The sequence below is a fragment of the Thermogemmatispora sp. genome (assembly GCF_042408735.1).
Classification (GTDB): domain Bacteria; phylum Chloroflexota; class Ktedonobacteria; order Ktedonobacterales; family Ktedonobacteraceae; genus Thermogemmatispora.
Window position 1 is genome coordinate 1 of record NZ_JBHOQV010000131.1, and the last position, 57,671, is coordinate 57,671.

General features: G+C 62.4%; 41 protein-coding genes. 26 read left to right on the top strand and 15 right to left on the bottom strand.

Annotation, left to right across the window (positions count from 1 at the left end; genetic code table 11):
- A partial coding sequence (locus tag ACFMO7_RS13315) for an RNB domain-containing ribonuclease (RefSeq protein ID WP_376795973.1) occupies positions 1–1,770 on the top strand: 1,770 nt, incomplete at its 5' end.
- Positions 1,771–1,798: 28 nt separating this feature from the next.
- Here the strand turns inward: ACFMO7_RS13315 and ACFMO7_RS13320 are convergent.
- Positions 1,799–2,320, bottom strand: coding sequence for an OsmC family protein (locus ACFMO7_RS13320; protein WP_376795974.1), 522 nt, complete (start codon positions 2,318–2,320; stop codon positions 1,799–1,801).
- Between the two features lie 206 nt (positions 2,321–2,526).
- A complete protein-coding gene (locus ACFMO7_RS13325; RefSeq protein ID WP_376795975.1) occupies positions 2,527–3,945 on the bottom strand; it encodes a cellulose binding domain-containing protein in 1,419 nt (472 codons plus the stop codon).
- Between the two features lie 371 nt (positions 3,946–4,316).
- On the opposite strand from ACFMO7_RS13325, the gene ACFMO7_RS13330 reads away from it, so the two are divergent.
- Positions 4,317–4,754 (top strand): OsmC family protein, encoded by a 438-nt coding sequence (locus tag ACFMO7_RS13330; RefSeq protein WP_376795976.1) that lies wholly within the window; start codon positions 4,317–4,319, stop codon positions 4,752–4,754.
- Positions 4,755–5,109: 355 nt separating this feature from the next.
- Entirely contained in the window at positions 5,110–5,310 is a 201-nt protein-coding gene (locus ACFMO7_RS13335) for a helix-turn-helix domain-containing protein (RefSeq protein ID WP_297160929.1), read from the top strand.
- A gap of 457 nt (positions 5,311–5,767) precedes the next feature.
- Here the strand turns inward: ACFMO7_RS13335 and ACFMO7_RS13340 are convergent, their stop codons facing one another.
- Positions 5,768–6,181, bottom strand: coding sequence for a YkvA family protein (locus ACFMO7_RS13340; RefSeq protein WP_376795977.1), 414 nt, complete (start codon positions 6,179–6,181; stop codon positions 5,768–5,770).
- 302 nt (positions 6,182–6,483) lie between these two features.
- Between ACFMO7_RS13340 and ACFMO7_RS13345 the strand changes: the two genes are divergently transcribed.
- The 9 genes from ACFMO7_RS13345 (at position 6,484) to ACFMO7_RS13385 (ending at position 19,845) form a co-directional block, all read left to right on the top strand.
- Complete coding sequence (locus ACFMO7_RS13345; protein WP_376795978.1) at positions 6,484–7,257, top strand: ferritin-like domain-containing protein; 774 nt, start codon at positions 6,484–6,486, stop codon at positions 7,255–7,257.
- Positions 7,258–8,051: 794 nt separating this feature from the next.
- The gene (locus ACFMO7_RS13350; RefSeq protein WP_376795979.1) at positions 8,052–10,160 is read left to right on the top strand and encodes a molybdopterin oxidoreductase family protein; all 2,109 of its coding nucleotides are present in this window, start codon (positions 8,052–8,054) and stop codon (positions 10,158–10,160) included.
- Positions 10,161–10,197: 37 nt separating this feature from the next.
- Complete coding sequence (gene nirB / locus ACFMO7_RS13355; RefSeq protein WP_376795980.1) at positions 10,198–12,675, top strand: nitrite reductase large subunit NirB; 2,478 nt, start codon at positions 10,198–10,200, stop codon at positions 12,673–12,675.
- Positions 12,676–12,759: 84 nt separating this feature from the next.
- On the top strand, positions 12,760–13,098 hold the full coding sequence (locus tag ACFMO7_RS13360) for a Rieske (2Fe-2S) protein (RefSeq protein ID WP_376795981.1): 339 nt from the start codon (positions 12,760–12,762) through the stop codon (positions 13,096–13,098).
- A gap of 114 nt (positions 13,099–13,212) precedes the next feature.
- Positions 13,213–14,055 carry a uroporphyrinogen-III synthase gene (locus tag ACFMO7_RS13365; RefSeq protein ID WP_376795982.1) on the top strand — a complete coding sequence of 281 codons (843 nt, stop codon included), beginning with the start codon at positions 13,213–13,215 and terminating at the stop codon, positions 14,053–14,055.
- Between the two features lie 165 nt (positions 14,056–14,220).
- Positions 14,221–15,366, top strand: a complete 1,146-nt coding sequence (locus ACFMO7_RS13370) for a nitrate/nitrite transporter (RefSeq protein WP_376795983.1) — start codon at positions 14,221–14,223, stop codon at positions 15,364–15,366.
- Positions 15,367–15,779: 413 nt separating this feature from the next.
- Entirely contained in the window at positions 15,780–17,159 is a 1,380-nt protein-coding gene (locus tag ACFMO7_RS13375) for a cystathionine beta-synthase (protein ID WP_376795984.1), read from the top strand.
- Positions 17,160–17,496: 337 nt separating this feature from the next.
- Positions 17,497–17,925, top strand: a complete 429-nt coding sequence (locus ACFMO7_RS13380) for an archease (protein WP_376795985.1) — start codon at positions 17,497–17,499, stop codon at positions 17,923–17,925.
- A gap of 459 nt (positions 17,926–18,384) precedes the next feature.
- Positions 18,385–19,845, top strand: coding sequence for an RtcB family protein (locus tag ACFMO7_RS13385; RefSeq protein ID WP_376795986.1), 1,461 nt, complete (start codon positions 18,385–18,387; stop codon positions 19,843–19,845).
- Between the two features lie 153 nt (positions 19,846–19,998).
- Here the strand turns inward: ACFMO7_RS13385 and ACFMO7_RS13390 are convergent, their stop codons facing one another.
- Complete coding sequence (locus ACFMO7_RS13390; RefSeq protein WP_376795987.1) at positions 19,999–21,951, bottom strand: DUF505 domain-containing protein; 1,953 nt, start codon at positions 21,949–21,951, stop codon at positions 19,999–20,001.
- A 666-nt stretch (positions 21,952–22,617) separates the two neighbouring features.
- On the opposite strand from ACFMO7_RS13390, the gene ftsH reads away from it, so the two are divergent.
- From ftsH to ACFMO7_RS13405, 3 genes are all read left to right on the top strand, one after another.
- A complete protein-coding gene (gene ftsH / locus ACFMO7_RS13395; RefSeq protein WP_376795988.1) occupies positions 22,618–24,708 on the top strand; it encodes an ATP-dependent zinc metalloprotease FtsH in 2,091 nt (696 codons plus the stop codon).
- A 103-nt stretch (positions 24,709–24,811) separates the two neighbouring features.
- Positions 24,812–25,504 (top strand): metallophosphoesterase, encoded by a 693-nt coding sequence (locus ACFMO7_RS13400; RefSeq protein WP_376795989.1) that lies wholly within the window; start codon positions 24,812–24,814, stop codon positions 25,502–25,504.
- Positions 25,505–25,719: 215 nt separating this feature from the next.
- The gene (locus ACFMO7_RS13405) at positions 25,720–26,229 is read left to right on the top strand and encodes an Hsp20/alpha crystallin family protein (RefSeq protein ID WP_376795990.1); all 510 of its coding nucleotides are present in this window, start codon (positions 25,720–25,722) and stop codon (positions 26,227–26,229) included.
- 142 nt (positions 26,230–26,371) lie between these two features.
- Here the strand turns inward: ACFMO7_RS13405 and ACFMO7_RS13410 are convergent, their stop codons facing one another.
- A complete protein-coding gene (locus ACFMO7_RS13410) occupies positions 26,372–27,850 on the bottom strand; it encodes a glycosyltransferase 87 family protein (protein WP_376795991.1) in 1,479 nt (492 codons plus the stop codon).
- A 462-nt stretch (positions 27,851–28,312) separates the two neighbouring features.
- Here ACFMO7_RS13410 and ACFMO7_RS13415 point away from each other — a divergent pair, with 462 nt between their 5' ends.
- The 3 genes from ACFMO7_RS13415 to ACFMO7_RS13425 all read left to right on the top strand — a co-directional run bounded on the left by ACFMO7_RS13415 (position 28,313) and on the right by ACFMO7_RS13425 (position 32,314).
- Positions 28,313–28,831 carry a redoxin domain-containing protein gene (locus tag ACFMO7_RS13415; protein WP_376795992.1) on the top strand — a complete coding sequence of 173 codons (519 nt, stop codon included), beginning with the start codon at positions 28,313–28,315 and terminating at the stop codon, positions 28,829–28,831.
- Between the two features lie 1,219 nt (positions 28,832–30,050).
- On the top strand, positions 30,051–31,496 hold the full coding sequence (locus tag ACFMO7_RS13420; RefSeq protein WP_376795993.1) for a nodulation protein NfeD: 1,446 nt from the start codon (positions 30,051–30,053) through the stop codon (positions 31,494–31,496).
- On the top strand, positions 31,475–32,314 hold the full coding sequence (locus tag ACFMO7_RS13425) for a slipin family protein (RefSeq protein WP_376795994.1): 840 nt from the start codon (positions 31,475–31,477) through the stop codon (positions 32,312–32,314). The genes ACFMO7_RS13420 and ACFMO7_RS13425 overlap by 22 nt, the downstream gene beginning before the upstream one ends.
- 254 nt (positions 32,315–32,568) lie before the next feature.
- On the opposite strand, the gene ACFMO7_RS13430 is transcribed toward ACFMO7_RS13425, so the two are convergent.
- Complete coding sequence (locus ACFMO7_RS13430) at positions 32,569–33,228, bottom strand: orotate phosphoribosyltransferase (RefSeq protein WP_376795995.1); 660 nt, start codon at positions 33,226–33,228, stop codon at positions 32,569–32,571.
- A gap of 1,187 nt (positions 33,229–34,415) precedes the next feature.
- On the opposite strand from ACFMO7_RS13430, the gene ACFMO7_RS13435 reads away from it, so the two are divergent.
- On the top strand, positions 34,416–36,419 hold the full coding sequence (locus ACFMO7_RS13435; RefSeq protein WP_376795996.1) for an ABC-F family ATP-binding cassette domain-containing protein: 2,004 nt from the start codon (positions 34,416–34,418) through the stop codon (positions 36,417–36,419).
- 54 nt (positions 36,420–36,473) lie between these two features.
- Here the strand turns inward: ACFMO7_RS13435 and ACFMO7_RS13440 are convergent, their stop codons facing one another.
- Entirely contained in the window at positions 36,474–38,351 is a 1,878-nt protein-coding gene (locus ACFMO7_RS13440; RefSeq protein WP_376795997.1) for a tetratricopeptide repeat protein, read from the bottom strand.
- A 263-nt stretch (positions 38,352–38,614) separates the two neighbouring features.
- On the opposite strand from ACFMO7_RS13440, the gene coaE reads away from it, so the two are divergent.
- On the top strand, positions 38,615–39,223 hold the full coding sequence (gene coaE, locus ACFMO7_RS13445) for a dephospho-CoA kinase (protein WP_376795998.1): 609 nt from the start codon (positions 38,615–38,617) through the stop codon (positions 39,221–39,223).
- Positions 39,224–39,454: 231 nt separating this feature from the next.
- Here coaE and ACFMO7_RS13450 read toward each other — a convergent pair whose 3' ends face one another.
- Together ACFMO7_RS13450 and ACFMO7_RS13455 are read right to left on the bottom strand one after the other, a co-directional pair.
- Positions 39,455–39,637, bottom strand: a complete 183-nt coding sequence (locus tag ACFMO7_RS13450) for a hypothetical protein (protein WP_376795999.1) — start codon at positions 39,635–39,637, stop codon at positions 39,455–39,457.
- Positions 39,638–39,715: 78 nt separating this feature from the next.
- Positions 39,716–41,032 (bottom strand): TolB family protein, encoded by a 1,317-nt coding sequence (locus ACFMO7_RS13455; protein WP_376796000.1) that lies wholly within the window; start codon positions 41,030–41,032, stop codon positions 39,716–39,718.
- Positions 41,033–41,349: 317 nt separating this feature from the next.
- Between ACFMO7_RS13455 and ACFMO7_RS13460 the strand changes: the two genes are divergently transcribed.
- Positions 41,350–41,652, top strand: a complete 303-nt coding sequence (locus ACFMO7_RS13460; RefSeq protein ID WP_376796001.1) for a GlsB/YeaQ/YmgE family stress response membrane protein — start codon at positions 41,350–41,352, stop codon at positions 41,650–41,652.
- A gap of 227 nt (positions 41,653–41,879) precedes the next feature.
- On the opposite strand, the gene ACFMO7_RS13465 is transcribed toward ACFMO7_RS13460, so the two are convergent.
- Positions 41,880–43,049, bottom strand: a complete 1,170-nt coding sequence (locus ACFMO7_RS13465) for an alpha/beta hydrolase family esterase (RefSeq protein WP_376796002.1) — start codon at positions 43,047–43,049, stop codon at positions 41,880–41,882.
- Between the two features lie 1,150 nt (positions 43,050–44,199).
- Between ACFMO7_RS13465 and ACFMO7_RS13470 the strand changes: the two genes are divergently transcribed.
- Positions 44,200–46,065, top strand: a complete 1,866-nt coding sequence (locus ACFMO7_RS13470) for an ATP-binding protein (protein WP_376796003.1) — start codon at positions 44,200–44,202, stop codon at positions 46,063–46,065.
- Entirely contained in the window at positions 46,062–46,835 is a 774-nt protein-coding gene (locus tag ACFMO7_RS13475) for a response regulator transcription factor (RefSeq protein WP_376796004.1), read from the top strand. Before ACFMO7_RS13470 ends, ACFMO7_RS13475 begins: the two co-directional genes overlap by 4 nt.
- A 1,013-nt stretch (positions 46,836–47,848) precedes the next feature.
- Here ACFMO7_RS13475 and ACFMO7_RS13480 read toward each other — a convergent pair.
- From ACFMO7_RS13480 to ACFMO7_RS13495, 4 genes are all read right to left on the bottom strand, one after another.
- Complete coding sequence (locus ACFMO7_RS13480) at positions 47,849–48,319, bottom strand: hypothetical protein (RefSeq protein ID WP_376796005.1); 471 nt, start codon at positions 48,317–48,319, stop codon at positions 47,849–47,851.
- Between the two features lie 190 nt (positions 48,320–48,509).
- Complete coding sequence (locus ACFMO7_RS13485; protein WP_376796006.1) at positions 48,510–49,226, bottom strand: universal stress protein; 717 nt, start codon at positions 49,224–49,226, stop codon at positions 48,510–48,512.
- Positions 49,223–49,522, bottom strand: coding sequence for a hypothetical protein (locus tag ACFMO7_RS13490; RefSeq protein ID WP_376796007.1), 300 nt, complete (start codon positions 49,520–49,522; stop codon positions 49,223–49,225). The genes ACFMO7_RS13485 and ACFMO7_RS13490 overlap by 4 nt, the downstream gene beginning before the upstream one ends.
- The gene (locus ACFMO7_RS13495) at positions 49,519–51,285 is read right to left on the bottom strand and encodes an APC family permease (RefSeq protein ID WP_376796008.1); all 1,767 of its coding nucleotides are present in this window, start codon (positions 51,283–51,285) and stop codon (positions 49,519–49,521) included. Before ACFMO7_RS13495 ends, ACFMO7_RS13490 begins: the two co-directional genes overlap by 4 nt.
- Before the next feature lie 696 nt (positions 51,286–51,981).
- Here ACFMO7_RS13495 and ACFMO7_RS13500 point away from each other — a divergent pair.
- From ACFMO7_RS13500 to rsmG, 3 genes are all read left to right on the top strand, one after another.
- Entirely contained in the window at positions 51,982–53,385 is a 1,404-nt protein-coding gene (locus ACFMO7_RS13500; protein WP_376796009.1) for a sigma 54-interacting transcriptional regulator, read from the top strand.
- 152 nt (positions 53,386–53,537) lie between these two features.
- Positions 53,538–55,649: a VWA domain-containing protein gene (locus tag ACFMO7_RS13505; protein WP_376796010.1), complete on the top strand. Its 2,112-nt coding sequence runs from the start codon at positions 53,538–53,540 to the stop codon at positions 55,647–55,649.
- A complete protein-coding gene (gene rsmG, locus ACFMO7_RS13510; protein WP_376796011.1) occupies positions 55,649–56,407 on the top strand; it encodes a 16S rRNA (guanine(527)-N(7))-methyltransferase RsmG in 759 nt (252 codons plus the stop codon). The genes ACFMO7_RS13505 and rsmG overlap by 1 nt, the downstream gene beginning before the upstream one ends.
- Positions 56,408–56,500: 93 nt before the next feature.
- Here rsmG and ACFMO7_RS13515 read toward each other — a convergent pair whose 3' ends face one another.
- Positions 56,501–57,553 (bottom strand): hypothetical protein, encoded by a 1,053-nt coding sequence (locus tag ACFMO7_RS13515; RefSeq protein WP_376796012.1) that lies wholly within the window; start codon positions 57,551–57,553, stop codon positions 56,501–56,503.
- Between the last annotated feature and the right edge of the window lie 118 nt (positions 57,554–57,671).

Consider the following 57,671-nt stretch of genomic DNA (forward strand, 5'->3'; position numbering starts at 1 on the left):
ACTCCCCTGGGCGAAATGCTGCGTGCTCTCTACCAACTTGCCGAGCAACTCTATCAGCTCCGGCGCGCGCGAGGCTCGCTGGCTCTCTACGACCTGGGTCGTGGCTGGGCCACCAGCGAAGAAGGTTTCCTGCTGCGTCTGAGCGACGAGCAGCGGCACCGCTCCTATCTCCTGGTTCAGGAGTGTATGATCCTGGCTAACCAGCTCTTCGCGCAATTCCTGGCCCAGCGCGGCCTGCCGGCCCTCTACCGCAACCACTGCTCCAAGCCGATTGCTCCGACGAGCGAAGCCCTGCGAGAAATGCTGGAGACTGCCCTGCTGCGGCCGGATCAGGTCAGGCCCGAGCAAGTCAGCGCTACCATCCAGCTCGTTGTTGAGCGCGCCACCTACGCACCGATCTTACGCGGGCACTTCGGCCTGCAGCTGCCGGCCTATCTGCATCTGACCTCACCCCTGCGGCGCTACGCTGATCTGGTCAACCAGCGCATTCTGCTCTCTGCTATCCAGGGAGCCGGTGCCTCCTCCCTACCTCTTGCGCGCGAGGAGCTAGACGAGATCGCCAGCCATCTGAACAAGGTTGAGCGGGACCTGAAAGCGGCGAAGCCGGCCTACTTCCTCTCCCTCTACGAGCAGCAGTTACAGCAGGAGGTTGAGGAGGTACTTGCACAGGGGGGAGGGCGCGCCCGCCCTCTTGCCGGGCTGGACGCGCGCCGCTTTCATAGCCTTGTACGAATCGCGGCCCAATCGCAGCTCCTTCCGCCAGCGGTCGAAGAAGAGATCCTGGCCCGTCTGAATAGCGACGCCCTTGGACCCCACGATCTCTTCACCCTGCTCTTCCGTTTCCCAACCACCGGCCAGACCTGGGAGCGCGTCAAACAGGCCGCCCTCTCCTCGCTTTGCCGCCGGCCGCAGCATGCGATCAGCCTGCTTGTGATGGGACAACAGATTCTGGGCTGGCAAGCTCCTATCTACGAGGAACAGACCTTTTTTGGGAGGGAGGGACGGCCCTGGTTTACTGCCAGAGCCAGCCTGCATCTGGGCAACCAGTGTTACTGCTCGGCAACCTATCAAGGCCCACGCAAAGACCGGGCCCGGCAGCTTGCCAGCCTTGATCTGCTGATCAGGGTAAGCGGTCTCAGACAGGAGCAGGACATCGCTCGTTGGTTGGAGATCGCTTGTGGCCCCTCCTGTCCTGCTTCCTCAGAGCAAGAGCGGCAGCCCGAAGAGTCCCGTGCGCAAACACTCGCCGAGACGATCAACTACAAGGGGGCCTTGCAAGAATTGGCACATCTCCAGCGTTGGGGCCTCCCACGCTATCGCCTGCTCGCCCGCAGCGGAGCAGCCCATGCCCCCAGCTTTACGGCGGAGTGCGAGCTGATCATTGGCGGGAAGCGCTATAGCGCCTGTGGCCACGGCCCGAGCCGGAATCGCGCCGAACAGGCAGCGGCCAGGAGCCTGCTCGAGCATCTGCCTCTGCCGCCCGAGCAGCGCCAGGCCATCTTGGGACCTTCTGAGCGCTCGGCGATCCGCCTGCTCAATGAATTGCTCCAGCGTCGGCAGATCGGACACGCCGAGTACGCCTATGCGCAGAGCGGGCCACCGCAGGAGCCACTCTTTACCTGTAGCTGCACGGTCACTCTCCGCTCTGGCCACTCACTGAGGACTACCGCCCAGGGAAAAACCAAGCGCGCCGCAGCTAGGGCAGCGGCCCTGGAGATGCTCAAAGCCTTGCACACCCTGGCGGATGAGCAAGGCTTTGAGAACCACTGAGCGTGTCGAGAGAGCAGGGCACAGAGACTCAGTCGGAGAGAAGCGTGGCGTGTAAGGGAATGGCTTTCTCGATCGTTTGCCCCACGGGCGAGGTGCGTAGCACATGCTGGTGCAGCTCCTCAAGCACTTCCTGTGGGGCATCAGCCTTGAGATGGACACGAACATTGATTCCGGAATAGCCGGCGTGTCCCTCGTGCAGGCCAAGAAATACAGGCAGGTCAAGATGACCCTCTAGCTCAACGCGCAGCTCCTGAATCTGAATGCCGCGTAGGGCCGCATTGGCGGTGTAGCCAATGGCCAGGCAGCTTCCCAGCGCGCCTAGCAGCTGCTCTACCGGGTTGGGGGCCGTGTCGCTTCCCCCGAGAGCCTTGGGCTCATCGGCATAGCTGGGAGGCAGGTCGCGGATGCGAATCTCGTTGAGAAAACCGCCTCGCCAGGTCACCTCAGCCTTCCAAAGGGTGTCTCCTGCTTCTGGCTCGTTCTGCAGCTTTGTACGCAGGGTCTCGATAGCAGCGGTATCAACTCCGTTGACCGTCGCCGGTGTACTCACCTGGGCCTCCAAAATTGACTTACTAGATCAAGAAAATCAACTTTTGGGTAAGTATACGTCAGACAAGGCTGGCTGTCAAGGGGGGAGGCCAGGAAACCTGCAGGAAAGGGCTACCCCACCGGCGCCAGACGGGGAGGCGGGTGGGGTAGCGGGCTGCGAACAGCAAGCGGGCCGGTCTCTATTCAGCCAGAAAGGCCCAAGGCCGGCTAGCCGGTCGTGTAGGTGACCGGCGTGTAGGCGCTCGGGCAGGACGAACCGCAGCTACTGGGATAGCTGAAGTAGTAGACGCGGCCATTGTTGATCAATTGATTATTAACGTCGTAGACGCGGATGGCATACTGATTGCCGCCTGGCGTCGTGGGCAGGATGACGTAATCGTTGCCCATATCGGCATCCATCTGCGCGTGAATCCACGTCCCATTTTGGTAGTAGTCGACCCCGTGAATGCCGTTTGCCAGGTGGGTGATCGAGATTGCCGACCAGTAGGGGTTAGCACCCTGCAGGAAAGCGATTTTGATATCGCCGCTATAGTTTGGCGCTGGGATAAACTGCCAGCTGATCTGGCGGTTGTTCCAGGCGTTAGGATACATATTGCCGACTGGCTGGCCGTTGATCTGGAACTGGTTCAAGGCGCGCTGGACAATGTCCAGATGATAAGGATCATCGCGGCACCAGGCGTTACCGTCCTGACAGCTATCGGCCACCACCAGGTCGAGCGTGGCCCCAGTATACTGGTCGTTGACCCAGCTGCCGTTGCGGCAGAAGGGCTGGTTGGGAGCGCCATCGTTGATGCCGGTACAGTAGGCCCCGATCGTCACGCGCACCCAGCGCCCACAATTGAGGCCGTTGTCGAAGGCACCGATCTTGCTGGCATTCTGGGCTGAGATCGGGCGTGAGAGATAGGTGCTGTAGTCGCCCGGGGTATTTTGCACGTTGAGGGCTACATAGTAAGCGGAATCGATATAGCCTTCGGGGACGCCGCAGCCGCCATAGGGACTGCCCACTCCGGAGAACCAGGTAGCGTTACCGGTATGCGTGCCATCCAGCGGCAGGGGGGTGGTCGCGACCACCGGGATCCCCGGCGTTGGGGTGGTGCTCGCGGTGGCTGTTGGTGTCAAGGCCGGGGTGGGAGTTGTGCCTGCCGTCGGCGTTGGGGTCGGCGTCGGGGTGCTGCCCGGCGTGGCTGTTGCGCTACTGCCAGCGTTGCAGGCGTTGCCGTTCACAGCGAAGTTGGTTGGGACCGGGTTGCTCGTGGTCCAGGTGCCATTGAAGCCGGGATTGACGGTCCCGTTAGCCGGCACGTTCCCGTTCCAGCTCGCATTGGTGACGGTCACGTTTTGCCCCGATTGGCTAAAGGTACCGTTCCAGCCCTGGCTGACGCTCTGGCCACTGGCTGGGAAGGTAAAGGTCAGCGTCCAACTGCTCCAGGCCGAGCCACTCGTGTTCTGGATGACAATGTTGGCGCCGAAGCCCCCGGGCCACTGGCTGGTGATGGTGTAGGTAACCTGGCAGTACGAGGCGGCATAGCTGACCCGGGCCCGGCTGAGCAGGCCGGCGAGCGCAGAGCCGATGACCACGACTGTCAGGCCAATTAACAGGATGCGCGAGCGTCCTATACTCCTCATTCCGCTTCTCCTTGCACAGTGTGGCCGGTCGTGAGCCGGGTGGACAGACCAGGGCAAGCCGCTCAGGTCCCGATGGTATCTGTTCTGCCGCCCGGCTCAGGCGCTTTTGACCCAGTATAGAGGAAAGGCAGCCGACACAGCCAGAGCAGGTAGCAGTCACCTGCATGACAGTGATCAGGGCGGACCCCCCTCGGGGCACGTTGCCTGAACGGAAAGCCGCGCCTGCCAGCCATGGTACAATACACGGCGAGCAGGCATCTATTCCCGCCTGCTCGCCTGCTCTCTCGCTGGGCCTGGTGGGGAGGGCGTGTCTCCGGCTCAGCCTGGCTGAGAGGACGAAGGCCATCAAAGACAACAAGGGAGGGACGGCAATGACGCTGACTGTAGCGACCCGCTTGCGCCTGGAGGAGGGCCTGACCTTCCTGGCCGAGACGAGCAGCGGTAAGCAGCTGCGGCTGACGGGGGCTGCTGAGCTGAGTGGCTCGGGGGAAGGATGGCGTCCGATGGAGCTGCTGCCCCTGGCACTGGCCGCCTGCACTGGCATCACAGTTCTTTCCATTCTACGCAAAAAACGTCTGCAAATTACTTCTTATGAGGTCGTTGTCTCTAGTGAGCGGGCAGAACACCACCCACGTGTCTTTACCGCCTTTCATGTGGAACACCGTATCGCAGGCTTTGCTCTTGAACAGGAGGTGATTGAACGCGCTATTGAACTGAGCGAAGCGAAGTATTGCCCCGTGAGTGCCATGCTGCGCACGGCAGCACCTATCACTCATAGGGTCACCCTCCTGGCCTCCGCCGAGTCATAAGGGCGCCTGGCAAGCCAATCTCTGCGCCCAGGGCGCCAGGAGGCCAGAGAACCTCTCCGGGGGCCAAAGAGGGGCTGGAAAGAGGCTTGTCAGAGGCTCCTGGAAACGGTATGATAGACGCATCTCGATGCCAACGCTGCAGACACAGAATACCGTCGTGGCGGTTCCGGGGCGGGAGGGGAAGCCGGCTCGAAGAGGCGCTGGTCAGGAAGGAAGAAAGGAAGGAAGGAAGCATCGCAGGCCCAATGAAGGGCCCCAGACGGGGGCAGCCCTGGGGTGTCTGCTCCCCCTATTCTCCTCTCTGTGCTCGGAAAGCGGCTGTGTCGGACCGGTTGTCTGCGAAGGAGAGAAGGTTATGGATCGACATCTGGATGTGGAAGAATTGCTCACAATCAGCGAAGTCGCACAGCTCTTGCGGGTCGATGCTACCACGGTCAGACGCTGGGTGAAGGAGGGCTTGCTGGAAGGGGTACGCCTGCCTCGCGCCAGCCAGCGTCAGAGTTATCGTATCAAGCGCTCGACGCTGGAACGACTCTTAGGAGAGGGGCAGAAGTAGCGTCGCCGGACGGCTGATGAAGGCCGATCGCTGGCTGGTGGAAGGGAGCATGGAGAGCCAGGGTTGAAGATGACTGGCGGGCAAGCTTGTGAGCGTGGCGGCTGCCCCTCGGAAAGCGAGTGAGGTGCGGCCTGCGATTGTGGTCAGAGGGACTCTGGTCTTTGTTTGGGTCTGTGTCTCTCTACGACTATTTCTCTCCTCTGTTGAGGAAAGGTTGTCTGATTGAAGGGGCGTGTCTCCTGATTGCTCTGGCATCGAGTCGTTTTGCCGGCATTGAGAGGGAGGCAAGAGCGACCGTAGTGAAGCGAGGCAGGGAACACCCCCTGATCTGTCTTCCTGTGTCCTGATCGTTCTCAACCAGTGTTTTCGGGCCAAGGCTTTCTTTCGATGCTACCTGGCGAAGGCGCCGGGTAGCTTCTCTTCTGTGAAGCGGGGAAAAGCCAGGTCCTGACTGATCTCAGCGGCTAACGATGAACTGGCGCTTGCTGAGTACCCAGAACAAGAGGAGGAGAAGGAGAAGGCCAAAGGCCCAGAGGGCCAGGACCAGAAAGACCCCCCCTCCAAAGGGCGACTGCTCCTCGGCCAAGGCGGCGCGCGCACGCGCGCGGCTCTCCTCGAGGAGAGCGGGCGGCAGCAGCTTGATGGCCAGCAGAATGCCGAGCGGCAAAATGACCAGATCGTCCAGAGAACCAATAACTGGAATGCAGTCGGGAATCAGGTCAATGGGACTGAAGGCGTAGCTGAGCAGTCCCAGGAGCAACAGGCGATAGTACCAGGGCAGGCGTGGATCACGGTAGGCCAGAATAAGGGCGTAGATTTCTTGCCGCAGTTGGCGGGCACGCGCTCGCCAGCGCGCTCTAAAGGTCCTCATGCTCTCGCTTCCTCTCCCTTCTCCTCTACTACTATTATAGCCGGGCACCCGGTATAGGCAACGCGACCGATAGCCATCCCCATCTCTGGCGCTGCGGGCCGTGCCTCGGTAATCCAGTGGTCGGGGCCGCGCGTATCTCCTCAATGTCAGAGCAGAGAGTGTCGCCAGGGGCGAGAAGGCCGGCCTCGCGAGTGGTAGCCTCTCTCTGTTCTCTCTGCCTCGATCGGGCTGACCGGCGGGAGGGGCGCAACCGTCGGCAGTCTCCCTGCTCACATACTTCGCTGGAGATGAGGAAGACAAATATGCTAGATCCCGTGTTAGATCCACAGTCAAGAATCCATCGAACCGCCGTTCACAGGGAAGAGCCAGAAGCAGGCAAGAGTGCGCCCCCGGCACGTCGTGTCTTTTTGCGCCGCTCATTGACAGGGGTGGCGCTGGCTGTGCCGGTTGGAAGCTTGCTGGCGGCCTGCGGCTCCAGCTCGACCATGACAGGCTCCGCCTCGACCCCCACCGCGGTTGCTAGTTCAGCGGCGACCTCCCCTACACGCATGCTCTCGCTGGCCTCGGTCTCCGATAGCGGCTCGGCCTTTCGCGAGATTATGCAGGACGAGAATGCTCACGTGACCTTTCTTCAGCAGGCGCTGACCAAGGCGGGAGTCCAGCCACGCCCCAAGCCAACCTTTAAGAATCTGGAGCAGATGGATCTGCAGTCCTTTGCTCAGCTAGCGCAGACTTTCGAGAACGTTGGCGTGGGAGCCTATTTGATGGCCGCTCCAGCCATCGCCTCCAAAACCTATCTGGCCGCCGCTGGTTCAATCCTGACGGTGGAGGCACGCCATGCTGGCTTCCTGGATGCTTTGCTCAGCAAGCCGCTGAGCGCCAACGGCGCCTTCGACAAGCCGCTGTCGCAGGCTGAGATTGTGAGCGCCGTTTCTCCTTTCATCGCCGGCCTCAACGGTGGCTCGGACCCCTCGGCCTCCCTCAAGAATGATGCGGCGATTCTGAATTTCGCTCTTCTGCTGGAGTTCCTTGAGGCCGAGTTTTATAATGTGAACGTTCCGAAATTCTTCAAATAACGCCCTCGCTCTGCTCTCCTCCTTCATCTTTTATCGGCCATAGCGGGACTTCGATCAGCGGAAGGAGGGGAGGAGGGAGGCACTGAGAGGTGCCGGGGCGGCCCAAGGGAGCCTTTGACTCGACCGGGCCTGGCTGGCGGGTTGCCCGCAGTCCAGGCTTCTCCCTTTGGGCCTGGACCCGGCCCTTTTTTGGGAGGAAAGCTGGCCAGTCGCGGCCGCTGCCACGGGCGGGCGGCTGGCATGTGTCCTCGAGAGCCTCAGCCTCCGGCCTTACCCTACCATCCGCCTATGAAACGGCCAGGCGGTGATGCTGGCCCTGCTCCGCTCTGCCGGGCTGCCCGGGAACGCACCTGCGCCCGCTTCCTTTCCTGAAAGGGGAGCCGTCCCATTTCAGGCGCCTCGGTCTCCCTTCGTAGAGGTCAAGGCGGCAGGCTCTCCCCTCGCTGAATTGTGCAATATGTCCAATGAACCAAAAAGAATCTTCGGCTATTCTGCCAATGACTGGACATGAAGGCAGATGGTAATCTATATTCGCGATAGGGAACTGTGCATCTTGACCAAAGGCTCTGCCGACGGCCACCCTTGGGCGGGCGGAGTGAGCTGACCGACGCAGATCCCACCACAGCGCCGCTGCTGCCTCCGTTCCTCCGGCCATGCCGCAAGCCGGGAAGGACTCAAGGCCATTGGAGGAACGATGCGCGACTTTGCCTATCCTGCCGAAACGGGGGCAGCCTTGGGACAGAGCAGATCTGGTCCACCGGGTTGCCTTGCTTCTCACGCCAGGGGGAACAGCCTTGCAGCAACGGCAAGAGAAGACGAGTTCTGCCACCAGTGTGGCCACCCATTGCCCGTACTGTGCTTTTCAATGCGGCATGCTTCTGGGGGGCAGCCCGCAGCGAGCGTGGATCGAGGGAGACCGACATTTTCCCGTCAACCGAGGGGGGCTGTGCCTCAAAGGGTGGACCTCACCCGAGACGCTGGCTCATCCTGAGCGCCTCCGGACGCCGCTCAAGCGCCAACCCGATGGATCCCTGCAGCCCGTCTCCTGGGACGAGGCCCTGGAGAGCGTTGTGCAACATATCCGGGCCGCCCAGCAGCGCTATGGAAGGGAGGCTGTCGGCGTCTTTGGCAGCGGCGCCCTGACCAACGAAGAGGCTTACTTGCTGGGCAAGTTTGCCCGCCTGGCCCTGGCCACCTCCCAGATTGACTACAACGGGCGCTTCTGCATGTCCTCAGCGGCAGAGGCTATGAATCGCGCCTTTGGCCTTGATCGGGGTCTGCCTTTCCCCCTGGAAGATCTGGCCCAGGCCGAGGTCATTCTTCTCGCTGGGAGCAACATCGCCGAGACGATGCCCCCGCTGATGCAGTACCTCGAGCGTCAGCAACAAGCCGGCGGTCTACTGATCACGGTTGACCCCCGCCAGAGCATCACTGCTCGCTCAGGTCAGCGCCACCTGCAGCTCACGCCTGGCAGCGATGCCGCCCTGGCCAACGGCCTGCTGCACATTCTGATCCGTGACGGTCTTCTGGACGAGGAGTATATCGCTCAGCGGACCAGCAACTTTGCCGCTGCCCAAGCGATGGCGGCCGCCTATTGGCCGGAGCGTGTTGAACGCCTTACCGGTGTGCCCGAGCGGGAGCTGACTGAGGTGGCTCATCTGTTGGCTCAGGCTCGCTCGGCCATGGTCCTGACCGGGCGAGGCGCCGAACAGCAGCGTCAGGGCGTGACCAACGTCCTCGCCTACATCAATGTGGCCCTCGCTCTGGGCCTGGTCGGCAGGCCCGGCAGCGGCTTCGGCAGTCTGACCGGCCAGGGAAACGGCCAGGGAGGACGCGAGCACGGCCAGAAGGCCAACCAGTTGCCGGGCTATCGCCGTATCGACGATCCGGCAGCCAGAACCCATATTGCCCGCGTCTGGGGCGTTGACGAGCGGGAGCTGCCAGGTCCGGGCCGCTCGGCCTATGAGATGCTTGCCAGTCTGGGGAGGCCCGGCGGCGTACGCTGCCTGTTTGTCATGGGCAGCAATCTGGTCGTCTCGGCTCCCAACGCCTTGCAAATCGAAGAACGGCTGGCGGCTCTCGATTCGCTGATTGTCTGCGACTTCTTTCTCTCAGAAACGGCCCGTCTGGCCAGCGTTGTCTTACCGGTCACCCAGTGGGCCGAGGAGGAGGGCACGCTTACCAATCTTGAAGGCCGTGTCATTCATCGGAGGCGAGTTTTTAGTCCGCCAGCCGGCGTTTGGGATGAGATCACGCTGCTCTGCGAGTTAGCCAGGCGTCTGGGGAAGGGCCAGTATTTTCCCTTCAGCAAGGCCCGCGACGTTTTTGAAGAACTCAGGCGCGCCAGCGTCGGTGGCCTGGCCGACTACGCTGGCATCAGCTACGAGAAGATCGATGCTCAACAGGGTGTCTTCTGGCCATGTCCGGCCCCCGATCACCCAGGCACCCCTCGCCTCTTCACCGAGGGCTTCCCGACCAGCGACGGGCGCGCCCGCTTCCACGTGACCCACTACCAGGGTCCTGCCGAGGAGCCTGACCGCGACTATCCTCTCTACCTTAGTACAGGGCGCACCCTGGCCCACTATCAGTCGGGCAGTCAGACCCGACGCATCGCTCAACTACAAGCCCTCAGCCCTGAGCCGCTGATCGAGATTCATCCGACAACGGCCAGCGAGTGCGGTCTCAACGATGGAGATCTTGCTCTGCTCTCGACCCGCCGGGCGAGCATGCAGGGCCGTATCAGAGTAAACGAAACGATTCGCGAAGATACGCTCTTTGTCCCCTTCCACTGGGGAGACGCACAAGCAGTCAACCGCCTGACCAATCCTGCGCTCGACCCTGTTAGCCGCATGCCCGAATTCAAAGTTTGTGCAGCGCGGATCGAGCGCCTTGAGAATCCATGAGAATCCAAGCGAGTAGCACAGGGAGGGAGCAACGCAGATGACGCGGAAGCTGCGACTCGTTGTCATTGGCAACGGCATGGCCGGGGCCCGCCTGGTTGAAGAAATCGTCAATCGCCCGGGAGGAGAGCGCTACGAGATCACGGTGCTGGGCGCCGAACCCTACGGCAACTACAATCGCATTCTGCTCTCGGGCGTCCTGGCGGGCAGCTATTGTCCGGAGTCCATCTTTCTTCAGCCGCTGGCCTGGTATCAGGAGCACGGCGTCAGGCTGCGGGCGGGCCAGGCCGCTGTTGGGATCGACTGGCGGAGGCGCCGCGTGCAGACCTCCGATGATGACTGGGAAGCCTACGACCGCCTTGTGATCGCCACCGGTAGTCGCCCTTGCCTCCCGCCGCTCGCCAACCTGGTGCGCGAGGATGGCCGACTCATCGAGGGCGCTTTTACCTTCCGCACGCTGGATGACTGCCAGGCGATTCTCGCTCATTGCAGCCGTGCCAGGCGGGCCGCGGTCATCGGGGGAGGGCTGCTTGGTCTGGAGGCGGCCAGCGGTTTGCGCAAGCGGGGACTGGAGGTCCACCTCATTCACCGCTCTCCCCATCTGCTCAACCTCCAGCTCGACACGGCGGGGAGCGCTATCTTAGCGCGACTCGTCGGCGAGCAAGGGATCCAGCTTCACCTTGGCAAGGAGACGGTCGCTGTTCTCGGGCAGGATCAGCTCTGCGGCCTGCGCTTCAGCGACGGCAGCGGACTGGCCTGCGATCTGTGTGTCATCGCCACGGGGTCTCAGCCCAATATCGAGCTGGCACGGGCGGCGGGACTGGCCGTCAGGCACGGCATCGTCGTTGATGATAACCTCGCCTGCAGTGTTCCCGAGGTCTTCGCCCTTGGCGAGTGCGCCGAGCACCGTGGGCAGACCTATGGCCTCGTTGCCCCCGGGTGGGAACAGGCCCGTATCCTGGCCGAGCGCCTCACCGATAGCGAGAGCCGAAAACAGTACACCGGTTCGGCTCTCTCGACCCGCCTGAAGGTCGGCGACCTCGACCTGACGGTGATGGGCCACAAAGAGCCGCAAGGCAGCGAAGATGAAGTGATCACCTACGCCGAACCTGCTCGCGGCATCTACAAGAAGCTCATCGTGCGCGAGGGGCGCCTGCAGGGCGCGATCCTGCTCGGCGACCTGCCGGGCAGCCTCCCCGCCGCCCGTCTTGTGCAACTCTTCCATCGAGGCGACCCGCTGCCGACCAACCGGGCCGAACTGCTCTTCCCCTATCATGCTGGGAACAGGCAGGTCCTCTCGGTAGCCGAGCTTCCCGACGATACCCAAATCTGCAACTGCAATGGCGTCTCCAAGGGGACCATCCTTGCTGCTGTCCGTACCGGCAAGCGCAGTCTCAAAGCCCTCTGCGAGGCCACGCGCGCTGCTACCGGCTGCGGCTCCTGCAAGGGCCAGGTCCAGGAACTGCTCGTGCTGGCCTGTGAAGGCGAAGTTGCCGAAGACCCCTCGGTCCACTATTACGTTCCAGCTATTCCCCTGACCAAGCCAGAGCTGGTGCGCGTTATCAAGGAACGCGGCCTGCGCAGCGTCTCGGCGGTCTTCCGAGAGCTGGCCAATGGCCAGGAGGACCCGGCCAGCAAGGCCGGCCTGGCCTCACTGCTGAAAACCATCTGGGGCAAGGACTACGAAGACGAGCGCGATGCGCGCTTCATCAATGACCGCGTGCACGCCAACATTCAGAAGGATGGCACCTTCAGCGTGGTGCCGCGCATCTACGGAGGCGTCACCACGCCGGAGCAGCTGCGCCGCATCGCGGACGTCGCCGAAAAGTATCGCGTGCCGCTCGTCAAGATCACCGGCGGCCAGCGCATCGATCTGGTTGGGGTGCGCAAGGAGCAACTGCCGGCTATCTGGAAAGACCTCGGCATGCCTTCTGGCCATGCCTACACCAAGGCTTTCCGCACCTGTAAGACCTGCCTGGGAAGCGACTTCTGCCGCTATGGCCTGGGGGACAGCACGGCCCTTGGCATCAAGATCGAGAAGCGCTATCAGGGCATTGAAATGCCCCACAAGGTCAAGCTGGCCACGGCGGGTTGTCCGCGCAACTGCTCAGAAGCTACCACCAAAGATCTGGGTGCCGTGGCTATCGAGGGGGGACGTTGGGAGATCTACGTCGGCGGCGCGGCAGGCTCCCGCGTCCGCAAGGGGGACCTGCTCTGTACGGTCGATACCCACGAAGAGGTCCTGCTCTACATGGGGCGCTTCATGCAGTACTACCGTGAGAATGCCAAATACCAGGAGCGCAGCTACGACTTTGTGGAGCGCGTCGGCATCGAGCACCTGCGCCGCGTCCTGGTTGAGGATGCCGAGGGGATTGGCGAGCGCCTTGACCGCGAGATCCAGGCCGCCGTCGAAGCCTACGTTGATCCCTGGCAGCGCGAGGCTGAAGCCCCCGTGACCCCCACTCAGTTTAGTCAGGTTCTGGAGGCCATGCCCGTCTCGCTGGGTGCCAACGACTGAGCACACTGCGGCAGACTGGCTGACTCAGTCGTCCGAAAGCAGCCTGAAGAGGTAAGGGAAGGAAGGAGGAAACCAGCAGATCCCATGAAAGCGCCGCTACCGCCCGGAGCCGTGTGCTATAATCTAGGGCACGTCAGTCGCATTCCGCGCGGCGAAGGCCGCACCTATCAGCTGCGCGACCGGCTCATTGCCGTCTTTCGTTGCCGCAGCGGAGAGCTATTCGCGACACAGGCCGACTGTCCCCACCGGGGAGGGCCGTTAGCCGACGGCATCATCGGAGATGGCAAAGTCATCTGCCCTCTACATGCCTTCAAATTCGACCTGCGCACCGGCGCCCCGCTCGGGAACACCTGTGCGCGCCTGCGCACTTATCCCGTCAGTCTGGATGCCGATGGCAACATTTTAGTGACTGTTGAGGTCTAGAGCTGGGGACCGCCCTGGCCGTTTCGTCTGTCGCGAAGCCTGGGGATCATAAGCGAGCGCAAGCAACAGACTGCGAGCGGAAGCGCACAAGCGCACAAAGGAAAAGGACCAGCTATGATAAGAGGCTTTGCAGAAGCTGAGATCGCTGTTCTGGAGGCCCGCATGAGCGGGGAGCTGGCGCATCTCATCGCGCGCCATGGGGGACACGCGCGCTGCATTCCTGCCGTGCGTGAGGTTCCTCCGGCAGATGCCGCCCAGCAGGCTCTGACCCTGCTGGGCGAACTGCAGGCCAGACGCCTGGACGCCGTCATCTTTTCCACCGGCGTGGGGGCCAGCGCCTTGCTGCGCGAGATCGAGCAGCAGGACCAGCTCCCCGAGCTGTTGGATGCTCTCAAACAGGTAACTATCATCTGTCGCGGACCTAAACCGGCCACGGTCCTCAAGAGACATGGCCTGCCAGTGCATATCAGTGCCCGCGAGCCGCATACCACCGAGGAACTGCTCGACGCCCTGGAAGAGGTCGAGCTGCGCGGCAGACGGCTGGCCCTGCTCCACTACGGAGAGCGCAACGCCCGGCTCGTCGCCTATCTTCAGGAACGCGGCGCCAGCGTGGCGGAGTTCTGCCTCTACGAGTGGAAGCTCCCCGAAGACACCAGCCCGCTTAGACAGCTTGTCCATGACCTCTGCGCTGGCCAGGTCGACGCTCTTGTGCTGACCAGTCAGGTTCAGGTGCGCCATCTCTTTCAGGTGGCCGAGCAAGAGGGCCGCAGCCAGGCGCTCGCCCAGGCGTTGCGCGAGCAGGTAACCGTCGCCTCGATCGGCCCCACCTGCAGCGAGGCCCTGCTGCAGTACGGTGTCAGGCCGCACGTCGTACCAGAGCATCCCCGCATGGGACACCTCGTCAAGGCCCTTTCACACTACCTGGAAGATCGGAGCCGGGCATTGCCCAGTAGCTAGTCGCTAAGTGTCCATCCCGGCTGGCCTGGTCCGAGTCGGGCCTGCGCTCCGGCTCCTTGACCAGCCCGAGCGTCCTCTGAATGGACCGCTCCCGCTGGGACAGGGGCTTTTTCGTCTCGCCACACGGTCGACATGCCATCCGATCATAGGGAGGTCATTACAACTATGCGCATCCCTCGTACTCCGCTCACCACCTTGATCGCTGCCTTCTTGCACTTTGATACCTGCTTCGCGCTCTGGGTCTTGCTGGGAGCGCTTGGAATCTTTATTGCCCAGAGCCTGAAGCTGAGTCCTGCCGAGCAGGGTTTTCTGGTAGCCGTGCCAACCCTTGGTGGCTCCCTGGCGCGCTTCCCGATGGGGATCCTTGGCGACCGCTTCGGCTACAAGCGGGTAGGGACCTTTCTGCTCCTCTTTCTGTTTCTCCCGCTGCTGGCCGGCTGGCTGCTCCCCCTCAATTTCCCGGCCCTGCTGGCCGTTGGGCTTCTGCTGGGCTGTGCCGGCTCCTCTTTTGCCGTCGCGCTCCCTTTGGCCAGCCGTTGCTATCCAGCGGAGAGGCAGGGACTGGTCATGGGCATTACCGCGGCAGGGAATATGGGGACCGTTATCGCCAACCTGGCCGCGCCCGCGCTGGCGCGCAGCTACGGCTGGCAGACGGTGATGGGGCTGGCCATGATCCCTCTGGCCCTCATCCTGTTGGCCTTCGTCCTGCTGAGCCGGGAAGCCGAGAAGGGGCCTGCTGGGGTCGTTAGCCTGTCCGAGTCCGAGCCGGAGTCATCTGGGAGCGTTCTTGCGAGCGCCGATCTCTGGTGGTTCTGCTTTTTCTACAGCATCACCTTTGGCGGCTTCGTTGGCTTGAGTACCTTCCTGCCCCTCTTCTTGCACAACCAGTACGGTCTGAGCGCCGTCAATGCCGGCCTGCTCACCGCACTTGCCAGTCTGGCGGGCAGTCTGGCTCGTCCTCTGGGGGGGGTACCTGGCGGACCGCCTGGGCGGCATCTTTATGCTCAACCTCGTCTTCTGTCTTGTGGCCGTCAGCTACGCCCTGCTTGCCTGGGTTCCGCCGCTGAGCCTGGGGACCTGTCTGATCCTCTTTTTGCTGGCCATGCTCGGTACGGGCAACGGAGCGGTTTTCCAGCTTGTTCCCCTGCGCTTTCCCCGGCAGATTGGTCTGGCCACTGGCCTTGTCGGAGCCTGTGGTGGTCTGGGGGGCTTTCTCTTGCCCTCCTTGTTGGGGGAAGCCAGACAACTGAGCGGCAGCTACGCCACGGGCCTGGTTGGCCTGGCCTGTCTGGCCCTTGTCGCCCTGGTTAGCCTCCGTCTGCTGGTCAGCCTGCGGCCGGATTGGCGGCTCGGGCGGCCAGTTGCTGTCGTCGCGCAGCAGCCCTCCGCCTACTCGCGTAGCCGTAGCGGCTCCTAGCCAGCGCAGCCGGGGTCAGAGCGGCGAGGCCGAGGAAGGTTCCGACCTCCTGGCGCCTGCTCTGCTGATAGCCTTCTCCTGTCTCCTCTGGCCAGGCCACGATCGTGCATGCTATACTGTGGCTACGAAAGAACGAGTGTTCCGGCCCACCGGCGGTCTGACGTGCCCGGTCGGTGGGCCGAGTTGGGTCCCATCTTCCAACGCGGCAAGTCCCCACTCGACCAAAAACGCCAGCACAGCAACTGCTGCAGAGAGGAAGCGTGGAGATATGCAGGAGAAGCATACAGCTGAGCCCGCGCCAGGAGACATGCGCTACTACGATTCGATCCTCGAAGCCATTGGTAATACCCCACTGGTGCGCCTGCGCAAAGTCGCTGCCGACGTTCCGCCCCTGGTCCTTGCCAAGATCGAGATGCTCAATCCCGGAGGCAGCGTCAAGGATCGCATTGGTCCAGCGATGATCGAGTACTGCGAGCGCCAGGGTCTACTGCGTCCCGGGGGAACCATCGTCGAACCCACCAGCGGCAATACTGGCCATGGTCTGGCCATAGCAGCCGCCATCAAAGGCTATCACTGTATCTTTGTCATGACCGATAAGGTGAGCGAGGAGAAGCGCAGCCTGCTGCGGGCCTACGGGGCCGAGGTAGTTATCTGTCCGAGTACTGTTCCTCCCGACTCGCCCGAGCATTATAAGAATGTAGCTCATCGCCTTGCCAAAGAGATCCCTGGGGCCTGCTGCCCCGATCAGTACTCCAATCCGGCCAATCCTGCGGCCCACTACGCCAGCACCGGGCCCGAAATCTGGCGTGATACCGCCGGGCGCATCACGGCCTTTGTCGCGGGCATCGGCACTGCTGGCACGATCACCGGTACTGCTCGCTATCTCAAGGAGCAGAATCCTGCCATCAAGGTGATTGGCGCCGACCCTGCAGGCTCCGTCTACTCGGGCGACACACCGCGGCCCTACAAGGTCGAGGGCATCGGCATGGAGGTCTTCCCCAAGAATTACGATCCCTCCGTCGTTGACGAGGTGATCCGCGTTGAAGATCGCATCTCCTTTTACTGGGCCCGGCGTCTGGCGCGTGAGGAGGGGATCCTCGTTGGCGGCTCCTCGGGCACGGCCCTGGCCGCGGCCCTGACCTACGCGCGCCGGCTGACACCTGACGATGTGGTTGTCGTACTCTTTCCCGATACCGGACGTGGCTATCTCAGCAAGCAGTTCAACGATACCTGGATGCGCGAGAACAACTTGCTGATGCAGGCTGAGACTGAGCAGCCGACCCTGCGGGACGTGCTCACCTACCGACGGACCCACGAGGGGAGCATGCCGCTGGTCGTCAGTGTCTCGCCCCAGGACTCGATCGCCGACGCCGTTGAGCTGCTCCGCCGCTACGGGATTAGCCAGACGCCCGTCATGGAACATGGGCGCATGGTTGGCAGCCTCACCGAGGATCTGCTGCTCCAGCACCTGGCCAGCGGGGAAGCTCTGAGCGCCAAGACGGTCGGCTCTCTTCAAGGCCCTCCTTTCCCCGAGCTAGCCGCCGACGCCCCCGTCCAGGAGGCCTATACGCTCTTCCGCAGCGGCCAGTCGGCGGTGGCTGTCATGGACGGCCCCCGGTTGGAGGGCATCGTGACCCGCAGCGACCTGCTGGAATTCTGGGCCCACAGTCGGGAGCGAACGTGCTAGCGGACTCAGCGATGAGCCTGATCTCATCCTTTTTCTATCTCTAGAGCCGGGCAGATGGCCTCTGGCTAGTGCGTCAGGGAGCAAGGCAAGGGAGGGAGGGCAGATCTAGTGCGCCTTCCCTCCCTTACCTTGACAGAGCGCAAATGTGCTGCTACCATGAACAACGCATGACGCTTGAATGGGGCGGGTTGGCCGACATTCGGGAAGGAAGCTGCCGTGAAACGATGCCCAGGTCTGGTCTCCCGAGGAAGGGACAGGGAAGCGCCATGCAGGTGCCAGCGCTTGCCCAGATGCAGGCCAGAAGCCTGGTCCCACTCAATGAAAAGCGGGCGTAGCCATGGAGGAGCTGCCTTTCGAGGTCTTCGAGCACACGGCAGACGTCGGGCTCCAGGTCTACGGGCGGACCCTGCCGGAACTCTTCGTTCATGCGGCAGAGGGAATGGAAAGCCTGATGGTGCCTCTGGAGCAGGTTGAACCCAGGATCAGTCGAGAAGTGGTGGTTGAGGGGGATGATTTGGTCTCGCTGCTGATTGCCTGGCTAAGCCGTCTGATCTTCCTGTTCGATACCGAGTTTTTGCTCTTTCGCCAGTTTGAGATCAACGACTTCTCCCAGACGCAGCTGAAGATGAAGGCGCGCGCCAGCGGCGAGCCTTATGACGAGCAGCGCCACGAGCTAAGCAGCGCCATCAAGGCGGTCACCAGGCATCAGGCCGAGGTCGTCCCCACCGCCGGCGGCTACCGAGCGCGCATCATCTTCGACATCTAGCTCCGGGCGCAGTCAGCGGCGCTAAGTAGCCTGCATCCGACCGCCCATCTCTACCTCTGTGCCTGCCTGCCTGCCGCTCTCTTTCTTCGCCCACTCAGGTCCTCCAAGTCCTTGCTGATCAGGTGCTCGCGGGCGGAAAGACCGGGCCTTGTTATCTGCCCTGCCTCTGGTCTGGCGCTTCCGGCTTCACCTGACAGGTCAGTCGGGCGGACCACTGGTGGCTGCCCTTCCCTTCTCCCTCGTGCCTGGCCTGCTCAGTCAGAGCTGCGACGACAGAACCTACGCGGCGACCCACCGGGCGGGAGAGAGTCGTCTCCCTTCAAAGGAAGTACGAGTTTGCTTCGGGCTGATCCTCACCTGTGGTCTGGTCTACCTGGCTGAAAGCAGTCATACGAGTATTTGCAGCTCTATACCCCCAACAGCCTGCTAAAGGAAAGGAAAAGCAAGGAGGGATTCACTATGAGCGATAGCGGGGAGAAGATTCCCCTTCAGCGTATTGATGCCTATCGCTGGCGCATTCCCCGGACCTATCGTCCGGAGATGCGTGTCCCGGGGATCGTCTACGCCGATGAGGTTCTCATCGAACAGATTCGTCAAGACAACTCGTTGCAGCAGGTAGCCAACGTGGCGACCCTACCTGGTATTGTCGGCCACTCGCTGGCCATGCCCGATATCCACTGGGGCTATGGGTTCCCAGTGGGAGGCGTCGCTGCAACCGATGTGGAAACAGGGGTGATCTCTCCGGGCGGCATCGGCTTCGATATCAACTGCGGTGTGCGTTTGCTCGCGACGGATCTGAGCTACCAGGAGGTCAGAGGGAAGGGTGACAGGCTTGCCGACGAACTGTTCCGCAGGCTGCCCTGTGGCGTGGGCGGCAAGGGCATGCGCAGTCTCAGCGAAGGCGAGCTGCGCGAGGTCATGGTGCGGGGCGCCGCCTGGGCCGTTGAGCAGGGCTACGGCTTCCCCGAGGACCTGGAGCTGATGGAGGAAAACGGCTGTCTGGCCGGGGCTAATCCTGGGGCGGTTTCAAAGACCGCTATCCAGCGGGGTGCAGGCCAGCTTGGCAGCCTGGGCTCCGGGAACCACTTCTGCGAGATTCAGGTAGTCGACCATGTCTATGATGAGCAGGCTGCCAGCGTGCTCGGCCTCTCCCAGGGACAAGTGGTAGCCACGCTGCATTGTGGTTCCAGAGGCTTTGGGCATCAGGTGGCCGAGGACTTCATCAGGATTGCGGAGTCAAGGATTGCGAAGGAGCATATTGCGATCGTCGATAGACAGCTCGCCTACCTGCCTCTCAGCTCTGACGATGCCAGGGCCTACTGGGGTGCTATGGCCGCTGCAGCAAACTTTGCCTGGGCGAACAGGCAACTCCTGATGCATGGGGTACGCCAGGCCTTTGCCTCCGTCTTTGGCCGCAAAGCTCATGCGAAGGAAATGCCGCTTATCTATGACGTGTGCCATAACATTGCCAAGATTGAAGAGTACCGCATTGATGGCGAGCTGCGGCGCGTCTGTGTTCATCGCAAAGGAGCAACCCGGGCTTTCCCGGCGGGTCACCCGGCGGTTCCCGAAAAGTATCGTGCTGTCGGTCAGCCGGTGTTGATCCCGGGCGACATGGGCCGCTACTCGTTCGTGCTGGTGGGCGCTCCCGGCTCGATGGAGCAGAGCTTTGGGACAACCTGCCACGGAGCTGGGCGCCTGCGCAGTCGAACAGCAGCCAAGAAGGCCATCGGCAGCAAGGAACTGCTGGCCCAGCTGGAGGCCAGGGGCGTCACGGTGCGCGTCCACAGCAAAGGACTGCTGGCCGAAGAGGCCCCGCTCGCCTATAAAGACGCCGAGCAGGTGGTGCGCGTCGTCCACAATGCCGGCCTGGCCCGACTTGTTGTCCGGCTGCGCCCTATAATCGTCGTCAAGGGATAGGGGGGATCAGCCTCTCTGACGCCCACCCAGCTAAGGGCAGCCGGAGAGAGGGGCACGTCGGATCAGCCTGGCTCTCTCTCTTCCGGCTGCCCTGCCAGGGGCAGGCTCCGGCCGCGGCCTGGCTCTGGCCGTTCTCCTTCGCCTCTCCAGCGCTCACGCGCGTTGCTGAAGCCTGCCGGCGGCTTCGAGGACCTCTAGCCCTGCCTCATTGAGGGTTACCTCGCCGATATAGCGGGCCATGCGCGCCACATGGCGCGTTGCAGCAAATTCCTGCGGTCCGAGGCCCGTGAGGCGCTCCACCTCCTTCCACTGTTCGGGCTGAAGGCGGACCTTGCGCTCCTTGACATAGAGCGTGCCGACCTGGCGCATGGCTTCCAGAAGGCGGACGATCCGCGGTGTCACAGGATGGGCCAGCTTCGTAGCCCCAGCTACTGCTCGTGCCAGCAGCCGGCCTGCCTCCGTCCGTACAATCTGACCATCGACCAGCCGCTCGATCAGTCCGTGGGCTTCCAGCTTATCCAGTGCCCAGGCCAACCGCTCTGCCTCCAGAGAGGCTTGATACTCCGAGGCAAATGGTCCCGGCTCTGTCTCGGGCAAGTTCACCAGCACCTCAGCTTCCAGCCGCGTCAACATTGGCTGCCGTGGGCAATGCTCTGCCAGCCACACGTAGAGCCGTCCCGCTCGCGTCACACCTCCGCCGCTTCCGACGAGGCCCTCCTCGCGCGCTCGCTCTACCCAGGAGGTCGCCAGCCCTGTCCAGCGTGTTAAGGCCATGCTCACGGCCTTGACCGCTGTCGAAGAGACAGCGTGTAGCTGCTCTTGCTGCTCTTCGACCACTCGCTGGCCGTAGGGCGTTAGTCGGTAGAGCGTTCGCTCCCCGGCGCGCTCGGTCTGGACCAGGGCCAGGGCCTCTAGACTGGCCACCAGTTCCTCCAGATCCCATACCGAATCGAACCACTCATCGCGGCTGCGCAGCTCCTCCAAGAGTTCCAGGGCACGCCGTTTCAAAGCTGATCGCTCTTCCAGGCGCCGGCCATAGCGTGCCACGATCTCTCGGTAGCGCTCGGCCAGTTGCTCCACCAGAGTCTTGCGCAGACGCTCCAGGTCGGGAGGAGGGCCGCCATTCTCCTGGCGGATGCTGAGCTGTTGCAGGGCCAGCAGGGCTTCAACTTCGGCCTCCGTCAGGGCAAAGGTACGTACTGCCACGGGGCGCTCGCTCTGCAGGAGTGCATAGGCCCGCAGAGCCGCCTCGCCGGCGGGCGTAAGCTGGCCGTCCGATCCTATGAAGCCGGATTCCTGAAGCTGCTCGCTTTGATCAGGAGTGAGCGCCTCGCCGCCGCGGTCAACCAGCAGCGCCAGCAGCTTGAGGGTCGGCTCATCCAGAACAATGGCTCTGGGTGCATATCCTCCTTTACGCAGGGCCTCATAGACAGCCTCGCCCAGCGCTGTCAGGGCATAAAAGCGTCCATCAGGCAGCGACCAGGTAATCAGCTCCATGGCCTCAAGCAGGTCGATGAAATCTCCCTCCAGTCCCGGAGCTGGGCGCCCGCTGTAGCCGGGTATCATGCGCTGGATGACGTTAGCCAGCTCCCCGTCGATCTCCAGGCGAGGCCGGTGGCGCCGCGCGAAATCCAACCAGGCCCGTCCGTGGCGATTCAGACGGAGCGTCATGCTTTTATGGAGCGGATCGCTTGCCTCCTCGGTCAGACCACGCGTCCGCAGCAGTTCCTCGCTTGCCGGACCGACTCGGCCACCGGCCTGCTCGGCAGCCTGGAGAGCCGCCAGAATATCTGAACCCAGAAAGCGCCAGCCCCGCTCACTGAAAGCATGCTCACCTGTCAGAAGGTGCTGTCCGCGTTCCTCCACTGTGAGCGCGCCCGCCTGCCAGTCGCGACGCATCTCCTCCAGCAGCTGGAGGGCCTCACGCCCCGCATACGTCAGGCGATAAGAACGTGGCGGCTCCAGCACTGCCAGTCCCTGCAGCTCCAGGGCACGGTAGATCAACGCCCGGCGATCATCCTCTGCCAGCTCGTAGGCTTCCCTCCCCGCCTCCTCGCTGCTCGCCAACTCTCGCAAGGCCGCCACATGGCTCCCAGTCAAGAGCATAAGAATCAACCTCCTTTCCGGCAGCCGTCTTTCTCTACCACATTAAGCACACGAGCTATCGATCGTCTCCATTGTCTCCATCGTCTCGCTGGCCACCGGCCAGCGACTACTGCCTCTTCCCATCCATCGTCCCTGGCTTCGCCCGAGCCTACGGCACGAGCCTACGCCGCGTCGGTCTCCCGGCGGGCAGACTGGCGCGCACGAGACGGGCTTTTCCAGTCTACGGCCTCCGCTTGTCTCAGTCAAGGTCATCATGGCTTTTTGAACCACAAAACATCTTATTATGAAGCATCCGGACCAAGAGCGTGCTTCTTTGCCACCCTTCTTCGCCTGATGAGTTAATTAAGACACTTGACAATGAGCGCCAGATTGTCTATAGATTCCCATGAGAGAGACAAGAACCGTCACCCAACTGCTCAACATCCAGGATTTCAGTTCTGAGCGCCTCAAACCAGGGGCACTCAGCCTCTTCGCCTGCTACGAGCGCCGCTCGCCGGCCTCCGCTCTTCATTCGTCCGTCCGTGTCTTCGATGTCAGTTTCTGCCTGAAAGCGGCAAGAGTGAGGGGAACTTTTTGTTTGCGTGTCAGGCAGGCTGGTTGCCTGAGCTGTGTTCCCAGCCAGGGAAGCAGACGGAGGAAAACCGTAGCCTGCCGGAGGAGGCCACGATGCTCGAACAAAGACAAAAGGCTGCCGCCAGCCGGCAGCCAGCACCCCAGCGTCCCGCCGGCAATCGCCCGCCCAGTCAGGGAGGAGCCAGCTCTGGAGAAGAGCAGCGGCCGGGACCGTCTTCGCAGCAGAATCAACCACAGCCCCGCCTGGGCTTCTGGCTGCGGCTCCTGCTGATCATGGTGCTCATCAACCTGGTCTTCTATGGTCCATTTTTCTTCAACCTGACAGGCTGGGGGCAGACCACCACCCTTGACCTGCCTTATAGCACCTTTGTGCAGCAGGTTGAGCGGGGCAACGTAGCCAGTGTGACCATCAAGAGCGACAATAGCGTTACCGGGACCCTCAAGTCGCCTATTGAGCAGCGGCAGCCAGGAGGTCAAACGGTCTCTGCTACCCACTTTTCGACCTATGTTCCAGCTCCCGGCGACCCGAACCTGCTGCCCCTGCTGGAGCAGAAGGGGGTCGAGGTACGGGCAGAACCCGTACAGCCGTCCTGGTGGCAAACAGCGCTTTCCTGGTTTATCAATCTGCTCCCGGTACTCCTGCTGCTCTACTTTGCGTTCATGAGCTGGCGGGGCATGCGTCAGCTTCAGGATATCCAGGGTGGGGGACTGTTTGGATTTGGACGCAGTCGGGCCAAGCTCTATACCGAAGAGCGGCCGACCACCACCTTCGCCGATGTGGCCGGTGTGGAAGAGGCCAAGGCCGAGCTGCGTGAGGTCATTGACTTTCTGCGCGACCCCCAGCGCTTCTTGCAGATCGGGGCCCATATCCCCAAAGGGGTCCTGCTCGTTGGTCCACCGGGCACGGGCAAAACCCTGCTAGCGCGCGCTGTGGCCGGCGAGGCCGGCGTTCCCTTCTTCAGCTGCAGCGCGACCGACTTTGTGGAACTCTTTGTCGGCGTCGGAGCGAGCCGCGTACGCGACCTATTCGCTCAGGCTCGTAAGCATTCCCCCTGCATCATCTTTATCGATGAAATCGACGCCATTGGACGCGCGCGCAGCGGGGCCGGTACCCTGGCGAGCAACGATGAGCGCGAGCACACGCTCGAGCAGCTCTTGGTTGAGATGGACGGTTTCGAGCCGCACGAGGCCATTGTTGTGCTGGCAGCCACCAACCGTCCAGAGGTGCTGGATCCGGCGCTCCTGCGCCCTGGCCGCTTTGACCGCCAGGTGGTGGTTGACCGCCCCGAACGGCGCGGGCGCGAGGCCATTCTGCGTATCCATACGCGCCAGGTGCCTCTGGCTCCCGATGTCAATCTGGAGGAACTGGCGCGCAGCACGCCGGGTTTCTCTGGGGCCGATCTGGCCAATCTGGTCAACGAGGCTGCTCTAGCCGCGGCTCGCAAGGGCAAGACCCAGGTTGACCGTCAGGACTTTCAGGAGGCGCTTGACAAGCTGCTGCTGGGGGGCAAGCGCGAGGCCCTGATGGATGAGCGCGAGCGGCGCACGGTGGCCTACCATGAGGCGGGCCATGCCCTGGTCGCCGCCGTCCTGCCGGATGTCGACCCACTTTACAAGGTCACCATCGTCCCGCGCGGGCGCGCCCTGGGCGTCACCCAGTTCTTGCCCGAGGACGATCGCCATAACTATCCACGTTCCTACCTGCTGCAGCGTCTGGCAGTAGCTTTGGGGGGCCGCACCGCTGAGGAGGTGGCCCTGGGCGAGGTCACCTCGGGGGCCGAGAACGACTTGAAAGAGGCCACTCGCCTCGCCCGCCGCATGGTTACAGAATGGGGCATGGGCGAGGGCACAGGTCTGGTGGCCTACGAACTGGAGCAGGGCGATGGCTACCTCGGCGCTCCTCTGGCAGGCGACCACCCGCGGCCCTACGCGGAGGCCACAGCCCAACGTGTTGATGCCGAGGTGGAGCGTATCATTGAGCAGGCCCACCAGCAGGCCCGGGCTGTTTTGATCGAGCACCGCGCCGCCCTTGATCGGTTGGCTGCGGCCCTGCTCCACGAGGAGGTCCTGGAACGCCAGCAGGTTCTCCAGATCATTCAAGAGGCCGCCGCTCAGGACCCCGCTGCCACTGTTGAGGTCGAGGCAGGCGGTCCACGTCCGAGTCTCCCCCCGCTCGTAGAATAGGGGGACCAGGAGGGGGGAGCCCCATCCAGAGCAGCGGCTGTCCTCCGACAGGCTCCCCCTGGCGTTCGCTGATCGTTGTTGGTGAAAGGGAGGTGCATGATCGATGCGGAAGCACGTGAACGCTATTCTGGCAACGGCTGAACCATCGGGTCAACTGGAAGCATTAGAGCGCTTGATGCGTCAGGCCCAGGAGCTGGACGTTCAGGCGGTGGCTGTGCTGGGCAACCTGGCGGCGCGGAGCCTTAGCCCGCGCGACTACGGACGCTTCTTCTCGCTGCTTGCCCAAACCCGCCTGCCTACTTTCTACGTGCCAGGCCCAGACGATGGGCCGCTGGCCCTCTACCTGCAGGAGGCGGCCCAGATCGAGGTGATCTATCCCTACCTGCATGGGATTCATGGTACCTTCGCCCTGGCCCCTGGCTACCTCGTCTTCACTGGCATGGGTGGCACAATCACCGATGATCCTCAGCAGGCACGCGAGGAGGAGGAGACGCTGCGCTATCCGGCCTGGGAAGTGGCCTATCGCCTGAAGTTCCTCGCCGAGCTGAAAGACTACGAGAAGGTCTTTCTGTTCTATACACCACCCTATCACAAAGGCTTCCATGAAGCCGGCAGCCCAACCCTGGCCGAACTCATCAAAAGCTATAACCCTCGTTTGGTTCTGGTCAGCGGCCCCGAGCGCAAGCGTGAATTGCTCGGCACCTCTGCCATTGTCGCCCCTGGCTCGCTCGCCAAAGGCGAATACAGCATCATCGATTTACAGCATCAGACGGTAGAAGAAAGAAAGTTAGAATAAACATACAATTTGAATACTGGAATAGAAAAAGAGATCGAAGCTATCACCGATCCCGTCTGCCCCGTTTGGACCCGGTTGGGCGTCTTTCCCGGGGGAGGGTGAGCAGCCATCTCGCTCGTGCTCTTGCTGTCCCTGGCCCTGCCAGGAGCGGAACAGATGGCCGAAGGGCGACCACGACACAGAACAGAATAACAGAATAGAGGAGCAGTCGATTGATGGAAACCACCAGAAAGGAGGCCACAAGCATGGCGCTAACGCGCGGCTTCGATCCTTTCGCCGAGATGCTCAGCCTGCGCGATGCCATGAATCGCCTGCTAGAGCAGAGCTTTGTGAGGCCAGGCTCCTCTCTCTTCGGGGCTGGACCGCGCATGATCCCGCTGGACGTTCTGGAAACCGAGCAGGGCTATCGCCTCGTCGCCCTGTTGCCAGGCGTCAAGCCGGAGGACATCGAGCTGCTTGCTCACGAGCACAGCCTAACCATCAAAGCCAGGTACCACGGCAGCGAGGAGGGCGAGAGCCAGCAGGGAACCTGGCTGCTGCGCGAAATCGGTAGCGGCACGGTTGAGCGCACCCTGACCTTCGAGCGTCCCATCGAGGCCAGCAAGATCGAGGCGCGCTACGAGAACGGGCGCCTGACAATCTCGGTTCCGCTTAGCGAGGGCAGTCGCCCGCGCCGTATCAGCGTCCGAACAGCCACGCCGGTCTCCGCGGGAGCCACTCCTTAAGTGAAGTGCCTGACTCCCTGATCCGGAGGCTCATCCTCTAACGAGCGAGACGGGCGAAGCACCCACCCGCTAAGCGAGCGAAGGAGAAGCAGAGGAGAGCAAAGAACCGGGAGCGACAGACCGTGAGGCGGCAACCGCCTGCTCAACGGTCCTCCTCTGCTTCCCTGCTGAGGGTTATCTCCGCTGCCGGCGGCTCGCAGCGCCGACGCAGATCCACCAGGTTGAAGAGATAGCCGACCGTCAGCAAGAGAAAGAGCACGTTGCGCAGCTCGACCAGCGGCACGAAGCCTGGCACGCGCCAGACCTGCGTGGCGTCCTGAACGCGGGTATAGAGAAAAGGATAAATGAGAGACGTCTGCAAGGCGATGAGTCCGAACCCCAGCAGCCACCGGCGCTGGGTCGCCGTCAGATAAGCCACCAGCGGCATCAGCCACATCAGATACTGCGGGCTGAAAACCTTGCCCGTGGCCACAAAGACCAACAAGGCCGCGAGAGCCGCCTCAGCGAAAGCCAGCCGCCCACGCGCACTTTGCCAGAGCACCAGCCCATAGCCGGCCAGCAGCGCTAGCGTGCTACCGAGAGAGACGGCGGGCACCAGCGAGCTGAGAAGGTTGATTGATCCATAGGTGTAGACCACGCGCACCGACTGCCCAGCCAGGGCCGCCAGCCAGACGACCAGCGAGCCGCTCGACTCAATCTGCACCGGGCGCTGGGCAAAATAAGCAAGCTGGCTGGCTACGGCCCCCTGGAAGTCGAGGCAGGCAAAGACTGCCGTAATTCCCCCTACCAGCGCGAGGCAGAGCAGCAGATTGCCCCAGCGCCAGCGCCACAGGCAAGAGAGCCTCCCCCCCAGCCCACGCCGAAGCGCGCCCCGCAGGACCGTCCCCTGCTCAACCTCCGAAGCGGCGCAGCCGGAGCGCGCCAGCCAGGCCTGCTGCTCTGCGAAAAAGAGCGGTGGCAGCAGCAGAAGCGGGTAGATCTTCAGCAGGATAGCGAAAGCCAGCGAGCAATAGGCCAGTCTCCAGCGCTGGCGCTCCGCCGCCAGTACGCAGATCAGAGTGAGCGCCGCGGGGACAAGATCGAAGCGTAAGAGGGCCAGCCCCCACTCGCCAAGGAACAAATAGAGCGTAAAAGCGAGCGCCGCTCCACGCGGTCCCCAGCGCAGCAAAAGCCAGTAGATCAACAGAGCAGCCAGGGCCATCAGGAGCGCGAAGAGCAGAGGATAGTAGGGCGAAGGTACGAGTAGACCAGGAGTAAAGATCGCAAGTGTCAGCGGGGGGTACTCGATGGGCAAGGCATGCAAAGGCTGCAGGTGTTCCTGTGCGGGCAAAAACGAGCAATCGATTTGGGGAGCCAGCGCATGAGCCTGACCACCGAACCAGAAGGCCAGTGCATAGCACTCATAGCGTGTCACATCAGAAGTTGACCAGACCATCTGCCAGGAGGAAAGCGCCAGCATCACCAGCAGAGCCAGCACCAGAGGCAGAAAGGAGAGTGCTCCCCCGCTGGGATCAACCAGACGCTCTAGCCCGCGCCTGGCTCCTTGTGCCCCCGAAACGAGCAGGGAGCCAGCGGTAAATGATCGAAGCAGTCCTCCTGAACTGCCGCGCGCATTTGACATACCTTCCTCACCAGGGCTACAATTCGGAACAGCGTAAGAAAGATAAGAAAGGAAGCGTCTGGCTGGGTGGCCTGCTTCCTGGCGTCGTGAGCGATGCACTGCCTGATCCTCCTCGAGCAGAGGAGCCAGCCAGGCGGAGCAGCAGGCGCTCGCGCTCCTGTCGCGCTGGCCCCGGCAGCCAGATGAACATGCCACAGCCCAGATCCTGAGGCATCTGAGCTTGCTGTCATCGGGCGCCCAGGCTCTGCCCCCAGTCGGCTGCGCTGAGCAGGCCTGGCGGGAGAAGAGCAGCCTCATAGGGAAAGGCAGCTCGCCCAAAGGATAGAGCACTGGCTCTGCTCTGTCAAGCGGGCAGGGCCGCCACCACATGGCGACTCAACCCGATCGCCGTCTCGGCCCTACTTCGATCAGAAGCTCAACCATCAATCGAATACTGCTTTGCAAGAGGAGGACCCGATACTCATGGCTGAGTCCGCCCGTTCCTACACCAAGACCCTCAAGATCGGCGACGTTGCGCCCGATTTCACCCTCAAGAGCCATGTCCGCGAGGATTGGCATCTTGCCGACTTCCGCGGTAAGAAGAACATCGTATTGGCTTTTGTCCCCTTTGCCTTTAGCCGCGTCTGCTCAGCCCAACTTCCTTCCTACGAGCGCGAGCTTGAGCGCTTTCGCTGCGCCGACACCGAGGTGGTGGCCATCAGCATGGACAGCGTCTATGCCCTGGACGCCTGGTCGCAGGCGATGCGCACCTCTTTCCCGCTGCTCTCCGACTTCTATCCCCAGGGGGCCGTGGTGGACCTCTATGGCGTGCGTCATCCAGCCGGCATGTCGGAGCGTGCCGTCATCGTGATCGACAAAGAGGGCATCATTCGCCACATTGAGGTCACCGCCACTCCCTCCGACCTGCCCGATAATCAGAAGCTCTTCGAGGTCTTGTCTGCCCTCCGGAACAAGGACAGCCAGGCAGCCAGCCAGTCCTAGGCCGGCCTCGACGTGGAACCAGAGGCCGTAGCGGCGCGCGACGGTGGCGAGACGAGTCAGTGAGTGGATCGATGAGACCAGCAACGATGATGCCGGTGCTGGCGGCCAGTCAGCAGTGGTGTTTCCCGCGCCTGGATCTTTTCGGTGAATGGGGAGGGGAAAGCCGGTGGAAGCCGAGCTGAACCGGCGCTGGCAAGCGGGGCGGGCATGACGGCCTGACTGTTCAGTCCGGGCAGCGTGGCGGCTGGCGAGAGGGAGGTATGGGCGGCCTCCGAGGCGAGCAGGAGGGGATCAAGGCCGCAGGGGGCCTGGGCATCATTGCCCAGGCCCAGGCTGCCACCGCTCAGAAGAGGGCCTCCCCTTGATCGAAGCAGTGTCCGACAGCCACTCAAACGGCTCGGCCGCTGGCAGCGGCACCGGGCGCAAACCGTCGCCCAGACGACGGCCAAACGGCTGCTGCCCTGAACTCCCGCCGAGGCGGGAGCACATCCGTCCCTGGGCGGGTCCTGCTGCGTGTGGATGTGGCAGCGCGGCGTCAGCTCACCGCCGCCTGTCCTGTCCGTCCTGTGGCCTCTAACCAGGAATACGCCGACATCAATAGGGGCACAAACCCTCGGAACCGCTTTGCTGCCTCTCGGGGCAGTGGGCTGCTGCCACCCAGCCCTGACGTCAGAGCCAATGAGGCTGCGGGCAAGCCTCTCACGGGAGCTGGAGACAGGTGATCACGCGGTCGGCCAGCCAGCTAATCAGTCAGTCTCTCCCGCTTGAGATCCCGACTTTCAGACTGGCTGGCCGACCCTGTCTGTCTGCCCGCCCGCCGCTTTCTCACCTCCCTGTCCGCCCCCTCCCGCAGCTAAACCAGGCGAAGCCAGCACATTGACGCGCCGAGGAATTTGCGCTATCATCTCGTATAGCAATAAGCAATACCCCGAACCAGCTCGAGGCGAGCACGACAGAAGCGGGCCAGCCTCGATCAGAAGAAGGGAGAAGGAAAAGAGGGCAGAGCAGAGCTGAACGAGAGTGATGACCGGCGCGTTTCACCCCAGGCCAGGCTGGCCGGGCTGGAGGCCCGTTGCTGGATGGAGAAGGCTGGGAGCCGGAAGGAGCAAGGCAGACAGGCACATACTTCATCTGCGGTCAAGTCAACAGCAAGCAAGCAAACAAACAGCACAAGGTGGCGGTCTCTGGCTGCCGCCTCCCATCACAAAGGACAGAAGCTATGGACATGCGCCACCATCGACGAGTGCCAAACGGCGTGCGGGCCTTGACGCTCGGGGTTATCCCCGTGATTATGGCTTTGCTGGCCTGGGCGGGAATTGGCCACCTGGGCGCGCAGCCCGCCTGGGCTGCCTCCCCGCATGTCGACGTAGCCAACCTCAACAGCGACATCAACCCGGGCACAGCGCGCTTCCTCCAGCAGGCCATAGCCACTGCGGCCAGCGACGGGGCAGAGGCCCTTGTGATCGTCATCGACACGCCTGGCGGTGACCTGGATTCCATGAAGCAGATCACCCAGGCCGAGCTGGCCAGTGCTGTCCCCATCATCACCTACGTCTACCCGCCTGGCGCCCGCGCCGCCTCGGCCGGGGCCTTTGTCGCTCTCTCAGCGCCGATCGCCGCTATGGCGCCGACCACGCGCATCGGAGCCGCTAGCCCCGTGAGCAGCACTGGCAGCAATCTCGACTCGACCCTCCTCAAAAAGATCGAGAATGACCTTGTTGCACAAATCACTGGCACTCAGAACCGCTACGGGCGCAACGCCGCTTTGGCCGCCAGGATGGTCACAGATGCCGCTTCCTACGATGATCAGACTGCCCTGCGCGAGCACATTGTCGACCTGGGAGCCCGCTCGCTCTCTGAATTACTTCAGCGTGTCGACGGGCGCAGCGTCGTTCTCTCCTCCGGTCACAGCCTGGTCCTGCATACTGCCGGAGCGGCCCTCACCACCCTCACCCCCGGCCTCTTTGAGGCCCTCTATAGCTTTCTCCTCGACCCCAACGTCGTTTTTCTCCTCTTTATCGTGGCTCTGATCGGCATCTACCTGGAGATTTCCCACCCCGGGGCCATTGTGCCGGGCGTTGTCGGCGGCATCGCCCTGCTGCTCTTCCTGCTGGGGGCGGGTTCACTCTCTCCCAACTGGACCGGTCTGCTGCTCATGGGCCTGGCCCTGGTTTTACTGGTGCTGGACGTCCGCCTGCCTTCGCACGGCGTATTGACGGTGGGAGCGGTGATCTCCCTGGTAGTTGGCTCCCTGCTCTTCTTCAACAGCAATCAGGCGGAACATGGTCCAGGTGTCAACCCCTGGATCGTCTATCTCATGGCAGCGGTCGTCGGTCTGCTCAGCCTGGCCCTGGTGAGTATAGTCGTGCGCGCCCAGCGCCAGCGCCGCCCCTCCGGGACCGAAGGCATGATCGGGGCCCGGGCCATCACTCTGACACCGCTGACCCCAAGCGGCAGAGTCAATTACTGTGGCGAAAACTGGGCGGCTAGTCTGGTTGAACCCTATACAGCCCTCGATGAGGGCTGCGAAGTCATCATTGTGGCCATCGAGGGCCTCCGCCTCTATGTCCGGCCTGACCAATCGTCGGGAGGTGGAGCCGATGGCACACCAACAGTCCCACCCTCAGCAAAGGAGGATTCCCAATGGGAGAGCCTGTCGCTATAAGCGCCATCGTTGTTATTGCCCTAATCGTGGTGCTCATTCTGCTTTCTGGACTGCGCGTCATCCAGCAGTATGAGCGCGGCGTCCTCTTCGTCCTGGGTAACCTGCGCGGCACGCGCGGCCCTGGTCTGTGCTGGATCCCCCCAGTGATCGCGCGCCTCCTCAGAGTCGACCTGCGCATCGTGACCCTGACCGTGCCACCGCAGGAGGTCATCACCCGCGATAACGTCACCGTCAAAGTGACCGCCGTCATCTACTTCTACGTGGTCAACCCCGAGGCCGCCGTCGTTAACGTCATGAACTACCTGCAGGCCACCACGCAGATCGGTCAGACCACCCTGCGCAACGTCCTGGGTCAGTCAGAGCTAGATGAGCTGCTCGCTCAGCGTAACAAGATCAATCGTGAACTGCAGGCCATCATCGATGAATTCACGGAGCGTTGGGGCGTCAAAGTGACGGCGGTAGAGATCAAAGACGTCGAGCTGCCGGCCACCATGCAGCGCGCCATGGCCAAGCAGGCGGAAGCGGAACGCGAGAAGCGCGCCAAGATCATTCACGCCGAAGGCGAGCTACAGGCCGCCACGCAACTCTCCCAGGCGGCCAACATCATCGCCTCCGAGCCTGGCGCCCTGCAGCTACGTTACCTGCAGACGCTCACCGAGATCGCTGTAGAGAAGAACTCAACCATCATCTTCCCGCTGCCGCTAGATCTGATTGAGCCGCTGCTCAAGACCCTGCACGCTGCTCGCGAGAGCCGGACCGCTCCCACGCCCCAGGATGGGCCGCGACCCACGCCCACGGCTCCTTATCCCCAAAGCTGAACGGGCGGGGCACAGTGGGGCGCCGACTCAACGGTCCGCCTGCCAGCCCTGGTGGGCGGACAACCGGTCGCTGAAACAGAGAAGAGGCCACGGCCTGCACAGCCAATGTGAGCCTCTGGCCTCTTCTGTCCCTTTCGCCTTGCCGCTTTTGCCTCATCTTATGACGAGTGCACCTGGCTCGGGCCGGTCGGGCCGAACCGGATCCCATCACGTCGCGGCCCGCCCTGCCTGGCGACCAGCCAGCCCTCTAGCCGCTATGGTTGCCGCAGCTCTGCTCGCTTGCTCTGGAGGTACTCCGAACACACGCGGTAGGTCTCTTCCGAGATCAGGCCCCGCGACATATAGTGATTGAGCATCACATCGAGCTTGAGGATGCTGATCAGATTATAGCCGTGCTGACGAAGGCGCTCCGTGGCCCCGTGCTCGCGGTCGATCAGAACAATGACGTCCTTGACCTTGAGGCCGTGCTCTTCAAGCAGGGCTGCTGTCTCCAACACGCTGCCTCCGCGCGTGATCAGATCGTCGATGATCAGAGCCGTATCTCCCGGCGTGTAGCGACCCTCGATGCCTCGCTGGCCAGTCCCCTCGGGTCGGATACGCGCATAAATCAGCGGCGTGTTCGTCTCCAACGAATAGGCCGTAGCCAGAAGCAAGCCACCAACCGGCACGCCGGCCACGACGTTGAACGGATGAACGCGCGGACGCCGCAGCGACTGGGCGAGACTGATCTCTTGCTGCATGAGCTTGCTGGCCACGCGCAAAGCCAGGGGATTGCTGATGAGCACCTTGGGGTTAACGAACACAGGGGAACTCACCGCTGACTCGCTGACGGTGAAGTTCCCGAACTGGACTCCGTTCAGATCGAACAGGGCCTGGGCTAGCCAGAGGTTGTCAAGAGACTGCTCTTTGACCACGTGACGACATCCTTCCTTGCGACGAAGAGTTGGGTGGTAGGAGGATAAGATAGGCCTCTCGCTTGAGCACAGTATACCATACCCCTGGAACAAGAAGGCAGGGGAGCGACCTGGCAACCAGAGAAAGGAGGCCGCCCCATCGCCTGCCTCTTCCTCTCCCTCACAATGAAAAAACTGTCATCGAAACGGGGTCTTTTGGCCCACACAGACCCCAATATATGAACAGATATTCATGGAACTGCACGAGTAATTCATGCAGAGTTCATGGTTGCAGGCTATACTTTCTGACGTAGATGGTTGCCCGTGCCTTATACAAGCAAATGCATCTTTGGATACGATGGGTAAGTGGTGAGGGAGGCCGAGATGGACCAGGAGAGGAGAAGGAAGGGGGTGGAGGCAGGTCGTTACGGGGGAGGCAGGGTGGTAGGGAGGTCGAGGGGGACGGCAGGACCAGGGTGGCAAAGGTGGATAGGGTGGTCTGGCTGTATAAGGCGAAAAAGCTGCCGATGTGGGGTGGAAGCGAGGATCTGAGGGAGGAACATGGGGAGGAGGACGGAGGGAGGAGTTGAAAGATAGGCCGAGGACAGGTGGCATCGCTCACTAACGGGCAATCTTCTCTCCCATAGGCGGCTGGCTGCAGCCTCTCTGCCTGATCCTCTGCGCGTTAGCTAGCGGAGGCTGGCAGACGCTCGGTCAGCCGCTCTCTCTTGCAGGCAGGATCGTCAGAGAGCCTCTCTGGCTACCGTCTTACCCTCTTGTGGCAAGCGATCGCTCCTTTCCCCCCACTGACTCATACTCACTCACCGGCCTGGCGAGCCTGCCTGGGGCGAGGGAAAGGGCTGCAAGCGCTTGCAACCGGCTAGCTTTTATGGTACCCTGTCTCTGCCTGCCGATCTGGAAGACGGAATAGCGCGTCTCGGGGGAGCTGTAGCCCGTTGGGCCTGCCGAAGGCAACGTCCGTTCTCTCCGGCAGGATCGTACCGCCAGCCTCCATATCCCAATAGAGCAGACCGGACCAGCCAGCCAGACAGACAGAATAGCTGATCTTGCTCCTCCCCGCCGGGCGGCTGCCCCTTTCCACGGTGGAGGCAGCCCAGGCTCGGCTGGCTTACAGTGGTCACCGGTACGCACTCACGCATGCACTCACGCTCACGCACTCAGTCAGATAGAAGCGACTGCACTGCCCTATGCCGCTGATTAGCGTCAATAGTCTCGGGAAAGTCTTCGGCGCAGAGCGCCTCTTTGCCGGAGTCTCTTTTCAGATCAACGAGCGCGATCGCATTGGACTGGTCGGTCCCAACGGGGCCGGGAAGTCAACCCTGCTTAAGCTCCTGGCTGGCTGCCAGGAGCCCGATGAGGGTACTATCCTGCTCGCTCGCGGAACTCGCGTCGGCTATCTCTCCCAGACGCTGGACCTGCAGCCAGAACGCACCCTACGCGAGGAGCTGCTGGCCGTCTTCGACTATCTGCGCTCCTGGGAACAGGAGCTGCAGGAGCTGGCTGTCGCCATTGCGGCTGCCAGTGAGCGTGGGGAGGCCCGTGAGCGCGAACGGCTGCTCCAGCGCTACGCGGACCTCCAGCTGCGCTTCGAGCACGCCGGTGGCTATACCTACGAGCAGCGTGTGCAGCAGGTGCTGGATGGCCTGGGCTTCAGTCGCGAGCTGCAGGATCTGCCCATTGCTCAGCTCAGCGGCGGCCAGCAGCGACGCGCGGCCCTGGCCCGGCTCCTGCTTCAGGAGCCAGACCTGCTCCTGCTCGACGAGCCGACCAACCATCTTGATCTGGAGGCTCTCGAATGGCTGGAGAGCTATCTACAGGAGTGGAAAGGGGCCCTGGTGGTCGTCGAGCACGATCGGTACTTCCTCGATAAGGTGGTCACTCGCATTCTGGAACTGGCTTTCGGGCGCCTCGAGGAGTACCCTGGCAACTATAGCAAGTATCTTCAGCTACGTGCCGAGCGCTTTCAACGCCGCTTGCAGGAGTATGAAGAGCAGCAGGAGTTCATTCTGCGGACTGAGGAGTTTATCCGCCGCTATAAGGCTGGCCAGCGCAGCCGTCAGGCACGAGGGCGTGAGAAGCTCCTCAGCCGACTGGAGCGTCTCGATCGCCCCCAAGACTTCCAGGAGCTGCGTTTCGAGCTGAAGCCAGCCCAGGACAGTGGGCGGACGGTCCTCTCTACGCGCGGGCTGGTAGTTGGGTATCGCCAGCCAGGCCGCGATCCTCGTGTGCTGCTGCAGGTGCCCGATCTGGAGATCATCCGCGGCGAGCGCATCGGCCTGCTCGGTCCGAACGGGGCCGGCAAGACCTCGCTGCTGCGTACCCTTATTGGCCAGGTACCGCCGCTACAGGGCAAAGTCCTTCTCGGCCACAACGTCCACATTGGCTACTACTCCCAGACCCATGAGGACCTGGATCCCCAGCGGACGGTTCTGGATGAGATCCGTGAGGTGGCGGCCTTGAGCGAGGAAAGCGCGCGTGCTTTACTGGCCCGCTTCCTGTTCGAGGGCGACGATGTCTTCAAGCCTGTCGGCAGCCTCAGCGGAGGAGAACGCAGCCGGGTGGTGCTGGCGAAACTAACCCTGCAGGGACCGAACTTTCTGGTGCTTGACGAGCCGACCAATCATCTTGATCTTCCGTCTCGTCAGTTTCTGGAGGAGATCCTGGCCACCTTCAGTGGTACCCTGCTCTTTGTCTCGCATGATCGTTACTTTATCGATCGGCTGGCCAGCAGGGTCTGGGTAGTCGCTGAGGGGAAGTTGCTCTCCTATGAGGGCAATTATAGCGATTATCGCGCTCAGCTTCAGCGCGAGCCAGGGCGGGCCGCAGGTCTGGGGCCCAAGAGGGCCGGCGAACATGTCGCTTCGGAAACACCGAGTCCAGGAGCGGCCAGCACGGAGACCGGGGCGAACCACGACGGACGGCGCCCTGGACGGGAGCGGCGCAACCGTCGGGGTGGGCAGCCGCGTTCACGCAGCCTGGCAGAGGTTGAGCAGGAGGTCGAGGAGCGTGAGCAGCAGGTCCGCCAGCTCGAGGAGGCTCTCAATGCGGCAGCCAGCGGGGGAGATCTGGCAGCACTTCAGCGACTGACCGCTGACTATGAGGCGGCTAAAGTGGAGCTGGAGCAGCTGCTGACCGAGTGGGAACGGCTGGCGGCTGCCGAGACCACGGATCAGGCCGGCACCCCCAGCTAGCTGGTGCTCGCCCTGGAGGGCCTGCGTGAAGCAGACGCCGCCCCCTTGCTGGGATCAGCGACGGCGTGCTCCGCGCAGCCAGCCACTCAGCAGCCCGATCAGGGCCAGCAAGAGAGGCAAAACGGCCACCAGTCCGGCCCAGAGCAGGCTAAAAAGGGCTGCTGTAAAGCCCCGCGGATTGGCCGTGACCAGCGCCACCAGCCGCATGCGTCCGCTCTGAGTCAAGAGCAGATAGGCCGGCAACAGAGCTGTCAACAGGCTGGTGAAGGGGATTGGGAGGAAACGCCAGAAGCCGTCGAAATAGCAGCCGGAGAGGGCGTTGACGCAGAGCAAGGCCAGGCCCAGGCCCTCGATGGTCAGAGGCAAGACGCTGGGTGCTCCCGGATGTTTGATTGCCAGCCAGGCCCCCAGCAATCCCAGGGCCAGACCGACCACCTGCAGTGCCAGGCTGATCAGTAAAGCTCGTGCCGGGCGGCGCCTCCTTTGGCCGCCGTGGGGAGCGCCATCAGTTGCCGCCATCTCGGTCCCACCTGCAGTGGCCTGGTTGGAACTGGAGTTGGCAAGGGCAGGGCCGGCGGCGGCTGGTCCTGCGGGAGTTTGGGTCACAGCCATCTTGACGAGGATGGCCGACTTGATCGTCTGCGTCTCGGCATTGTGAGGGTCGAGGGCTAGCGAGCGCTCAACGGCCTGGAGGGCCGCCTCGAACTGTCCCAGGTTGGCCAGGAGAGCCGCGCGTGTGCTCCAGGCCAGGGCATTGCCCGGCTCCTGATGCAGCACAAGCTCGATCGCCTGAAGTGCCTCGGCGAAGCGCCCCGCCGTGCCCAGTAGCTGGCCTTTGAGAAGGAGGGCCGCCGCATTGGTCGGTGCGAGCTGCAGCACCTGCTCTAGAAGGTTAAGGGCGTCGGCGGGCCGCTGCTGCTGGAGCAGAGCGCGGGCCTGCTGCAGCAAAAGAGCTGCCTGCTGTTCCGCTGTGGGTGAGGCCATCGCCGAGGCTGGCTGCTGAGGGGAGAGCTGAGCGATGCCAATGGGGGCCTGCGTCGGCTGCAGCAACTGCCCTGTCTGTGGGAGGGCCTGTGCGGCTCGTCCCGGGACGGGCGGCACCTGGTGTAGCCCGGATGGCCTGGCTTCTCCCCCGGCGCCGTTGCCGGCCCTGGCTATTGCTGGCGCGGATGTCTCGGGATTCCCCTCTCCTACCAGGACCAGTGGCCCCAGGCCCTGACCAAAGAGCTGCGGACGCTGTTGCTCCCCCAGGCTCTGCTGTAGGTAGAGCGAGAGGCGCTGAAAGATGATTTGGCCGCTGGTCGGGTCGGCGGCTCCGCCGCACAGTCCCAGCAAGAGTCGATGGGCCAGCAGGCCTACGTTTTGCTCTCCCTGCTCCGCCGCCAGCTCGTTACCGCGGCAGGAACAGAGAAGAAACCGATTGGGTAGCTGCTGCAAGGCCGCGAGGAAGGCGGGACCCGGTAGGGGCTTGCAGTCGAAAGGGGAGCTCCGGCGCTGTCCCCAGAGACGACCTGTCTGAAAGCAGTCCAGAATACAGACAATAGCTCGCGCCGGGCTGCGCCCAAGCAGCGGCAGCAGGGTCGTTGCCAGGTGCAGGCCACTGGCGGGCTGCTGATAGAACGTATCCACCAGGGCCAGGTATCCTTCGGCGCGCCCCTCGTCGAGGAAAGCATGCCCGGCAAAGTACAAAAAGAGCGTATCATCGGGACCCGCAGCCTGGAGACAGAGCTGCGTGAGCCACTGCTCGATGTGCTGCCGTGTGGCCTGGGGACCAAGCAGCAGTTGGACATCGGAAGGGTTCCAGCGCCCCCCCCGGCTATTGACCAGCCAGTGCGCGATGGCCCTGGCATCCATCTCGGCGTAACGAAGTGGTCGAAAGCTGTTATCCTGGTACTGATTAATGCCGATCAGAAGGCCCAGGCGTTTGCCCATGCACGCTCCTTACTGCACATAGCAAAGATTGCGGAGTTATTGTACGATAAATTTCGCCAGCCTGGAAAGAAATGGTGTACGGCGGTACTTTTGGCAGGGTGGTGGCAGTGGCTGGAAGGGGCGGCAGGAAGCCCATCGGGCTAACGCTCTTCCCTGACCGGGCCTGACGCGGGCAGGCCATCGCGCCGCGCCGGGCTGTGCCGCAAGGGAGCCTGGACGAGGCTTGCCTCCCCGATCCCATCGCGAGAGGAGCATCGCTACCTATGCCTCGAGTCATTGGCCTCACGGGCAATATCGCCTGTGGTAAGACAACCGTAGGCAAGCTGTTGCTGGAACTGGGAGCAGAACGTTACATCGATGCTGATGCGCTGGTCCACTCGCTCTATGAGCCGGGTCAGCCTATCGCCGCCCAGATTGCTCACACCTTCGGCTCCGAGGTTCTTACCTCAGAAGGGCGCGTCGATCGCCAGAAGCTGGGCAGCATCGTCTTCCATGATCCCGAGGCCCTTCGCCGCCTGGAGGCTATTGTCCATCCGGCGGTTGGCGTGGCCCTGCTCACCGAGCTGAGCCGGGTCAGCCCTTCCGGCATCGCCGTTGTCGATGCGGTCAAGCTCTTGGAAGGAGGAACAGCAGCCCTTTGCCAGAGCAAGTGGCTGGTCGTCTGTTCGCCGGAAGAGGAGCTGCGCCGCCTGATAGAGCGCAGCCAGCTCAGTGAGGAAGAAGCTCTGGCTCGCCTGCGCGCCCAACCCTCGGTCGAGCAACGCCTTCCGCTGGTCGACGAGGTGATCGATAATAGCGGTCCTCTCGAGGAAACCCGCAGACAGGTGGCCAGCGCTTTTGCTCGCTTCTGCCAGCGCTTCCCGCTCTCTTGAGCGCCTCGGTGAGGGAGGTCTCCCGAGTCGCAAGGGCATGACAGGGCTGGCTCTCGGCCCGCTTTGGGCGGTGCTTGTTCGAAGCCATGCCGGCTACCAGGCCAGGCCACGGACTGGGTCCTGATCCGGGTGAACCGTCGCGGCCTGGCGTGCGTAACGAACGCTGGTCTGGAGCAAGAGCGTGAGCGCATTCCCCAGGGATCGCCCCGCAGGGTGTGCCTCCCCCGCCCTTTAGAGTTCCTTGTGCTGGTTTTCCAGCTTGCGGTGCAGTTCTTCGATCCGCTCAATGACCTCATCAAGGGTCCGTAGCCCTAGCTCCTCCATGTCCTCACGGATCGTCTCCAAGATCTCTAGCATTTCGAGATCGTCGTACTCTTCAGGATCGAAGTCTTCCTGTTCGAGATCATCGGTCATAGCTGTTCTCCCTTTTGAGATTGCTGCTTCGACGCTGCCGGAGGCAGGTGAACCACCTGCCCATTATAGCAACGGGATCTAGAAGAGAAAAGAGACGGTACTCTCTTGATAGGTCCAGCCTACCTGTGTAATGGCGCCACTGGCCAGGAGATGGGGGGCTGCCTGCGGCTGCCCGTGCTCTCCCAGGGTCACCAGGTACAGGCCGTTCCCTTCGCGAAGCAGGCTCCCTCCCTGCCACCAGAGGCGCCCGCGCGTGAGAAAGACAAAGGCCCGGCTATCGGCCTCCCAGAGGCTGGCCGGCACCGGCTGCAGGCGGGCTGCTACGCCAGGCAGCTTACTGTTGGCGGGGTTGAGCTGTCCCAAAGGCGTCCGATCGCTCAAGAGGAGCTGCTGTCGCCCCGTCTGGATGTCGATCAGCCAGAGGGTATGACGCCCATCGAGCAGCAAAAAGCGCCCGTCGGGGGACCAGTAAGGAACGCTGTCGGCCTCCGCGCGGATGGTCAGGCGAAGGCTTCCATCGAGGTTGAGGACCAGATAGCTTCCATCGGCTGTACGCGTCAGCACATGCTGGCCATCGCTTGACCAGGCAAATTGCTGGCAGCTACAGGTGAGCAGCCTCTGTACTTCTCCTGTCGGCCTCTGAAGAAGCAGAGCGACCCTGGCCGCCGAGCCGTTCGGTTCAGCCGAGGCAGCGTACAGAAAAGCCGGCTGGGCCTGTCGAGGCTGCCAGAGGACACGCTCCAGAGTGGCTGGCAGTGGATGGCCGGGAGGGAGGCCACGGGTGAGCCAGCGCTGTCCTGTGCCGCTAGCGGAAAGGGAGAAGAGGCCGCGCTCATCAATGCCGAGGATGTCCCCAGCTCCGGCACCCAGGGAGGGAATGGCCAGGCTGGCCGGAAGCGTGCGCGTGGCGATGCCGCCAGGTTGGTCGTTCTGGGCCAGCTCCCAGCGTAAGAAGGATGCGCTTCCACTGAGGGTGAGACGGTACAGCAGACGGTTGCCGGCAGGGTTCCACCAGGCATCGCTGATGCGCACGGAGGCGCTGGAGAAGAAGATCGGGATGGGGAAGCCGCCATCAACGCCGACCGTGTTCAGGCCGGCGGGAAGATCGCTCACCAGCCCGGTCAGAGGATCCGGCTTGAGATGACGCCCCGCCGCACTCTGAGCGTAATCGCTATCCAGCGTGCGAAAAACCAGCAGATGGTGATCGGGCGACCAGCCCGCTCCCACTACAGGAGGCGTGTTGCCTGCAACCTGGTAGGCGCCACTGCCATCGGGGTAGATGGTCCACAGCTGGCCGTCGCGCACAAAAGCAATTTTGGCCGTGCCGCTGTAGCCCGGGCTGCAGGCGCTTGGCCCCAGCGCGAGCACGATGCAGCTCAGCAGGACCAGAGTCACGATATGCCGCCTGCTGCCATTCATGCTCCAGAGTATAGCGCTCCCTTCTCTGCTCGTCAACCATCTTGTCGAGCCAGGCCAGGGGATGGCTGCTCTCCGGCCTGGCTGCCGAGAAGCTGCTTCCAGGCAGCTTTGTCTGACTCGTTGCCTGTGGAAGCCGTATCTTGTATCCCTTTTTGATCCCTCCTCCGTGTTAGAGATGGTGAGTGCGATTTGTGCCAGCCACCAAATGATCCAGAAAAACAGTATATCTGGCACAGATTAGCATCAGAACATACTGATCTTCTTTTGTCCTATTCAAAGGAGGGACACCTGGCATGACAGTAGCTTCGCTTGTGCTTGCTGCTACCTTGAATCCTGGTGGCATTATCGCCTGGCTCGTCATCGGTCTGATCGCGGGTGCGCTGGCCGGCTTCCTGGTCAAGGGTGGCGGCTTCGGTATCATTGGAGACATCATCGTTGGTCTGATCGGGGCCTTCCTGGGTGGGCTTCTCATGGATCTGGTGGCGCCGGAGGCCAGTTTCGGCTTCTGGGGTAGCCTTGTCGTAGCCCTGATCGGGGCCTGCATCTTGATCTTTCTCCTGCGCCTCTTCTCCCGCGGGCGCGGCAGCACCATCTAGCAGGCAATCCCGTCAAGCACGAACCCCGACCCGTTCTAACCCTCAACGGCTGATGGATGAGCGGGCCTGGCAACGGCCAGACAGGCACTCAGGCACCAGTCTCTTGAAAGTCTTTCGTTCGAGAGAGAGCCGCTTGTATGCCTGCCTGGCCTGTCTGTGCTCTCGTTGCGCCTGAGAAGGCGGATCGCTGGCAGGGAGCCTGGACCTCTCGGGCCATCTACAGAGAATCAGGTCTCATGTGACGCTGGCAGCGGATGAGCGGCAAAGAACTGCCAGATCGCGAGGGTGGCGTTGAAGGTGTGGATAGTCTTCCCGTAGTAGGGCAAGGGAATAGGGGAGCCGGGCCAGGTGTGGCCGCCACCGGTGAGGCGATAATGGACCACAATCCCTGGCGTCGTGCAGCGGGTCCACTCTTCACCGGTGATCTCGCCCTGGACCAGAAAGACCACCGGCCCTTGCTGACAAGCATCGCGTTTGGCCCAGTCCTCCAGCCATTGCCTGATAGGGGGCAGGCCCAGGCCAGGCTTCCCTTCGTAAGGAACGATGAAGTCGCCTGTCCCGTGAATCTCCAAAATGGGGACGCTGCGCTGGGGATGGCAGCCAGCGGGCAGAGGGTAGAAAGCCCCTGAGACCGGAGCGAAGGCGGCGATCTGGGAAGAGAGGCGGCAGGCCAGCAGGGCCGTTAAGCCTCCTCCGTTCGAGAGGCCGGTAGCGAAGATTCTTCGCAGATCAATGCACCAGTGCTCTTCCAGGGTCTGAAGCAGGTCGCTTGTAAAGTGCACATCATCGACGGGCGTGGGATGAGGACCATAGGCGTTCCAGCCAGTCTTGCCATCAGGAGCCAGGAGGCCATCGGGATAGGCCACCAGGAAACGCTCGCGGTCCGCCAACGAGGAGAAGCCTGTGTAGGTCTCCTGCTGCTTGCCATTGCTCCCATGACCGTGGAAGTTGAGCACCAACGGTAGCGGCTGGTCGGGCTGGTAATCCGGAGGGAGATGGAGGCGGTAGCTGCGAGTCACGCCGCCTGAAACCAGCGTACCCACAAGGGTCGTTCCCCGGACAGTGGTTGGTTGCCCGCAGCCGGCACTCCGCTGCCCCGGTCCCATCGGTTGCGCTGTTGTCTGACCGCTGCCGGTGCTCTGCGGGCTAGCCCCGCTTTGGGAAAGGCTGGAATTGCTCATACGACAGCCACTCAGCAGGACGAGCAGCAGGCCCATCCAGACCCACACCGGGCGATGGCTCTTCCCACGAGATCGTTGCCTGTGTTGTATGAGGAAGGTTTGCCGCACCAGGCAGTTGGCCGCACTCCACAGGCCCTTTGACACAAAGGCGACCTCATCAAGGCGCTTGTAACGGGGACCTCCCCGTTCGATCAGGCGCTGTTCGACCAGTTGCATATCTCTTGCTCCCGAGGGTTGGGGAGCATGGGCAACATCCAGGGGCCTGGTCTGCCCATGCTCCAGGCTCTAATCATTGATGCAGTTACGCCTCCGGCCACGGTGGCTCCGCGTTCCCATTCCTCCGGGGTCAGACTTCTGAAGGTCTGCGGGCTATGCTTGCCTGGGGCGTCGACCCGGCCAACGCTGCGCCCTGTCCTCCAGAGCGTGGGCATGCGTGGGCCTTGCCAGACTGCCTCTCGATGTGCAAGGATACGCTTGCTGGTGAGTGGGAAGAACCCCGGCCGGCGCCGTTCGCTGGAGAATTCCAGGGAGCCGGTGGTCTACCCGTCGCTGAAGGAAACAGCGGGGGTCGCTCAGCAAGACAAGCGCACTGCCGACTGCACAGGGACGTGTTGGGTCATTGGTCCCATTGACTGCCATCAGAGAAGTGGCTCCTTTCTGGTGAGCACCCCAGCCCACCTCTGGTATACCGATCACAGGACAGAGGCCATAAGCTTCGGCCTCCTATCGGGAGTGCCGCGCTTGCAAGATGGCGCCCATGACAGGCACTACCAGAACTCCCTCCAGGACTGCTTGCTTATTTATCCCCGTGAACTTCCCCACGTTGGAGATAGTCCTCCAGGTCAGCACGGCGGATTCTCCATTGATTGGCTACGTATGATTATGTGCTCGAATAACACAGATCGAAAAATCTGTCTGCCTGCCTTAGTAGGAGGAGATTTCCAACTGGTTGACAATGGCTGCTGCCCTGCGTTTCTCTGGCATCATTCCCTCACTGGCCTGGTTGCCTGTCACTTGCAATGGGGGGAATGCTCCAGGCTACCGGCTGACCAACGGGCCTGTCTCTTTCTCTTCGAAGTTCTAAGAAAGGGAACGCGCCAGCCTCTCCTCTCTAGGGGATGAGCTGAGGGCTATCCTGGCTTCTGACAGGCTCTGGCGCCCTGTCTGTCTGGCGCCTGTCCAACGGACCAGCCCTTGTCTTTTAGCAGGAAAGCAAGCAAAGAATTATAATAAAGGGAAACATCAGGCAGCCTTCAACCTGGGCCTGTACCCTGGGGAGGAACAGAGGCCGTATGCTACTACCAGCTCGGCTGCCCCGTCGGTGGCCTGGCCCGCGTCGGGCAGAGAGAAAAGGGGTATCTCGATCATGAGGGAGCTACGCCATCCAGGCGACCGCTTTCTACCTTTGCTAGAGCGACCGCGGCGGAGCTGGCCACGCCTGCTTGTGGATACTGTACTGGCGTTGATCGCCGCTGCCGTGGTCACAGCTATCATCTATGCCTTTGCACTCTATCCGCGCATTCCCAACATTTCTCTGCTCTATCTGCTCGTAGTTCTGGCGCTGGCCAGCACGCGTGGCCTCTATCCTGCAGTGCTGACCTCGGTACTGGCCTTCCTTTTTTTTGACTACTTCCTGGTCCAGCCGCTCTACAGCCTGACCGTCAATCGTTTTGAAGAGTGGCTGGCTCTCTTCGTCTTTTTGACCGCGGCCATCATCACCGGGCAGATGACCAACGCCCTGCGCAGGCAAGCGGACGAAGCCCGGCGCCGCGAACGGGAGACCCGCATTCTCTACGATCTGGTGCGGGCGGCCAACCATGAGGAGGACTTCCAGCGCCAGCTAGCCATTGTCACCCAGGCCGTTGTCCAGGTCTTTGCTCCCTGGGGTGTCTACGACTGTGCGCTCCTCTTGCCGGCGGAGCAGGGCAGGCTGGAAGTGCTTGCCAGTGCTCGGACGGGGAGGGAGGGTTTCCGGCTTTCGTCTGACGAGCAGGCGACGGCGGCCTGGGTCATGGCCCACGGCCAGGCCGCCGAGCTACACGATGTCCCCCTCGAGGGACGCGGGCCTTATGCCCGGAGCCTGCGCGCCACCCTGCAGAGTTCGCTGCGTGGCTGGCGCCGGCGGCGCTATCTTCGCCTGCTGCCTCTCAAGACAGGCGAGCGTGTACTGGGGGTACTCCTGCTCCTTATGGAAGAGGCCGAGTGGCCGCACGTCGGCCGAAGCCGAATCTGGAAGCCGCGTCTCAATGGGCCGACGGCTGTTCTGGAAGGGCCTTTCTTTGCAGCCTTTCTTGATCAGGCGGCGGCCATCATCGAGCGCGCCCGTCTCAGGCGCGAGGGCCTGCAGCTAGAGCTGTTGCGCCAGACCGATGCTCTGCGCACCGCCCTGCTCTCCTCCGTCTCCCACGACTTGCGGACTCCGCTGGCCTCCATCAAAGCGGCGGCCAGCAGTCTGCTTCAGGAGGACATCGTCTGGGACGAGGAGAGCCGGCGCAGCTTTGCCCTCACCATCGAGCGTGAGGCTGACCGCCTTAACCGCCTGGTCGAAAACCTGCTTGACATGTCTCGCATCGAGGGCGGTGCTCTTAAGCCCGAGAAGGAGTGGTATCCTCTTGACGAATTGATCCACGATGTTCTATTGCAACTCCAGCCGCTGCTACAACAGCGGCAAGTGCGGGTTGAACTTGAAGAAGATTTGCCGCCTGTCCCGGTCGACTACCTGCAGCTCTGTCAGGTGCTCACCAATCTCATCGAGAACGCTGTGCGCCATACCCCGGCCAGCAGTCCGATTGAGATCGAGGCCAGGCGCCAGGATGGATATGTGCAGGTCAGTGTGGCCGACCGTGGGCCAGGCATTCCCCCTGCTGATCTGGAGCGCATCTTCGACAAGTTCTACCGCGTCAGACGTGGGGGAGGAGCGGGAGGGGGAGGTGGGCGGGCTGGCGGCACTGGCCTTGGTCTGGCCGTCTGCAAGGGTCTTGTTGAAGCCCACGGGGGGCGCATCTGGGCCGAGAACCGTCAAGGCGGAGGCGCCCTCTTCGCCTTTACTCTGCCGCTCGCCAACCAGCCAGGCGTGGCAGCCGAGACCGCCGAGGCCCAGGACCCCACCCTCACGGCGTCCCGCTCCGTCCAGGCTCCCGCATTGGACCAGGTGTCCCAAGGGCCAGAGGTGGATAGTCCCGCCCAGAGGAGCCAGAGAGAGCAGAGGGAGGAGGAGCAACCGCTTTCATGAACACAGGAGGGGCACGCATTCTAGTCGTCGACGACGAAATCGAGATCGTCCGCGCGCTCCAGCGCAGTCTCAGCGCCTACGGCTACGAAGTGTATGCGGCCAGCAGTGGCGAGGAGGCACTGGAGGCACTCGGTCACTTCCGTCCCGATGTCATGCTGCTCGATCTCGGCCTGCCAGGCATCAGCGGACTGGAGGTCTGCAAGCGCGTACGCGCCCACTCAAACCTGCCGATCATTGTCCTCTCTGTCAAGGACAGCGAGCGCGATAAAGTGCTGGCGCTTGATCTGGGGGCCGATGATTACGTCGCCAAGCCGTTCGGCATGAACGAGGTGTTGGCGCGCATCCGCGTGGCCCTGCGCCATGCGGCACCGCTGCAGGGAGGAACAGCAGCTATCTTCGAGGCCGGCCCCCTGCGCATCGACTTCGCGCGCCGGCTGGTGCAGCTCAATGGCAAGGAAGTCAAGCTCACGCCAACGGAATACGAGCTACTCAAAGTCCTGGTGCAGAACCGGGGCAAGATCATGACGCGCCAGATGCTCTTGACGCGCGTCTGGGGCAGTGGCTATGGCGGAGAGGCTCACTACTTGCACGTCTACATCGGGCAGCTACGCCGGAAGATCGAGCCGGATCCGGCCCATCCTCGCTTTATCCTCACCATTTCTGGTGTCGGCTACCGTTTTTCGGCTGAAGAAGAGACGGAAAAGAGGGCAACGGACCAGGATCTACACGGTCCGTCTCAGGAGCGGGGACCTGCTTCTGCTTCAGAGTGAGGCCCGGAAAGAGGGAGCGAGACGGAGCAGCACCCCCGAGCGTAGATAGCTCTAGTCAACGCCCCCCGGCTCAAGCCAGCGGCCTGCCCGCAGCCGGCAGTCTGGTCGGCCCGGGCTTGCGGGCGGGTTGACCGCAGCCCACTGCCCCGTACCGCGGGACAGTCGAGCTGCCCTGGCTGGGTGGACCCGCTCCCCCCGCGCGAGGTGAGGCGAAGGCGTTGCTGCCCGCTGGTCAGTGCCGTCGGCCGCATGAGGAGCAGGATACCACCAGAGAGACGGCTGTGTCAGTGCGGAGCGCCAGGAGGAAGGCGGCTTCCTCCCCTGGCCGAAGCCAGGGTCCCCAGCGTCGGGCCTGCCCTTGTCGCGTAGAGAGGCAGGCCCAGGGAGAGAAGGAGCGCCCCGTGAGATTGAGTCTCTGCTCCTGCCCGATCAGCCCATATGCCGATGAAGCTCAACCCAGGCGGCTGCTCCTATGCCTCGCGAAGCCGCCCCACAAGCGTTTTTCTTCCCACCCCGCTGTGCCATTGACCAACGGGCTTCCGGCAGACTCGCGGCAAGCGACCCAAGAGGCAGGCCAACGGCTCAAGCCCTGGCCTGGGAGAGTCGCATCCGTCGCGAAGCCGAGCCGGCCTTCGTGCAATCCCCAGAAACAGCGCTCCCTCAATCCCTGTCTGCTCGTTCGGCAGCAGCCCTGACCCTCTACCTTTCGGCTTGGCCTGCCTTTCCCTGATCAAGGGTAGGCGAGGCAAGGCAGCAGCAGGACTGAGATCGCCTGAGTTCAGCGCGGGCTGGCCTGCCATCAGCTTACCGCGGTCTGAGGCAGGACCCGCCTGTCTGGCGCCCGGGCCAGGCCTGACCTGGTCAGAGCGATCCCGGGCGCAGCCTCTTTTCTGCCAGCAAGCGTGGTTCGAGGGGAAAGTCGCCAGATTGCAAGGTGGGCAGGCCGAGAGCGATCCCTCATCTGGGGAACCAGGGGGCCGGGCCGGCTCAGCTTCAGGGCCGCAGAGTCCTCTTTAGATGCTTACCCAGATCAAGGGCCAGAAATTCTGGACGCTTCCCTGCACGTAGTAGCCATCGTTGGCCTTTTGCAGCAGGAAGGAATAGTAACCGGCCCCGCCGGTCACAGTCACTGTTCCTCCGGCCTCCGGCAGCCAGACCGTTCCAATAGGCACATCGTTGAGGTAGAGGGTCAGCATCATGGCATAGCCGGGGCGATAGTTGTAGGAAGTAAAGACCCACTGATGCGTCCCAGCGTCCAGATAGTACTCGTCGCTGCGGGTCACGAAAGCGAAGCTGTAGCCGAAGCTGTAGCGCTGATCGGGGCTGTTATAGTAGAAGCGCGAACGCAGGACAGGCAGCTGCGCCCGCGCCGTCGCGGCTGGCTTGTGGGCCTGGGCAGCGGCCTGGGCCTGAGCCGGCGACAACAGCCAGCAGGAGACAACCATCATCAGGGCAACACTCAAGGCAAGAAACCAGCGTTTCATCAACAGCACTCCTTTCCAGCATTCCCAGCTAGCTTGCGGTATCTGCCAGAGCTTGTAGCCCCTGCTGAGCAGAGAACTACTAGTATAATTATAGCACATTTAGGCAAAAATATTAATATAAATGCATCTATCTTTAGATAGATGCATTTATATTAATAGCGGATTGAAGGCTGGCGTGGAAGAGGGACACTCAGCCTCTGGTGCTGCTCAGCTCCTGAGTAGTTTCTCCCTCGGAGCTGGTGCTTTCGGTCGAGGAGGGCCTGCCAGCCTTGGGGAGCGAGATAAGCTGCTCTGCTTCTGGCCCGCGTTGGAGGGGGAGGCGTGCCCCACTGAGTACCAGCACCTCGCAAGGTGCGTGCTTGAGAACATACTCGACCGCGGGGTCGATCTGCTGCAAGCTGCCGCGCACCCGCACGGGGCAGTTGGCTACAATGATCAGGTCGGCAGCGCTCTGCACGGCCTCTTGGACTATCGCCGGACCGGCCTGTCGCGCTTTCAGCACTCGTACTGTCAGAGTGGAAGGAGTCTGGCGTGCCACCGAGTGTGCTCGCTCTACCAGAGACTGGACACGCTCCTCCTCTTCCCCCAGGGTAGCATCCAGAGGTAGCATAAATGGCACCTCAATGACGGCCACTGCCCAGACGTTCCCATTGCGGTGGCGCGCCATTTGGAGGGCCAGGGCCAGCGCGCGATCGCTCTCTTCACTGCAGTGCAAGAGCGGCACCAGGATACGAGTCATCTTATTGAGTGAGCGCACGGCTCGGCTGGCCGTACGGCTCAGCTCGCTCTCCTGGGGCAAATGCAACATCCAGCCCAGCACCCCGATGATCGAGGCCGCGAACAGGAGAGCGATCGCCACGCCGGCGGGAGTAATCAAGAGCGGATTCGTGGCCGCTGCCGAGATCATCGTCCTCCTCCCTTGCGTTGGCGGGCGTGAGCCAGGTGCCAGGGTGGCAGTAGCTGGAGGCGCACCAGGCCCAGCGACACAAAGGCCAGGCCCAGGAGCATCAGCGTCCAGGCCTGCCAGCCCAGCCAGAGCGCTCGCAGACTAATGATCATTCCCAAAGGAATAATGAGAACACTCACCACCTGGCGATAGCGTCCTCGCCAGGTAGCGCTGGTTCCTTTTCCTCCAGGGTGTTCCTCAAGAGGCTGATTGCACTCAACCTGCTCTTGAAGCTCCTCGCGGAGGCGCCTACTCATAGCTCCCTCCTTTGGTCCTCTTCGCGGGCGATTGGTGTGCTTCGGCGATCGTTGTCTCGGCTCCCCGGTTGCGGACCTGACTGGGGACCTGGTACCGGCACGGCAACCACGCGAGCAGCAGGGGTTGTCGGGCGAGGGCGTGGCTCCTCCCCAGAGAGATGGCGTTTGCGAGCCAGATTCTCCTGCAGCTCCTCAACCAGGTCATACTCCTCGGCATCGGCATAGACGGCCAGTTGCTCCTGGGGCCAGTCGCGCGGCACGCTCCCGAAGACCGGTAGGCCCGAACGCTTGCGGTGCCAGACATAGATGAGCAGGCCCAGCAGCAGCCAGCCCGGTCCGGCTAGCCGTCCGATAGCGTGCGTCAGGACCACCATCACTAGCATACTACTGATCCCCAGCAGGCCCAATATGCCCACCACCGGCAGCAAGCGGCTCTCTCCGTCCTTCCCGCGGAAGCGGATGTTCAAGGGCACCTTAAACGGTCGCGGTGTCCAGGGATCAACAAAGCGCAGCACCAGCAGGGAGATGAAGACCAGGATGTAGGCCGTCGCTGCGCCAAAGGCATACATATTGCCCAGCACATCGTAGGCGTTGGGTGAAAGGCCGGCCAGCCACAGCTCCAGCAGAGCAAAGCCAGAGAAGACCACCAGCGTGCGCACTGGCGTGCGGAACTTCGGATGCACCCGCGCCAATTGGCGTGGCAGCAGGTCGTAACGTGCCATAGAATAGGTAATACGCGAAGATCCGAAGACGCCCGCGTTTGAGGAGATCAGCACCAGCGTTGCCCCCAGTAGGGCGACGTAGGGGCCGGCGACCAGGCCGAGGAAAGGAATATGGCTGGCGAGCCAGGCGATCGGGTCGCCGTTATGTTCGGCGAAAGATTGCCAGGGCAGCATGGCCAGTCCCAGATTCGAGAAGGCCAGGGCGTAGATGAGTACCGTCAGAATCAGAGCGAGCGAGGTGCGTGGCACCACCTTGCCGGGCCGGATCGTCTCCTGGCTCGCCTGACTGATGGACTCCAGGCCCACGAAGGAGATGATCGCCAGCGAGGCCCCATAAGCCAGATGATAGGGGTCAGGCCAGGACTGAGTCATCTGTCGCAGCAAGAGCTGCGGGTCAAACGCGAACAGAAAGCCGAAAAAGAGAATCGTCGACTCGCTGATCACATCCAGGGCGCCCAGGACCTCATTGAAGCGGGAGGACTCGCGCACCCCGATGATATTCAGGATGGTCAACAGAACCACGAAGATCGTCGCTTCGAGAATCAGCCACGGTTGCACACCGGGCAGGGTCAGGCCAGCCAGGTGCACATCGACGCGCGCGTTCAGAGCTGGCAAGAAGAAATTGATGTAGCCAGCGGAAGCCAGGGCGAAGAGCGAGATATCGATTGTGAAATCCAGCAGCACGGCCCAGCCGGCCACAAAGCCCCAGAAGTCGCCCAGACCGCGCAGCACGTAGAACTGACCGCCGCCGGCCATCGGGTAGGCGGCGGCCAGCTCGGTGTAGGCCAGACCGACCATCACATAGACCAGGCCGGCGAATAGAAAGGCCACGTTCGTTGCGCCCTGGGCCGCCGCCATGACGATGCCCAGCGCCACGTAGACATCGGCTCCCACATCGGCATAGCCCCAGGTATAGGAACCCCAGACCCCCACCGCGCGCCTGAGTCCCGGCCCGTGGCTCTCCTGGGCAACCGTGGGAGCCTCTTGCACATCGGCCTCAGCAGAAGCGAGCGCCGCTCGCGCTGACTGATTGCCGAGCATGAGACTTCCCTCCTTCTCTGCAAGGCGGGACCGCTGTCTCCCCTCTTTCCTCGCTTCCTCCTTCGCACTTTCTCTGTCGTCCCGCTGCCGGCTGGCGCTGGGACGGGAAGGACGCAGGGAGGTGAATGGGGACCCCGCGGCACCGCTCTGTGAGCGTTATCCTCATTATAGAAGCGGCTGCCTCAAGGAAGGCTCAAGAAAAGGCAGAGCCTGCTCAAAAGCTGCTCAAGATGCCCTGCTTCCGTGGGGAGGTCTGTCTACTGCCGTTGCCCTTGCGCTTTCTTTCTCTAGAAGATAGAATAGGATAGGTTCCACACGTTTTCCTGGTGAGTGGGCGTCTGGAGAACCCCAGGCCCGTAGCTGCCTGGCCAGCGCGGCCCAGCGCTACGGCGCGCCAGCGGGTTCCTGCCCGTTGCCAGCCAGAGCCAGTCAGACAGGCAGAGCATCAGCGGCGGCAACGCAGCGGCTGCCTCCCAGCGGACCGGCTGCCCCTAGCGGCGCGGCGGCCACGCTCCTGCGCGGAGCGGAGCCAGGCTGGCGCCTTTCGTCATTGCCCAGGGTACACCTGCTCAACGAAAGGCCTCCTTGCCGGATCCGGGCAGGTGCGAGGGAGAGGGCAGAGCGCCGGAGCACCGAACGCGCCGGAGGCGCAGAGCGCACACGTAACCACCCCCGAGAAAGGTAGCTTAGAGCGGAATGACCATCACAACACAACCGCGCACAATCGGAGAACTGCGTGAAAGTGGCTACAGGGTCCTCTCCGTTAAAGAAGAGATGCGCAAGAATCTCATCGAGAAGATCCGTAAAGGAGAGGAGCTGTTTCCTGGGATCATCGGCTATGAGGACACGGTGATCCCCCAAATTGAGAACGCGATCCTTTCCGGCCAGGACATCATCTTTCTCGGCGAGCGTGGGCAGGCCAAGACGCGCATGGCGCGTAGCCTGGTGAATCTGCTCGACGAGGAGATCCCGGTCATTGCTGGCTGTGAAATCAACGATAATCCTTTTGCGCCCATCTGCAAGGCCTGTCGTGACAAGGTAGCTGAGCAGGGCGACAAGGTGGAAATTGCCTGGCTCCCGCGGGATCGCCGCTACAGCGAGAAGTTGGCCACCCCCGATATCACCATCTCCGACCTTATCGGTGAGGTCGATCCCGTGCGCGTTGCCGAAGGGCGCTATCTCTCGGACGAGCTGACTATTCACTATGGCCTGATCCCCCGCACCAATCGCGGCATCTTCTGCATCAACGAGCTGCCCGATCTGGCCGAACGCATCCAGGTTGGTCTGCTCAATATCATGGAAGAGCGTGACGTTCAGATCCGGGGGTATAAGATTCGGCTCCCCCTTGACGTCTACGTTGTGGCCAGTGCCAACCCCGAGGACTATACCAACCGCGGGCGGATCATCACGCCGCTCAAGGATCGCATCGGCTCCGAGATTCGGACCCACTATCCGCTCGATATCGAGCACGAGATCCAGATTATGGAGGCGGAGAGCACCCGCTTCCCCACCGATGGGCTGGAGGTCGTGGTACCGCGCTTCATGAAGGAGATCATCGCCACGGTGACCCATCTGGCTCGCCGCAGCAATGATATCAGCCAGCGCTCTGGCGTCAGCGTTCGCGTTTCCATCACGAACTATGAGAACGTGGTCAGCAATGCCTGTCGCCGCGCCCTGCGGCTGGGCGAGCGTGTGGCGGCCCCGCGCGTAAGCGACCTTTCTGCGATCGTTGCTTCTACCAGCGGCAAGATCGAGCTAGATACTGTGGGGGAGGTCAAAGAGGAGCGAGTCGTTGGGCGCCTGATCAACGGAGCGGTGGCAGAGGTCTTTGGTCAGTACTTTGAACCGCGCGAGTTTGAGCAGCTCCTGGCCGGTTTTGAGCGCGGCCTGAGCGTGCAGGTCGGCGACGATTTGCCGGCCATGGAGTACGTCAATCAGCTCTCACGCGTTGGCGGGCTGAGCAAGGCTATCGACAGGCTGCAGGCCCGCGGCCATCCCGCAACCATCGCCTCGGCGGTCGAGTTCATCCTTGAGGGCCTCCACCTCAATCGCCGCCTCAATAAGGACGAGATGAGTGGCAAGGTCCGTTATCGACGCTAAGAGCCTCACTGCGGCTTCCCTTGTTCTGGTCTGGCCTGGGTCGCCGCTCTCCTGTGCGCCAACAAGCTCATGAGCCAGGAAAGCGCGCTGGCGGCGGCCTCCGACCAACTGAAGGAAGCTGGGGTACAGCGGGAAGGAGAGGGAGATTTCCCATGTTGAAGCGCTTTTTTCGAACCCGCTACGGCTACTCGCGCTGGGACGGGACCCAGGAGATCGAGGGCCTGGATGCCGATGATATCATGCGCGCCCTCGCGGATGACTATCTGGAACGGGGGGATCTGCAGCAGGCTCTGCGCCGCCTGATGCAGGAGGGGCTGCAGCTCCCCGATGGGCGGCGCAATCTCGGCCTGCGCGAACTGCTCGAGCGGCTGCGCACTCAGCGCAGCCAGCTACTCAATCGCTACAATATGGCCTCGGGCGTCATGGATGACCTGCGCCAGAAACTGGAGGAGATTAAAGAGCTGGAGCGCGAGGGGATCGAGCGTCGCCTCAAGGAGGCTCGTGAGCTGGCCGAGACCGAGCAGGCCCGTCAGCACGAAGCCCAGGCTTCCCCCCAGGCTCCTACCGGCGAGGGCGAGGAGGCTGCCGGCAGCGACGAGCTGACGCCCGAGCAGAAGCGTCGCATGCTTGAGACCATCGCCCAGCGCAAAAAGCAGTACCTGGAGAACCTGCCCCGCGACCTGCCCGGCCAGATAAAGGCCCTCTCCGAGTACGATTTCATGGAGGAGGAGGCGCGAGAGAAGTTCAATCAGCTCCTGGAGAGCCTGCGCCAGCAGATGATGCAGCAGTTCTTCCAGGGCATGCGCCAGTCGCTTCAGAGCATGACCCCCGAGGATATGGCCCGCCTGCGCGAGATGATCCGCGAGCTGAACCGCATGCTGCGCGAACGGCAGCAGGGCCTCAACCCAGACTTCGATTCCTTTATGGAGAAGTATGGGGACTACTTCCCGGGCGTCAATACGCTCGACGACTTAATCGAGCAGATGCAGCAGCGCATGGCGGCCATGCAAGCCCTGCTGGAAAACCTCTCTCCGGAGCAGCGCCAGGAGCTGGAGAATCTCATGGAGCAGCTCATCGCCGACGATCGCATCCGGGTTGACCTGATGGAGCTGGCTCAGAATCTGCAGGCCCTGGCCCCCTTGGACGAGTTCCCTATGCGCTTCCCCTTCCGCGGCAACGAGTCCCTGCCGTTCAACGAGGCCCTGCGCATGATGGGTCGCCTGCAGCAGATGGAGGGACTGGAGGAGCAACTCCAGCAGGCCCGACGCCTCGACGATCTGGAGGCCATCGATAGCGAAAAGGTGCGCGAGCTGCTCGGCTCCGACGAGTACCGCTCTCTCGAGGAGCTGAAGGCCCTGATGAAGGTCCTTGAGGAGGCAGGCTATATTCAAAGGAAGGGGAACCGCTGGGAGCTGACGGCGCGGGCCATCCGTAAGATTGGCCAGAAGGCGCTGCAGGACATCTTTGAAAAGCTCAAACGCGACGGCTTCGGACGCCACGTCAGTCCGTTCCGTGGTCCCGGCGGCGAGCGCACCGACGAGAGCAAACGTTATGAGTTCGGCGATCCCTTCCTGCTAGACCTGCAAAGGACGGTCATGAATGCCGTCTACCGCAATGGCACGGGCACGCCGATCAGGCTCGCTCAAGAGGACTTCGAGGTCTACCGGACAGAGTATACGACGCAGTCATCGACGGTGCTGATGCTCGATATGAGCATGAGCATGATCTATAACGGCTGCCAGCAGGCGGCCAAGAAGGTGGCTGTGGCCCTTGAGAGCCTGATCCGCTCTCAGTTCCCGCGCGACAACCTCTACATTGTGGGCTTCTCATTTGTGGCGCGTGAATACAAGCCGGAGGAGCTGATCGAGATCGGGCGCTACGACCACAGCCAGGGGACCAATCTGGCTCATGGACTGATGCTGGCCCGCCAGTTGCTGGCCCGCCATCGCGGTGTCAACAAACAGATCATCCTGGTGACCGACGGCGGCCCGACGGTCTGGTATGAGGAGGAACTGGGAGGCTGGCAATTCGCCTATCCACCCAATCCCTGGGCTGAGCAGCAGGCGCTGCTGGAGGTTCAGCGCTGCACGCGCGAGGGGATCACCATCAACACCTTTATGCTCGAAGATGACCGCTGGATGGTAAGCTTTGTCAACCAGATGGCGGAGATCAACCACGGGCGGACCTTCTACGCCGATAAGAACAATCTGGGCGAGTACCTGCTGATTGATTATCTCAACAGCAAGCGCAAGCGGATCTCGTGATGAGTGAGGCAGAGCAGACGCTAGAGGCCTTCGTCAAGCAGCTCTGCGCGCAGGCTCCTCCGGCGGCTGCGCAGGTCGCGCAGGCTGCCTGGGCTGCTCAGATCCTGGCCCGCTTCCTGCGCTATCGTGAGGAGCTGCTGCGTTGGAACGAGCGGGTGAATCTCACCGCGATTGTCGATCCCGAGGAAGTGCTGACACGGCACTTCCTCGATTCGTTAGCGATTCTGACGGCGGTCGATCCGCCGGCCTGCCGCCTGCTCGACATCGGCAGTGGGGCGGGCTTCCCAGGGCTGCCGCTCAAGATCGTGCGTCCCACCTGGGAGGTCACCTTGTTGGAGGCCACTGCTCGCAAGGTGGCCTTTTTACGCCATGTCTGCCAGGTCCTGGAGCTGGAAGCTGTCACGATCCTGCACGGGCGAGCCGAGCAACTGGGTCATGCCCCGGCCTATCGTGGGACCTTCGACCTGGTGACGGCGCGGGCCGTGGCCGCCCTGCCCATTGTCCTGGAGTATGCCGCACCCTATTGCCGCGTGGGTGGCAGCGTGGTGCTGCCGCGCAAGGGAGACAGCCCGGAGGAACTGGCCCAGGGCCTGCGCGCAGCCGAGCAGCTTGGCCTGACGCTCGAAGCCCGGCTGCCAGTCACCCTGCCCGGCCTCGACGACGGACGCTATCTGCTCCTCTGGCGCCAGCATCGAGCCTGTCCTGGGCATTTTCCCCGCAAGAACGCGGCCATTCTGAAGCACCCTGCCGGCGAGTGACGTGGAGGGGACCGAGGGCCGGCCTGGCTGACCGTTCCCTCAGTCCCCCCCAGGGGGTACAAGGAAAGGAAACGCAGAAACGCAAACAAAAGCTCATTTGAGCTTTGAAGGGAGGGGTGTCTTGCTCAAGAGCGCGTTGTTGATGGCCTGGGCCACCGCGCGCTGAATCAGGTAACCGGTCAATGAATGTGGATCGGCAGGGTTGTTTTGGACCGGTGTACAGATCACTGCCTGCCCTGGCGGCCCCGGGAAGAGCGGAGCAAGGGCAGAAACAAGGGCGACAATGTCGTTCGGGTCGTAGAAGTTCTGCCAGGTGGCCACGTTCGACGGGAACGGATGCTTCTGCCCAGGCGGCACCGGCGGCAGTAGCTCCTGATAGATGAAAGGGCTAAGCCCTAAAGGTGATCCCAGGGTGATAAAGGCCGTGATGGGAATCTCGCGATGGGTGTTGAGGACGTCGTAGGCAACAACTGTCCCCAGACTGTGGGCCACGACGATGATCGAACGGCCCGCTTGCTGGCGGAGCAGGGCGAGCAGGCGCCCCATGACCTGAGTCCGTAGCGCGGCGTTGTGCAGGTAGAGATCGACGTCACTGACAAAAAGCCTCAGCAGCTCCCGCGGCGCCCCAAAGATCTGCTCCAACCCCTGCAGAATGTGCACCAGCAGCGAGTGCAGCCAGACAAGACCGCCAGCGCTATAAGGGGCAAGGGCATGCAGACCTGGCTCTCCTGTTCCGACCCCACCCCTGCTCTCGACCAGGCCGCGCCGGCTGGCCTCACGCAGAATGGCCCGCGCGACATTGATCTGGTAGAGGGGGTCCACCGCTGTGTGCCCTCTCCGCAGTGCGCTCTGTTGAAGACTCTGGACGGTCGATCCCCGATAGCTGCCGGCTTCGCCTGACCATGACCAGGCCATTGGCGCATTCAGGCGTTGAGCTGCTGTCCCCCCAGCCCCAGCCGTGAGGGCCGCATCCGGGAGAAAGAGGTCGCCATAGAAGGCGAGCAGGATGCGCTCACGCCCGATCGCCACTGGGGCGGGAAGCCTGCCTAATCCCTCCAGGATGCCCCCCTGGAAGTCGGCAAGGACCTGGTCCTTCAAGTGCCACTGTTCGCTTCTTCCGTGCACACAGACGATAACGCTGTCCACAACTCGTTCTCCTTTTTCTAATGCTTAAGCAACCAGCCGCGCCACGTAAATGTAAATACTCTCTTATTCTATTGTACTGATTCGCAAACATATACATATGCAAAAGCAGTGAAAGGAG

Excerpts from the sequence above, each read along its gene's own strand:
- ACFMO7_RS13325 (WP_376795975.1), bottom strand. The coding sequence starts at position 3,945 with ATGAGGAGTATAGGACGCTCGCGCATCCTGTTAATTGGCCTGACAGTC.
- ACFMO7_RS13330 (WP_376795976.1), top strand. The coding sequence starts at position 4,317 with ATGACGCTGACTGTAGCGACCCGCTTGCGCCTGGAGGAGGGCCTGACC.
- ACFMO7_RS13335 (WP_297160929.1), top strand. The coding sequence starts at position 5,110 with ATGGATCGACATCTGGATGTGGAAGAATTGCTCACAATCAGCGAAGTC.
- ACFMO7_RS13340 (WP_376795977.1), bottom strand. The coding sequence starts at position 6,181 with ATGAGGACCTTTAGAGCGCGCTGGCGAGCGCGTGCCCGCCAACTGCGG.
- ACFMO7_RS13345 (WP_376795978.1), top strand. The coding sequence starts at position 6,484 with ATGCTAGATCCCGTGTTAGATCCACAGTCAAGAATCCATCGAACCGCC.
- nirB (WP_376795980.1), top strand. The coding sequence starts at position 10,198 with ATGACGCGGAAGCTGCGACTCGTTGTCATTGGCAACGGCATGGCCGGG.
- ACFMO7_RS13360 (WP_376795981.1), top strand. The coding sequence starts at position 12,760 with ATGAAAGCGCCGCTACCGCCCGGAGCCGTGTGCTATAATCTAGGGCAC.
- ACFMO7_RS13365 (WP_376795982.1), top strand. The coding sequence starts at position 13,213 with ATGATAAGAGGCTTTGCAGAAGCTGAGATCGCTGTTCTGGAGGCCCGC.
- ACFMO7_RS13370 (WP_376795983.1), top strand. The coding sequence starts at position 14,221 with ATGCGCATCCCTCGTACTCCGCTCACCACCTTGATCGCTGCCTTCTTG.
- ACFMO7_RS13375 (WP_376795984.1), top strand. The coding sequence starts at position 15,780 with ATGCGCTACTACGATTCGATCCTCGAAGCCATTGGTAATACCCCACTG.
- ACFMO7_RS13380 (WP_376795985.1), top strand. The coding sequence starts at position 17,497 with ATGGAGGAGCTGCCTTTCGAGGTCTTCGAGCACACGGCAGACGTCGGG.
- ACFMO7_RS13385 (WP_376795986.1), top strand. The coding sequence starts at position 18,385 with ATGAGCGATAGCGGGGAGAAGATTCCCCTTCAGCGTATTGATGCCTAT.
- ACFMO7_RS13390 (WP_376795987.1), bottom strand. The coding sequence starts at position 21,951 with ATGCTCTTGACTGGGAGCCATGTGGCGGCCTTGCGAGAGTTGGCGAGC.
- ftsH (WP_376795988.1), top strand. The coding sequence starts at position 22,618 with ATGCTCGAACAAAGACAAAAGGCTGCCGCCAGCCGGCAGCCAGCACCC.
- ACFMO7_RS13400 (WP_376795989.1), top strand. The coding sequence starts at position 24,812 with ATGCGGAAGCACGTGAACGCTATTCTGGCAACGGCTGAACCATCGGGT.
- ACFMO7_RS13405 (WP_376795990.1), top strand. The coding sequence starts at position 25,720 with ATGGAAACCACCAGAAAGGAGGCCACAAGCATGGCGCTAACGCGCGGC.
- ACFMO7_RS13410 (WP_376795991.1), bottom strand. The coding sequence starts at position 27,850 with ATGTCAAATGCGCGCGGCAGTTCAGGAGGACTGCTTCGATCATTTACC.
- ACFMO7_RS13415 (WP_376795992.1), top strand. The coding sequence starts at position 28,313 with ATGGCTGAGTCCGCCCGTTCCTACACCAAGACCCTCAAGATCGGCGAC.
- ACFMO7_RS13420 (WP_376795993.1), top strand. The coding sequence starts at position 30,051 with ATGGACATGCGCCACCATCGACGAGTGCCAAACGGCGTGCGGGCCTTG.
- ACFMO7_RS13425 (WP_376795994.1), top strand. The coding sequence starts at position 31,475 with ATGGGAGAGCCTGTCGCTATAAGCGCCATCGTTGTTATTGCCCTAATC.
- ACFMO7_RS13435 (WP_376795996.1), top strand. The coding sequence starts at position 34,416 with ATGCCGCTGATTAGCGTCAATAGTCTCGGGAAAGTCTTCGGCGCAGAG.
- ACFMO7_RS13440 (WP_376795997.1), bottom strand. The coding sequence starts at position 38,351 with ATGGGCAAACGCCTGGGCCTTCTGATCGGCATTAATCAGTACCAGGAT.
- coaE (WP_376795998.1), top strand. The coding sequence starts at position 38,615 with ATGCCTCGAGTCATTGGCCTCACGGGCAATATCGCCTGTGGTAAGACA.
- ACFMO7_RS13450 (WP_376795999.1), bottom strand. The coding sequence starts at position 39,637 with ATGACCGATGATCTCGAACAGGAAGACTTCGATCCTGAAGAGTACGAC.
- ACFMO7_RS13460 (WP_376796001.1), top strand. The coding sequence starts at position 41,350 with ATGACAGTAGCTTCGCTTGTGCTTGCTGCTACCTTGAATCCTGGTGGC.
- ACFMO7_RS13465 (WP_376796002.1), bottom strand. The coding sequence starts at position 43,049 with ATGCAACTGGTCGAACAGCGCCTGATCGAACGGGGAGGTCCCCGTTAC.
- ACFMO7_RS13470 (WP_376796003.1), top strand. The coding sequence starts at position 44,200 with ATGAGGGAGCTACGCCATCCAGGCGACCGCTTTCTACCTTTGCTAGAG.
- ACFMO7_RS13475 (WP_376796004.1), top strand. The coding sequence starts at position 46,062 with ATGAACACAGGAGGGGCACGCATTCTAGTCGTCGACGACGAAATCGAG.
- ACFMO7_RS13480 (WP_376796005.1), bottom strand. The coding sequence starts at position 48,319 with ATGAAACGCTGGTTTCTTGCCTTGAGTGTTGCCCTGATGATGGTTGTC.
- ACFMO7_RS13485 (WP_376796006.1), bottom strand. The coding sequence starts at position 49,226 with ATGATCTCGGCAGCGGCCACGAATCCGCTCTTGATTACTCCCGCCGGC.
- ACFMO7_RS13490 (WP_376796007.1), bottom strand. The coding sequence starts at position 49,522 with ATGAGTAGGCGCCTCCGCGAGGAGCTTCAAGAGCAGGTTGAGTGCAAT.
- ACFMO7_RS13495 (WP_376796008.1), bottom strand. The coding sequence starts at position 51,285 with ATGCTCGGCAATCAGTCAGCGCGAGCGGCGCTCGCTTCTGCTGAGGCC.
- ACFMO7_RS13500 (WP_376796009.1), top strand. The coding sequence starts at position 51,982 with ATGACCATCACAACACAACCGCGCACAATCGGAGAACTGCGTGAAAGT.
- ACFMO7_RS13505 (WP_376796010.1), top strand. The coding sequence starts at position 53,538 with ATGTTGAAGCGCTTTTTTCGAACCCGCTACGGCTACTCGCGCTGGGAC.
- rsmG (WP_376796011.1), top strand. The coding sequence starts at position 55,649 with ATGAGTGAGGCAGAGCAGACGCTAGAGGCCTTCGTCAAGCAGCTCTGC.